The 55,895-nt window shown below is 66.6% G+C and carries 62 protein-coding genes (2 of these 62 cut by a window edge); 27 read left to right on the top strand and 35 right to left on the bottom strand.

Annotated elements, in window-relative coordinates; all coding sequences use genetic code 11:
* Both AC3WTE_RS15475 and AC3WTE_RS15470 read right to left on the bottom strand, forming a co-directional pair.
* Positions 1 to 959: the 5' portion of a heavy metal translocating P-type ATPase gene (locus tag AC3WTE_RS15475; protein WP_492438761.1), read on the bottom strand. It extends 1,633 nt beyond the left edge of the window; the window shows 959 of its 2,592 coding nt (coding positions 1-959); the start codon lies at positions 957 to 959; the stop codon falls past the left edge of the window.
* 55 nt (positions 960 to 1,014) lie between these two features.
* Entirely contained in the window at positions 1,015 to 1,320 is a 306-nt protein-coding gene (locus AC3WTE_RS15470; protein WP_492438759.1) for a hypothetical protein, read from the bottom strand.
* Between the two features lie 201 nt (positions 1,321 to 1,521).
* Between AC3WTE_RS15470 and AC3WTE_RS15465 the strand changes: the two genes are divergently transcribed.
* Complete coding sequence (locus AC3WTE_RS15465) at positions 1,522 to 1,680, top strand: hypothetical protein (protein ID WP_492438758.1); 159 nt, start codon at positions 1,522 to 1,524, stop codon at positions 1,678 to 1,680.
* Positions 1,681 to 1,698: 18 nt separating this feature from the next.
* Positions 1,699 to 2,154, top strand: a complete 456-nt coding sequence (locus tag AC3WTE_RS15460; RefSeq protein WP_492438756.1) for a hypothetical protein — start codon at positions 1,699 to 1,701, stop codon at positions 2,152 to 2,154.
* Between the two features lie 84 nt (positions 2,155 to 2,238).
* Here the strand turns inward: AC3WTE_RS15460 and AC3WTE_RS15455 are convergent, their stop codons facing one another.
* The 3 genes from AC3WTE_RS15455 to AC3WTE_RS15445 are packed head-to-tail and all read right to left on the bottom strand — an operon-like array spanning position 2,239 to position 4,737.
* Positions 2,239 to 3,762, bottom strand: a complete 1,524-nt coding sequence (locus AC3WTE_RS15455) for an ABC transporter permease (protein WP_492438754.1) — start codon at positions 3,760 to 3,762, stop codon at positions 2,239 to 2,241.
* Entirely contained in the window at positions 3,735 to 4,463 is a 729-nt protein-coding gene (locus AC3WTE_RS15450) for an ABC transporter ATP-binding protein (RefSeq protein ID WP_492438815.1), read from the bottom strand. Before AC3WTE_RS15450 ends, AC3WTE_RS15455 begins: the two co-directional genes overlap by 28 nt.
* 55 nt (positions 4,464 to 4,518) lie before the next feature.
* On the bottom strand, positions 4,519 to 4,737 hold the full coding sequence (locus AC3WTE_RS15445; RefSeq protein ID WP_492438752.1) for a DUF2933 domain-containing protein: 219 nt from the start codon (positions 4,735 to 4,737) through the stop codon (positions 4,519 to 4,521).
* Positions 4,738 to 5,152: 415 nt separating this feature from the next.
* On the opposite strand from AC3WTE_RS15445, the gene AC3WTE_RS15440 reads away from it, so the two are divergent.
* The 8 genes from AC3WTE_RS15440 (at position 5,153) to AC3WTE_RS15405 (ending at position 13,385) form a co-directional block, all read left to right on the top strand.
* Positions 5,153 to 5,434: an SHOCT domain-containing protein gene (locus tag AC3WTE_RS15440; protein WP_492438751.1), complete on the top strand. Its 282-nt coding sequence runs from the start codon at positions 5,153 to 5,155 to the stop codon at positions 5,432 to 5,434.
* A gap of 201 nt (positions 5,435 to 5,635) precedes the next feature.
* Positions 5,636 to 7,210 carry a multicopper oxidase family protein gene (locus AC3WTE_RS15435; protein WP_492438749.1) on the top strand — a complete coding sequence of 525 codons (1,575 nt, stop codon included), beginning with the start codon at positions 5,636 to 5,638 and terminating at the stop codon, positions 7,208 to 7,210.
* 172 nt (positions 7,211 to 7,382) lie between these two features.
* Positions 7,383 to 7,778 carry a hypothetical protein gene (locus tag AC3WTE_RS15430; RefSeq protein ID WP_492438747.1) on the top strand — a complete coding sequence of 132 codons (396 nt, stop codon included), beginning with the start codon at positions 7,383 to 7,385 and terminating at the stop codon, positions 7,776 to 7,778.
* A gap of 266 nt (positions 7,779 to 8,044) precedes the next feature.
* The gene (locus AC3WTE_RS15425) at positions 8,045 to 9,145 is read left to right on the top strand and encodes a beta-propeller fold lactonase family protein (protein ID WP_492438745.1); all 1,101 of its coding nucleotides are present in this window, start codon (positions 8,045 to 8,047) and stop codon (positions 9,143 to 9,145) included.
* A complete protein-coding gene (locus AC3WTE_RS15420) occupies positions 9,112 to 9,327 on the top strand; it encodes a multicopper oxidase domain-containing protein (RefSeq protein ID WP_492438813.1) in 216 nt (71 codons plus the stop codon). The genes AC3WTE_RS15425 and AC3WTE_RS15420 overlap by 34 nt, the downstream gene beginning before the upstream one ends.
* Positions 9,328 to 9,496: 169 nt before the next feature.
* Positions 9,497 to 9,883, top strand: a complete 387-nt coding sequence (locus AC3WTE_RS15415; protein ID WP_492438743.1) for a hypothetical protein — start codon at positions 9,497 to 9,499, stop codon at positions 9,881 to 9,883.
* A 248-nt stretch (positions 9,884 to 10,131) separates the two neighbouring features.
* Positions 10,132 to 12,579 carry a heavy metal translocating P-type ATPase gene (locus AC3WTE_RS15410; protein WP_492438741.1) on the top strand — a complete coding sequence of 816 codons (2,448 nt, stop codon included), beginning with the start codon at positions 10,132 to 10,134 and terminating at the stop codon, positions 12,577 to 12,579.
* 284 nt (positions 12,580 to 12,863) lie between these two features.
* Complete coding sequence (locus tag AC3WTE_RS15405; protein ID WP_492438739.1) at positions 12,864 to 13,385, top strand: YflT domain-containing protein; 522 nt, start codon at positions 12,864 to 12,866, stop codon at positions 13,383 to 13,385.
* 400 nt (positions 13,386 to 13,785) lie between these two features.
* Here AC3WTE_RS15405 and AC3WTE_RS15400 read toward each other — a convergent pair whose 3' ends face one another.
* Positions 13,786 to 14,724: a Gfo/Idh/MocA family protein gene (locus tag AC3WTE_RS15400; protein ID WP_492438811.1), complete on the bottom strand. Its 939-nt coding sequence runs from the start codon at positions 14,722 to 14,724 to the stop codon at positions 13,786 to 13,788.
* Between the two features lie 209 nt (positions 14,725 to 14,933).
* Here AC3WTE_RS15400 and AC3WTE_RS15395 point away from each other — a divergent pair, with 209 nt between their 5' ends.
* Entirely contained in the window at positions 14,934 to 15,059 is a 126-nt protein-coding gene (locus AC3WTE_RS15395) for a hypothetical protein (RefSeq protein ID WP_492438737.1), read from the top strand.
* A gap of 71 nt (positions 15,060 to 15,130) precedes the next feature.
* Here AC3WTE_RS15395 and AC3WTE_RS15390 read toward each other — a convergent pair whose 3' ends face one another.
* Both AC3WTE_RS15390 and AC3WTE_RS15385 read right to left on the bottom strand, forming a co-directional pair.
* Positions 15,131 to 15,505, bottom strand: a complete 375-nt coding sequence (locus AC3WTE_RS15390) for a hypothetical protein (RefSeq protein WP_492438735.1) — start codon at positions 15,503 to 15,505, stop codon at positions 15,131 to 15,133.
* A gap of 253 nt (positions 15,506 to 15,758) precedes the next feature.
* Complete coding sequence (locus AC3WTE_RS15385) at positions 15,759 to 15,974, bottom strand: hypothetical protein (RefSeq protein WP_492438734.1); 216 nt, start codon at positions 15,972 to 15,974, stop codon at positions 15,759 to 15,761.
* 327 nt (positions 15,975 to 16,301) lie between these two features.
* Between AC3WTE_RS15385 and AC3WTE_RS15380 the strand changes: the two genes are divergently transcribed.
* The 3 genes from AC3WTE_RS15380 to AC3WTE_RS15370 are packed head-to-tail and all read left to right on the top strand — an operon-like array spanning position 16,302 to position 21,063.
* Positions 16,302 to 17,483: an AAA family ATPase gene (locus AC3WTE_RS15380; RefSeq protein WP_492438732.1), complete on the top strand. Its 1,182-nt coding sequence runs from the start codon at positions 16,302 to 16,304 to the stop codon at positions 17,481 to 17,483.
* Between the two features lie 28 nt (positions 17,484 to 17,511).
* Positions 17,512 to 19,830, top strand: coding sequence for a S8 family serine peptidase (locus AC3WTE_RS15375; RefSeq protein ID WP_492438730.1), 2,319 nt, complete (start codon positions 17,512 to 17,514; stop codon positions 19,828 to 19,830).
* Positions 19,831 to 19,833: 3 nt separating this feature from the next.
* Positions 19,834 to 21,063 (top strand): SIR2 family protein, encoded by a 1,230-nt coding sequence (locus AC3WTE_RS15370; protein WP_492438728.1) that lies wholly within the window; start codon positions 19,834 to 19,836, stop codon positions 21,061 to 21,063.
* 280 nt (positions 21,064 to 21,343) lie between these two features.
* Here AC3WTE_RS15370 and chrA read toward each other — a convergent pair whose 3' ends face one another.
* From chrA to AC3WTE_RS15355, 3 genes are all read right to left on the bottom strand, one after another.
* Positions 21,344 to 22,579 (bottom strand): chromate efflux transporter, encoded by a 1,236-nt coding sequence (chrA, locus tag AC3WTE_RS15365; protein ID WP_492438726.1) that lies wholly within the window; start codon positions 22,577 to 22,579, stop codon positions 21,344 to 21,346.
* 112 nt (positions 22,580 to 22,691) lie between these two features.
* On the bottom strand, positions 22,692 to 23,123 hold the full coding sequence (locus tag AC3WTE_RS15360) for a chromate resistance protein ChrB domain-containing protein (RefSeq protein ID WP_492438724.1): 432 nt from the start codon (positions 23,121 to 23,123) through the stop codon (positions 22,692 to 22,694).
* Entirely contained in the window at positions 23,120 to 23,617 is a 498-nt protein-coding gene (locus AC3WTE_RS15355) for a Chromate resistance protein ChrB (protein ID WP_492438722.1), read from the bottom strand. The genes AC3WTE_RS15360 and AC3WTE_RS15355 overlap by 4 nt, the downstream gene beginning before the upstream one ends.
* A 109-nt stretch (positions 23,618 to 23,726) precedes the next feature.
* Between AC3WTE_RS15355 and AC3WTE_RS15350 the strand changes: the two genes are divergently transcribed.
* From AC3WTE_RS15350 to AC3WTE_RS15335, 4 genes are all read left to right on the top strand, one after another.
* A complete protein-coding gene (locus AC3WTE_RS15350) occupies positions 23,727 to 24,737 on the top strand; it encodes a YncE family protein (RefSeq protein ID WP_492438721.1) in 1,011 nt (336 codons plus the stop codon).
* Positions 24,738 to 24,756: 19 nt separating this feature from the next.
* Positions 24,757 to 25,788 (top strand): DUF1259 domain-containing protein, encoded by a 1,032-nt coding sequence (locus AC3WTE_RS15345; protein ID WP_492438719.1) that lies wholly within the window; start codon positions 24,757 to 24,759, stop codon positions 25,786 to 25,788.
* A gap of 57 nt (positions 25,789 to 25,845) precedes the next feature.
* Positions 25,846 to 26,640, top strand: a complete 795-nt coding sequence (locus AC3WTE_RS15340) for an ABC transporter permease (RefSeq protein WP_492438810.1) — start codon at positions 25,846 to 25,848, stop codon at positions 26,638 to 26,640.
* 161 nt (positions 26,641 to 26,801) lie between these two features.
* Complete coding sequence (locus AC3WTE_RS15335) at positions 26,802 to 28,154, top strand: MFS transporter (protein ID WP_492438717.1); 1,353 nt, start codon at positions 26,802 to 26,804, stop codon at positions 28,152 to 28,154.
* 314 nt (positions 28,155 to 28,468) lie between these two features.
* On the opposite strand, the gene AC3WTE_RS15330 is transcribed toward AC3WTE_RS15335, so the two are convergent.
* The 10 genes from AC3WTE_RS15330 to AC3WTE_RS15285 all read right to left on the bottom strand — a co-directional run bounded on the left by AC3WTE_RS15330 (position 28,469) and on the right by AC3WTE_RS15285 (position 37,143).
* Positions 28,469 to 28,654, bottom strand: a complete 186-nt coding sequence (locus AC3WTE_RS15330; RefSeq protein ID WP_492438715.1) for a DUF4192 family protein — start codon at positions 28,652 to 28,654, stop codon at positions 28,469 to 28,471.
* 223 nt (positions 28,655 to 28,877) lie between these two features.
* Positions 28,878 to 29,903, bottom strand: a complete 1,026-nt coding sequence (locus AC3WTE_RS15325; protein ID WP_492438713.1) for a DUF3560 domain-containing protein — start codon at positions 29,901 to 29,903, stop codon at positions 28,878 to 28,880.
* A 116-nt stretch (positions 29,904 to 30,019) separates the two neighbouring features.
* Positions 30,020 to 30,448 carry a hypothetical protein gene (locus tag AC3WTE_RS15320; RefSeq protein ID WP_492438712.1) on the bottom strand — a complete coding sequence of 143 codons (429 nt, stop codon included), beginning with the start codon at positions 30,446 to 30,448 and terminating at the stop codon, positions 30,020 to 30,022.
* Complete coding sequence (locus AC3WTE_RS15315; protein ID WP_492438710.1) at positions 30,445 to 31,329, bottom strand: hypothetical protein; 885 nt, start codon at positions 31,327 to 31,329, stop codon at positions 30,445 to 30,447. The genes AC3WTE_RS15320 and AC3WTE_RS15315 overlap by 4 nt, the downstream gene beginning before the upstream one ends.
* A 216-nt stretch (positions 31,330 to 31,545) precedes the next feature.
* Positions 31,546 to 31,830 carry a hypothetical protein gene (locus AC3WTE_RS15310; RefSeq protein ID WP_165682204.1) on the bottom strand — a complete coding sequence of 95 codons (285 nt, stop codon included), beginning with the start codon at positions 31,828 to 31,830 and terminating at the stop codon, positions 31,546 to 31,548.
* A 193-nt stretch (positions 31,831 to 32,023) separates the two neighbouring features.
* A complete protein-coding gene (locus tag AC3WTE_RS15305; RefSeq protein WP_492438708.1) occupies positions 32,024 to 33,346 on the bottom strand; it encodes an AAA family ATPase in 1,323 nt (440 codons plus the stop codon).
* Positions 33,346 to 34,560, bottom strand: coding sequence for a hypothetical protein (locus AC3WTE_RS15300; protein WP_492438706.1), 1,215 nt, complete (start codon positions 34,558 to 34,560; stop codon positions 33,346 to 33,348). The genes AC3WTE_RS15305 and AC3WTE_RS15300 overlap by 1 nt, the downstream gene beginning before the upstream one ends.
* Positions 34,557 to 34,760, bottom strand: coding sequence for a chemotaxis protein (locus tag AC3WTE_RS15295; RefSeq protein ID WP_492438704.1), 204 nt, complete (start codon positions 34,758 to 34,760; stop codon positions 34,557 to 34,559). Before AC3WTE_RS15295 ends, AC3WTE_RS15300 begins: the two co-directional genes overlap by 4 nt.
* Positions 34,757 to 36,019: a vWA domain-containing protein gene (locus AC3WTE_RS15290; protein ID WP_492438702.1), complete on the bottom strand. Its 1,263-nt coding sequence runs from the start codon at positions 36,017 to 36,019 to the stop codon at positions 34,757 to 34,759. Before AC3WTE_RS15290 ends, AC3WTE_RS15295 begins: the two co-directional genes overlap by 4 nt.
* Positions 36,016 to 37,143, bottom strand: coding sequence for an AAA family ATPase (locus tag AC3WTE_RS15285; RefSeq protein WP_492438700.1), 1,128 nt, complete (start codon positions 37,141 to 37,143; stop codon positions 36,016 to 36,018). Before AC3WTE_RS15285 ends, AC3WTE_RS15290 begins: the two co-directional genes overlap by 4 nt.
* A gap of 257 nt (positions 37,144 to 37,400) precedes the next feature.
* On the opposite strand from AC3WTE_RS15285, the gene AC3WTE_RS15280 reads away from it, so the two are divergent.
* The gene (locus AC3WTE_RS15280; RefSeq protein ID WP_492438699.1) at positions 37,401 to 37,658 is read left to right on the top strand and encodes a hypothetical protein; all 258 of its coding nucleotides are present in this window, start codon (positions 37,401 to 37,403) and stop codon (positions 37,656 to 37,658) included.
* Positions 37,659 to 37,768: 110 nt separating this feature from the next.
* Entirely contained in the window at positions 37,769 to 38,122 is a 354-nt protein-coding gene (locus AC3WTE_RS15275) for a hypothetical protein (protein WP_492438698.1), read from the top strand.
* 128 nt (positions 38,123 to 38,250) lie between these two features.
* Here AC3WTE_RS15275 and AC3WTE_RS15270 read toward each other — a convergent pair whose 3' ends face one another.
* From AC3WTE_RS15270 to AC3WTE_RS15245, 6 genes are all read right to left on the bottom strand, one after another.
* Positions 38,251 to 38,709, bottom strand: a complete 459-nt coding sequence (locus AC3WTE_RS15270) for a hypothetical protein (RefSeq protein WP_492438697.1) — start codon at positions 38,707 to 38,709, stop codon at positions 38,251 to 38,253.
* 38 nt (positions 38,710 to 38,747) lie between these two features.
* Positions 38,748 to 40,709 (bottom strand): RNB domain-containing ribonuclease, encoded by a 1,962-nt coding sequence (locus AC3WTE_RS15265; protein WP_492438695.1) that lies wholly within the window; start codon positions 40,707 to 40,709, stop codon positions 38,748 to 38,750.
* A gap of 8 nt (positions 40,710 to 40,717) precedes the next feature.
* Positions 40,718 to 41,611: a hypothetical protein gene (locus AC3WTE_RS15260; RefSeq protein WP_492438693.1), complete on the bottom strand. Its 894-nt coding sequence runs from the start codon at positions 41,609 to 41,611 to the stop codon at positions 40,718 to 40,720.
* An 85-nt stretch (positions 41,612 to 41,696) separates the two neighbouring features.
* Positions 41,697 to 42,539 (bottom strand): phosphoadenosine phosphosulfate reductase family protein, encoded by an 843-nt coding sequence (locus tag AC3WTE_RS15255; RefSeq protein ID WP_492438691.1) that lies wholly within the window; start codon positions 42,537 to 42,539, stop codon positions 41,697 to 41,699.
* A complete protein-coding gene (locus AC3WTE_RS15250; RefSeq protein ID WP_492438689.1) occupies positions 42,536 to 42,952 on the bottom strand; it encodes a hypothetical protein in 417 nt (138 codons plus the stop codon). The genes AC3WTE_RS15255 and AC3WTE_RS15250 overlap by 4 nt, the downstream gene beginning before the upstream one ends.
* Positions 42,953 to 43,840: a hypothetical protein gene (locus AC3WTE_RS15245; RefSeq protein ID WP_492438688.1), complete on the bottom strand. Its 888-nt coding sequence runs from the start codon at positions 43,838 to 43,840 to the stop codon at positions 42,953 to 42,955. It lies immediately after the preceding gene.
* A gap of 306 nt (positions 43,841 to 44,146) precedes the next feature.
* Here AC3WTE_RS15245 and AC3WTE_RS15240 point away from each other — a divergent pair, with 306 nt between their 5' ends.
* The 6 genes from AC3WTE_RS15240 to AC3WTE_RS15215 all read left to right on the top strand — a co-directional run bounded on the left by AC3WTE_RS15240 (position 44,147) and on the right by AC3WTE_RS15215 (position 47,880).
* Complete coding sequence (locus AC3WTE_RS15240) at positions 44,147 to 44,797, top strand: hypothetical protein (protein WP_492438687.1); 651 nt, start codon at positions 44,147 to 44,149, stop codon at positions 44,795 to 44,797.
* Positions 44,798 to 44,840: 43 nt separating this feature from the next.
* Positions 44,841 to 45,275, top strand: a complete 435-nt coding sequence (locus tag AC3WTE_RS15235; protein WP_492438685.1) for a hypothetical protein — start codon at positions 44,841 to 44,843, stop codon at positions 45,273 to 45,275.
* Positions 45,272 to 46,141: an RAMP superfamily CRISPR-associated protein gene (locus AC3WTE_RS15230; protein ID WP_492438684.1), complete on the top strand. Its 870-nt coding sequence runs from the start codon at positions 45,272 to 45,274 to the stop codon at positions 46,139 to 46,141. The genes AC3WTE_RS15235 and AC3WTE_RS15230 overlap by 4 nt, the downstream gene beginning before the upstream one ends.
* Positions 46,142 to 46,150: 9 nt before the next feature.
* On the top strand, positions 46,151 to 46,876 hold the full coding sequence (locus AC3WTE_RS15225) for a hypothetical protein (RefSeq protein ID WP_492438682.1): 726 nt from the start codon (positions 46,151 to 46,153) through the stop codon (positions 46,874 to 46,876).
* Positions 46,873 to 47,181 (top strand): hypothetical protein, encoded by a 309-nt coding sequence (locus AC3WTE_RS15220; RefSeq protein ID WP_492438681.1) that lies wholly within the window; start codon positions 46,873 to 46,875, stop codon positions 47,179 to 47,181. The genes AC3WTE_RS15225 and AC3WTE_RS15220 overlap by 4 nt, the downstream gene beginning before the upstream one ends.
* Before the next feature lie 87 nt (positions 47,182 to 47,268).
* Positions 47,269 to 47,880 (top strand): metallophosphoesterase family protein, encoded by a 612-nt coding sequence (locus AC3WTE_RS15215; protein ID WP_492438679.1) that lies wholly within the window; start codon positions 47,269 to 47,271, stop codon positions 47,878 to 47,880.
* A gap of 65 nt (positions 47,881 to 47,945) precedes the next feature.
* Here the strand turns inward: AC3WTE_RS15215 and AC3WTE_RS15210 are convergent, their stop codons facing one another.
* From AC3WTE_RS15210 to AC3WTE_RS15175, 8 genes are all read right to left on the bottom strand, one after another.
* Positions 47,946 to 48,518: a KwaA family protein gene (locus tag AC3WTE_RS15210; protein ID WP_492438677.1), complete on the bottom strand. Its 573-nt coding sequence runs from the start codon at positions 48,516 to 48,518 to the stop codon at positions 47,946 to 47,948.
* Between the two features lie 27 nt (positions 48,519 to 48,545).
* Positions 48,546 to 49,193, bottom strand: a complete 648-nt coding sequence (locus tag AC3WTE_RS15205; RefSeq protein WP_492438675.1) for a hypothetical protein — start codon at positions 49,191 to 49,193, stop codon at positions 48,546 to 48,548.
* Complete coding sequence (locus AC3WTE_RS15200) at positions 49,190 to 49,912, bottom strand: helix-turn-helix domain-containing protein (protein WP_492438673.1); 723 nt, start codon at positions 49,910 to 49,912, stop codon at positions 49,190 to 49,192. The genes AC3WTE_RS15205 and AC3WTE_RS15200 overlap by 4 nt, the downstream gene beginning before the upstream one ends.
* On the bottom strand, positions 49,912 to 53,223 hold the full coding sequence (locus tag AC3WTE_RS15195) for a DUF8841 domain-containing protein (protein WP_492438671.1): 3,312 nt from the start codon (positions 53,221 to 53,223) through the stop codon (positions 49,912 to 49,914). Before AC3WTE_RS15195 ends, AC3WTE_RS15200 begins: the two co-directional genes overlap by 1 nt.
* Positions 53,220 to 53,798 (bottom strand): IS607 family transposase, encoded by a 579-nt coding sequence (locus AC3WTE_RS15190; protein WP_492438808.1) that lies wholly within the window; start codon positions 53,796 to 53,798, stop codon positions 53,220 to 53,222. Before AC3WTE_RS15190 ends, AC3WTE_RS15195 begins: the two co-directional genes overlap by 4 nt.
* Before the next feature lie 65 nt (positions 53,799 to 53,863).
* Positions 53,864 to 54,058: a hypothetical protein gene (locus tag AC3WTE_RS15185; RefSeq protein WP_492438669.1), complete on the bottom strand. Its 195-nt coding sequence runs from the start codon at positions 54,056 to 54,058 to the stop codon at positions 53,864 to 53,866.
* A complete protein-coding gene (locus tag AC3WTE_RS15180) occupies positions 54,055 to 55,050 on the bottom strand; it encodes a hypothetical protein (protein ID WP_492438667.1) in 996 nt (331 codons plus the stop codon). Before AC3WTE_RS15180 ends, AC3WTE_RS15185 begins: the two co-directional genes overlap by 4 nt.
* A gap of 65 nt (positions 55,051 to 55,115) precedes the next feature.
* Positions 55,116 to 55,601, bottom strand: a complete 486-nt coding sequence (locus AC3WTE_RS15175; RefSeq protein ID WP_492438666.1) for a hypothetical protein — start codon at positions 55,599 to 55,601, stop codon at positions 55,116 to 55,118.
* Positions 55,602 to 55,750: 149 nt separating this feature from the next.
* Here AC3WTE_RS15175 and AC3WTE_RS15170 point away from each other — a divergent pair, with 149 nt between their 5' ends.
* On the top strand, positions 55,751 to 55,895 hold the beginning of the coding sequence (locus AC3WTE_RS15170) for an NYN domain-containing protein (protein ID WP_492438665.1). Its footprint extends 527 nt past the window's final position; the window shows 145 of its 672 coding nt (coding positions 1-145); the start codon lies at positions 55,751 to 55,753; its stop codon lies off the right edge, out of view.

The following is a 55,895-nucleotide window of genomic DNA, read 5'->3' as shown; positions in this document are numbered from 1 at the left end:
TCGGTGCCGCCGCGGATCACCCGCGCGGTACGGGCTTGAAGCCCGAGCAGGGCCCGGATGGCTTCACCAGTGCCGGCTTTGGCCCTGGCTTCCAGCAAGCGGCCCAACAGGATCAGGGTGATGATCACCCCGACAGCTTCGAAATACACATCGCGCACGGTGGCCGGCACCACGGTCGGCGCCACGGTGACCAGCAGGCTGTAGCTGTAGGCGGCGACGGTGCCCAGGGTGATCAGGGAGTTCATGTCGGCGCTGCGATGGGCCAGGGCGAGCCAGCCGGTGCGGTGGATGGGCCAGCCGACGTAGAACATCACCGGGGTGATCAGTGCCAGCTGCACCCAGTGGTTGAGCAAGACTGCGGGTACCCATGAGGCGCCGAAGGTTTGGGCCATCGCCGTGAACAGCACCGGGGCGGTGAGTACCGCGCCGATCACGACGCGGCGGGTTAGGTCGGCGATTTCGGTGCGCCGCTCGTGGGCTTGGGCGGCTTCGACGTCGGCTGCGGCTGGCTCGGGCGCCGTCTGGGCCGGGCCAGGTTCGGTCTGCTGGCCGTGGGTGGGTTGCGCACGGGGGGTGCTCGCCGCGTTGGGGGTGACCACGAGGGTGCCGTGGATCATGTTCATCCCGCAGGAAAATGCGAACGATCCCGCCTCGTGGGGGGTGAACCGCACGCTGGTGTGTTGATGTGCCGGCAGCGCCGCGGTGAGCTGCAAGTCGGGGAAGACCACGCGCGAGGTGCAGTCTCCGGTTTCTTGCCGGTCGAATTCGATCTCCACCGGGATGTTCTGGCGGACCTGCAGCACGTTGGGGCTGTACCCGCCGCGCACGGTGACCTGCAGGTGTTGGACCCCGCCGCTGACCGCGGCGGCGCGTGCGGTGCGGGGGCCGAAGAAGAACCATCCCAACCCGGCGATCGCCACCACGGCGACGGCGATCACGGCGACATCAATGGTCGACATCCTCGATGCTCCTTGTCATTTCATGATCCGGGCGGTGGTCCGGCCAGGGGCGTGGCTAATAGCGGCCGCCGCGAACCAGGTCGGCCATACGTGCCTGATAGGTCGTGGCATCGATCTGCCCAGCCAGACGCTGGCGAACGATGGCTTCCTCGCAAGTCCTCACCCGGGGCAGCGGCGCGCGGCGCCTCACCGCGGCCACCGCGGCCACCGCGGGCAGCACGCCGGACCTCGATGCGGTCTCGGGCCACGATCGTTGCGGCCGGGGGCGCCGCCACACCGCGTAGATCACGAACCCCAGCTCCGCGGCACCGATGAGCAGAGCCAGAAACTGTCCGGTGGCGATGTGCCCGTATCCGATCATCGGTTCTCGCTTCGTTGTCCGGGTTGGCCGCCGCGTGGCGTCACCAGCTCACACTCGCGCGCACACCGGCGTCGGGGGTAGAGACATAAGACACTGCGCCTCAGGCAGGAGGTCTCTACACCAAGGCCGGGCGCCGCCCCCATCGTGATGGCCTGGGATGGGCGAAAGGGACAGCGCGGTGGCAGACGAAACCTATGGCCGATGTGCCCCGTCCTGGTGGTTGTCTATGTGCGGCTGGCGCGCAGCGAGGAACGCGCGATGGACGCCCAGTTCGGTGACCAATGCGGCGCCGACGCCGCGGCCACCGCTGCGTTCTGGCCGCGGCTGCGTGGGCACCGGCCGGTTCTTAGTGCGGGTTGATTCACCCGCGCAGCGATCATGACTGCGGCGATGTGGCTTTTCGGCGCCGGCGGCGCCGCCTTGATCGGTGTCGGTGGGTTTTTCCTGTTCGCCCGGCCAGCATTTCTGCCCGAGGACCTGCACTACTTGCAGCGCAGCGCCGCAGAGGTCGATGCGGCGCTGCCGCGGCTGCGGCGTTGGCTGCATCTGGTGTTCACCGTCCTGGGCGGCTATGCGTTGGCCACGGGGACCTTGACGGTGTACCTGGCGGCCACCGAAGTGCGACACGCCCGGGTCCGCTGTGGTGGTGCTGGCGATCGCGGGCGCCGTGTCGATCGGGGTGATGATCGTGGTGAACTTCGTGCTGCGCTCGGCGTTTCGGTGGGTGCTGTTCACGGTTGGGGCCGTGTGGATCGCGGCGACGCTAGCGGCGGTGATTTCTCTAAACCGGTGATCGGCACCGCCGGGCAGCTAAACACCAAGGGGCACAGATGATTCGGTGCAGTCCTCACTCGCATTTACGGCACAGTCTGCGGGGCTCGCTCGCTGATCGCCGGGCACCGATGTGCCGCTGGCCGGTCAGGTCCAGGGGTGTCCGCGCACCAGTGTGATCGCCGCGATCACGCTTAACCCGCCCAGCCAGGCCAGCCCGATCAGCAGCGGAACGTATTGGTCGAAGTCGGCGGTCAGTGCGGTATCGAAAATGACCCGGGTCCATCCGTAGCCGGGCCACAGATGTGCCGAGGGGGCGGGCGTGGGGCGCAGCATCGGGCTTTGCGCGATGCCGCTGTCCAGGAACGGGATCAGGAAGGCGATGAACACCCCGGCGACGCGGCCGAACAGCGGTCCGATGATCACCCCCACGAGCGCATACGTGGCGCCGAGCCCGACATTGGCCGCGATGTATCCCACCCATTGCCGAGCATCGAAGACGGTCGCGGTCACGGTCAGCGTGGCCGTCGAAATCACCACGACCGAGACCGCGACCACACCCAGGCGTGCCGCCACGGCCAGGTACGCGGGGTAGCCGGCCAGACGCAGGCGCCGGTCGCCGCGGGCGCTGTCGACGACCACGAACAGGCCGGCCAGCGCCGACAATGCGGCAATGGCGATGGGGGTCATGATCCCCGCGTGCACCTCCGGGAACCAGAACGATCCGGTGCGTGCGACGCCGTGCTCGCTCACCGACAGAGTCAGGGTGCGGGCGGGGGTGGTGGCCTTGGCCATCACGACAAAGACGGCGGGAACGATCACCAGCAGGACCAGCAGCACCGGGTTGCGGCGCAAATCGACCAGACCACACCGCAGGGCGGTAACAAACCGGTCCGCGGGTCGGCGCCGCGGCGGCCGATACAGGCGGGCGCCCGCGGTCAATACTGCGGCGGCGACCACCAGCGAACCGAGCACCCAGGCCAGCGATATACCGAGGTCACCGAGCCGACCGGCGTGATGCGACGGCAGGTCAACCATCCACAACGTGACGAAATGCGTGGGGAAGAATCGGGAGACGACCGTGGTGCCGCCGCTGCCGCCGGGGCCGAAGAACACATCGAGCATCCAGATGAACAGGATCGCCACCGCACCGTTGACCGGGTTGGGGACCGCAACCGCGATCAGTGCGCCGATCGCCAGGTAGATCAGCGCGAACATCACCGTGCCGGCAATCACCCTGGCGGGGTCACCGATGCCGGTACGCGCCGCCAGCGCGATCAGCGCCACCGCCGAGGCCAGCGCGGCCAGCAGCAGCCCGGTAGCGGCCCTGGCGGCGATCAGCCGTACCGCAGGCAGCCCGGCCTGTAGTAGCCGCCGGTCAGCGGCCCGGGCCGAGCGGATCTGGAAATACATCGCCAGGCCCGACAGGAACGCCGCCGCCCAGCCGGCGGTCACGGTCTGCAGGGCGGGGCCGATGGTGCCGCCCAGCAACGCCATCGCATCAGCGAGCGACCGGGCGGCGACGACGACGAACACCAGCGGCACCAACACCAGCACGATGAGGTTGACCGGGTTGCGCGCATAGTCGGCTATGAAGCGCCCGGTCAGCAGCAGAACCGGACGCCGCGGCCCGGCGGTGACGGTCACGGCGTGGCCGTGGGCGCGCGGCACCCAGACTCGTCGCAGGATGGGTCGTCACAGAGCTGGCCGTTGCACAACTGCACGATGCGGTCGAAACGCTGCCGGTCGGCGATGAAGTGACTGACGATGAGCACCGCGGTGCCTGCGGTGCGGCGATCGGCCATCAGTTCCCAGAACCGCACATAGGTGTCCCAGTCGAAACCCGCGTAGGGCTCGTCGAGCAGCAGCACCTGCGGGTTGGCCAGCATCGCCAGGGTGAGGTTGAGCTTGGCTAGGGTGCCTCCGGAGAGCCGATCGGCCCGCGTGTGGGCGTAGCGTTCGAAACCCAGTGCGTCGTAAAGGGTTTTGCGGGCCTGGCGCTGCGCTGGCCGGCTCATCCGGTAGGCGCACGCGAACAAGTCGATGTGCTCATCGCAGGTCAGTCGCTCATAGACCACCGGCTGCTGCGGGCAATAGCCCAGCACACCCGCGCGGATCACCGTGCCCGAGTCGGCGGCCAGTTCACCGATGAGGATTTTCATCATGGTGGACTTGCCGGAGCCGTTTTCACCGACCAGCCCCACCACTTCGCCCGGCGCCAGGGCCATATCGACGCCCCGCAGAACCGGCCGCCGGCCCGGCAATGGCCACATGCCCCGCCGAAAGGACTTCTCAATGCCTTCGGCGGTCAGCACCGTTGTGCCCGCCGCGCCGCGAGGCGCTGGCGCGATGACGTGCGATGCAGGGGTGATGGGGTGATCCACGACGGACCCTCCTCGCCTCGCTGCCGCGGCCGCGGCAGCGCCTTTAGGTCTTGGTTGAGTCGCTGTGATGACTGCTGTGGTCGGCGTCGTTGCTGCCCCTGTGGCCGCCGTTCATGCCGCGCATCATCCAGAACATCATCAGCGGGCACGCCAACAAGATCAGTGGATACACCAGCGGCGTGACTGATACGCCGCCCCAAGACAGCCCGATCAGCACGATCACTGCAGCCAATATCAGCCACGGCGCGTATTTGTGGTTCATGAGCTGACTCCTATTTACGGGTAAACCCCCGTTTGTCCTCGACGCTGCCCGACCCGGTATCGGGCTGCCCAGAGGCCAAAGTGTGAAGGCCATGGGACTAGAGTCCCCACGCCTGTCGGCCCGACGCCGCCGGGGGTCCGCCGCCTCTACCCGCAGATCCCCGGCGGCGCCGGGCCCCTCAATACCGTTGCCTGGATGTACGAGGCTGCACCTCACCAGATCGGTTCTGGCCGAACATATCTGCGCATGCGGTGACGCTGCATCCGAACAGGCAGTCATCACAACCGGGTGCCCGCCGGGGGATGTGCGGTCGGCGGCACCCGCGCACCGCAGCAAGGAGCAGAAGGCCCCTCGCTGTTGACTATCGGCTCTATCGCGCCGGTACACCGCGCGTGCACCCTCAGGTCAGCACCACATGATCAGTGGTGATGTGGCGGAAAGGACAACGACCATGATGTGGTACGGCGGCGGCTGGGGCGGCTGGATCATGATGACCGTGACGATGGTGCTGTTTTGGGGTGGCCTCATCGTCGCGGGGGTGTGGGGTATCCGCGCGCTCAGCGGCAGCGGCCGCGCCCAGGGCGTTGCACCGGTGCCGCCGCGACCCGATGAGGTACTGGCCCAACGGTTCGCGCGCGGGGAGATCGACGAAGAAGAATTCCAGCGGCGTATGGCCCTGCTACATCAGCCCCACTGACCAGCCCAGCCCGGCTGCGATCAATGGGCCAGTGCAACACGGGGTTTCACTACCTGCAGGATGGCTGCACACAGCTCACGCCGCCGCGCCGCCTATCGCACGGTGCGCGCGGCGGCCCTCGTTGAATGCAGCACACTCAATTACCCCGCCGCGGTACGTTCACCGTGACCACGCGCGTGGTTCGACAGAAGAGGCTCCGCGATGGGACCGTCCCCGTTAGGTATGCAGCTCAACCGCCGCGGTTTCCTGGCCGCCAGTGTTGTCGGCGGGTTTGCCCTCGCGGGCTGCGGCACCCGGACACCAACCCCGCCTGCAGCGACCCCGCCCGCACCGACTCCCACCGGGTTATCCACCGCGATCGTCAATGCTGAGGCGGCGCGCCCGCACACCGGCCGCACCGTCACCGCGTCGCTGACACCCCAGCCGGCCACCGTCGACCTGGGCGGCCCCACGCCGCGTACTCTGGCCTACGGCCCCACGATCCCCGCCCCGGTGATCCGGGCCAACGTGGGTGACGAACTCGCGGTCACCGTCACCAACCGCCTCGATCACCCCACATCGGTGCACTGGCACGGGATCACGCTCCGCAACGACATGGACGGCGCTGCCCCGGCCACCCCTGACATCGATGCCGGGAAAGATTTCACCTACCGGTTCTCGGTACCGCGGCCGGGCACCTACTGGGCCCATCCACACACCGGGCTCGATGCCGACTTTGGCCTGTATATGCCGGTGATCGTCGATGACCCGCATGAACCGGCGGCCTACGACGCCGAATGGATTGTCGTGCTTGATGACTGGACCGACGGCGTCGGCAAAACGCCCCAGCAGATTTTCGACGCTCTGCACGCCGGTATGCCCGGCATGTCCGGTATGCCCGGCATGGGTGGGATGCCCGGCATGGGTGGGATGCCCGGTATGGGTGGCATGGGTGGGATGCCGGGTATGGGTGCCATGGGCTCTAGTTCGTTGTTGGGCGGGGACGCCGGAGACATCAGCTACCCGTATTACCTGATCAACGGGCGCATCCCGGCCGCCCCCACCACCTTCACCGCCAAACCCGGCCAGCGAATCCGTATCCGCATCATCAACGCCGGCTCGGACACTGCGTTTCGGGTCGCGCTGGCCGGGCACGCAATGACGGTCACGCACACCGACGGCTACCCGATCACCCCTACCGAGGTCGACGCCCTGCTGGTGGGGATGGGGGAACGCTACGACGTCCTGGTCACCGCCGCCGATGGCATCTTCCCGTTGGTAGCGCTGGCCGAAGGGAAAAACATGGTGGCGCGGGCCTTGCTGTCCACCGGTGCGGGCACCCCTCCGGATGCGGGTTTTCAGCCGCCCGAGCTAACCAAACGAGTCGGCACCGTCGACATGTTCACCGCTACACCGCAAGTCGATCTCGGCACGAGCTCGACTGATGTGAACCTCGCCGCGGTGCTGGCCGGCGACATGATGCACTACAACTGGACCATCAACGGCGCACCTTTCGGCAAGACCGAGCCGCTCCAGATCAGCCAAGGTCAACGTGCCGTGCTGACCTTCACCAACAACACGATGATGTGGCATCCCATGCACCTGCACGGCCACACCTTCCAGATCGTCAAGCCCGACGGCAGCCTCGGTGCACGTAAAGACACCGCCATCGTGCTGCCCATGCACAATCTCGCCGTCGCGCTGATCGCCGACAACCCCGGTATTTGGATGCTGCACTGCCACAACACTTATCACCAGGCCGCCGGGATGATGACCAGCCTCAACTACCGCCCGTAATCGAACGCCGCGCCCGGTCAACGGCCACCGTCATGGCGAAAGTTCACCCCATGCGGGGCCTAAAGACTCTTAACGCAAGGTCACCGTGGCGCCGAGACTGGCAGACACGGCCGACGCGTCAGACCGTGCTGAGCTAGTGCGTGCACCACGCAGACCAGAAAGGGCACCGATCATGACCGAGGACTCTGAATCACCCACCGGCACAACGGCAACCACTACAGCGTCGGGGCGGCCGAGCCGGCTCAACCAAGTTGCTGCCTGGGTGGGCATCGTCGCCGGCGTCGTCTTCATCGTCGCGGTGATCTTCTTCAGCGGCTTCTGTGCCGGTGCCTACAGCACCGGCGGCTACTGGCACGGCGCTTACCGTCACCAGCAGTGGCAGCAAGGGCCCGGCTGGACAATGAACCCAGGTCCGATGGGATCGGGCGGTATGGGCTCCGGCGGCATGATGGGACCGGGCATGATGGGACCGGGCATGATGGGGCCCGGCCCGATGACAGGTCCCGGTGGCATGGGACCCGGACAGCCGACCTCTGCACCCGCCACGCCGAATCCCATGCACCCCTAGTCCATTCGACACCCCCACCACGTCAAAGGCCAATCCGGTGGCGGGTCAGCACAATCAAGTCCGGGGGGCAGCTCACTGATGTTTGTTCCCCGCGCGGTGGTCACTGGTGGGCGGGCACACCATGAAACCGGCTGGTTAGATCGCCGCGCCGCTGAGCGATCCGCCGCGGCCGATCGCATTCAGGAGAGAACCACCTCGGGCTGCGCTGCCGCCCGGCCTTGGGTGGGATCGGTTGGGGCCCAACCGGTCCCAGGGAGGATACAACCGTGGCCCGGACAGCCAAACTGATCGCCGCCGGCGCCGCTGCCGTGCTCGGCGCCACGCTGGGAGGTTGCTCGACGAGCAGGGATCAGGCGCCATCGTCGCCGCCACCCCGATCGGGCTCGGTATGGGTCGCCGACGAGGGCACCGACAGCCTCTCGGTGATCGACGCCGCCACCAACACTGTCGCCATGACGGTGACCGGAATCCAGGGCCCGCACAATGTGCAAGTCGCCCGCGATGGCGCGGTCGTGTACGCCACCAGCAGCGCGGGCATCGTCATGGCCATCGACCCTGCGACCTACCGCATCACCGCGTCAGCCCCGACCGGACCGCACCCGGCGCACGTCATCGAAGCCCCCAACGGCAAGGTCTACGTCACCAACGCCGGAGATGGCACCGTGTCGGTCTACCGGGCCCCAGGCCTGGTTCCCGCGGGGCGGATCGCTCTCGGCGGCATGCCCCACGGCCAACGCCCGGCCGCCGGCGGATCGGTGATCGTCGTGGCCAACATGATGGACGGGGCACTAGACCTGATCGACCCCGCCACCGACCAGTTCATCGGGGCGGTGCCGGTGGGTAATTCGCCCGTGCAGGTCGCCGTCAGCGCCGACGGCAAATACGCCTACGCCGGTATCAATGATCCGCCGAGTGTGGTGAAAGTCGATCTGGCACAACGCAAAGTCATCGGCAGCGTCCCGGTCCCCGATACCCCGGTGCAGCTCTATCTGTCCCCCGACGAGAAGACAGTGATCTGCGCCGATCAAGGCAGCCGGGACGCTCCCGGCCGCACCCTGTCGGTCATCGAGACCGCAGCCATGACGACCCGCGGCACCGTCGCCACCGGCTCCGGGCCGCATGGTGTAGTCATCGATACCTCGGGCCGGTGGGCCTGGGTGACCAACAGCTTCGACAACACCGTCTCCACGGTGGATCTGGCGGGCCTGTCGGTGGTGGCGACCATTGCGGTGGGCACCGAACCCAACGGCATCAGCTCCTCCCCGCAACCACCGGCCGCGGCACCGACCAACAGCACCGCCCTCACCATCCCGGCCTCACCCAAAGGCGGCCAATCAGGCACCGCCAACGGCGACCACAGGCACTAGCTCATAGCGAGCCGCCGCCAGCGACGGCAGTCTCGTCGACCACCGCGAGGACCGATAACGCCATCGCGCTGGTCGCCGACAACGCCGATATTTGGATGCTGTACTGCCACAACGCATATCATCAGGCCGCGGGGATGCGCAGTCCTCGACTGGCCCCGCCGCCTCTCATGCCGCAGCCGTGATCCGGGCGCACCACACGGACGCCAGGAGCCCGCAGTGACATCGAAAGTTCCCCTCGCGCGGGTCGAAAGGCCCTAACAGAGCGCCACGCTGGCGCCAAGACTGGCAGTCGCGGCCGGCATACCCGCGCCGAGCTAGTGCGCGCATCACACAGACGAGAAGGGCATCGATATGACCGAGGCATCTGAATCACCCACCGACACCACGGCAGCCACCACGGCGGCGTCGGGGCAGCCGAGCCGGCTCACCCAGGTGGCGGCCTGGGTGGGCATCGTCGCTGGCATCGTTTTCGTGGTCGCGGTGATCTTCTTCAGTGGGTTTTACGCCGGGGCGTATAGCACCGGCGGGTATTGGCACGGTGCGTACCGCTACAACCCATCGCAGCCAGGGCCCAGCGGCACCATGGGCCCCGGACCGATGGGGTCGGGCGGCATGATGGGCTCCGGCACCATGGGCTCCGGCGGCATGATGGGACCCGGTCAAATGGGGCCCGGCGGAATGCCGGCGCCCGGGCAGCAAACCTCCGCACCGGCTTCGCCGAGCCTGCACCATACCTAACCGTGTCATGAGCGCGCGTTCTACGGCGAGACACCGGCGTCAGCGCACCACGATTGACGCCGGCATCGATCACAGTGCGGGGCCCTGCGCACCCCTGTGTGCTGAGTCATTCATGCGGGCGCGGTTATTGCCGATGCTGGCGGGGATGTGGTCGGCGGTGTTGGTCCGCACGTAGCGGCGGGGCTCTGATTACCAGTGTTGATCCAGGCGGGGATATCGGTGCGGGGATATCGGTGAAGGAGTGGGGCATGGTTTCCTCGGTTGCAGGTTCTGCGCGCACGGTGGTGTTGGAGCTCGATGGTGTGCAGTGGGCGTCCCAGAAGAATGTGGTGGAGGCGGTTCTTGGTAGACGGCCGGGAGTTGTTGGGGCGGAGGCGAATCCGGTCGCGCAGACCGTGACGGTGCGCTACGACCCGGCCCGTGCCACGGTTGAGGAGCTCGCCGGCTGGGTCAGAGACTGCCGCTATCACTGCCGCGGTGAATCGGTCCCCGATCACCTGTGCCCGCTGCCAGCACCTGCCACTGACGTCGCCGCCCGCGCTCACGGCGAACACGGCGGCTCTGCAGGGCACGGCGGGCATGCCCCAGCGGGTGCAGTCAGCGATCGGACGGGGACGCCGGCCGAGGTGATGGGCCATGGCGGGCACGGTGAGATGTCGATGGCCGCGATGGTGCGCGACATGCGGAACCGGTTCCTGGTCGCCGTGGTGTTCGCGGTGGTGATCACGTTGTGGTCCCGGATCGGGCGTGACGTACTCGGGTTCACCGTGGCGGCGCCGTTCGGGCTACGCGACGACGTGTTCCAGTTGATCCTGAGCGTGCCGGTGATCTTCTACTCGGCACAGGTGTTCTTCGCCGGGGCGTTGCGGGCGCTGCGGGCCCGCACGTTGGACATGATGGTGCTGGTCGCGGTCGCCGTCGGTGCCGGCTGGGTGTACTCGGTCGGGGTCACCCTGACCGGTGGCGGTGACGTCTTCTACGAAGCGGCGACGATCCTGACGGCGTTCGTGCTGCTCGGGCACTACTTCGAGTTGCGGGCGCGGGGCGGGGCCAACGAGGCGGTCCGTGCGCTACTCAAGCTGGCCCCGCCGATGGCGATCGTGCTCCGCGGCGGTGAACCGGTCGAAATCCCCACCGATCAGGTTGCGGTCGGTGATGTGCTGCTGGTTCGTCCCGGCTCCAAAATCGCGGTGGACGGGGTCGTGGAGGACGGCGACAGCGACGTCGATGAGTCCACCGTGACCGGTGAAAGCCTGCCGGTGCACAAGAGCGTCGGCGATGAGGTGGTGGGGGCCACCATCAACACCACCGGCACGATGCGGGTCCGGGCCACCAAGGTCGGTGCCGATACCGCACTGGCCCAGATCGTGAAGCTGGTGCAGGAGGCGCAGAACTCCAAGGCCCCTGGGCAGCGCCTGGCGGACCGGGCCGCGTTCTGGCTGGTTCTGGTGGCGCTGCTGGGCGGGGTCGGCACGTTCGTGGTGTGGCTGCTGGTGGGCCGCCCGGTCAGTGAGGCGCTGTTGTTCGCGATCACGGTGGTGGTGGTGACCTGCCCGGATGCGTTAGGGCTGGCCACTCCGACCGCGATCATGGTCGGGACCGGTCTGGGGGCGGCCCGCGGGGTGTTGTTCAAGAACGCGACCGCGATCGAGACGTCGAAGAAGATCGACGTGGTCGTGATGGACAAGACCGGCACGCTGACCCTGGGCGCACCCGAGGTGACCGACCTGATCGTGGACGGGCTGCCCGAAACTGAGGCGCTGGCGTTGATCGCCGCGGTGGAACGAAACTCCGAACATCCGCTGGCCGCCGCGGTCGTGCGGCGAGCCGACACCGACGGTGCTCGCCGCCTCGACGCGCAGGGCTTCGCCAACGTGGCGGGCCAGGGTGCGATCGCCGTCGTTGATGGTCACCGGGTCGTGGTCGGCAATACCCGCCTCATGACCGCGCAGGGCATCGACCTGGGCGTGCTGGGTGCCCGCCAACAGGAGCTCGCCGCCGGCGGGCGCACGGCGGTGCTCGCCGCCGTCGACGGGCGGGCGGCAGCGGTGATCGGGATCGCCGACGCGGTGCGACCCACCTCCGCGGCCGCCGTCGCGGAGCTCGGGTCGATGGGCGTCGAGGTGGTCATGCTCACCGGCGACAACGCGGCCACCGCGCAGCGGATCGCCGCGCAGATCGGCGTCACCACGGTGATCGCCGACGTGTTACCCGGCGACAAGGCCGCGAAGGTCACCGAGCTCATGAACGCTGGCCATCGGGTGGCGATGGTCGGCGATGGGGTCAACGACGCCCCGGCATTGGCTCAAGCCGACCTCGGGGTCGCGATCGGCGCCGGTACCGACGTCGCGGTGGAAACCGCCGACGTGGTGCTGATGCGCTCGGATCCCCTCGACGTGGCGGTGGCGCTGCGGATCGGGCGGGGCACCGTGCGCAAAATGGAGCAGAACCTCGGCTGGGCGATCGGCTACAACTCCATCGCACTGCCGATCGCGGCTGGTGTCTTTGAACCGGCGTTCGGGCTGGTGCTGCGCCCCGAGCTCGCCGCCATCACGATGGCTGGGTCCAGCTTCCTGGTCGCGGTGAACGCGCTGACCCTCAAACGTCTGCGCCTGCCCACCGCCGCGCCGGCGCCGGGGGCGCCGAGCCAGCCGTCGGTCGCCCCGGCCGCAGTCCCCGCCGCGGGACGGGGCTGACATGCCCCACGCCGGTGACACCGCGCCACCTTCGGGCGCTCACCGGCGCGGCACCGAAAGCCCACCGATGACCAGCGCATCCCTCGGCGTTGCTAGCGCCGCGCACTTCCTGGTCGGGGGTTGGCGCTGGCCGGCATCGCGTTCGCGGTGGAAGGCGTCCCGCATATCACCTGGACCCCGCGGTTCGTGGCCGTCCTAGCCTTCCTCGCCTGATCGCGACCGTCACCGGGTCTGCAGCCCGGATTCCAGAATCCGAATCCAAACCCAACCACACAGGAGGAACCATGGACATCCACCACGATCAGCCTTTCGACGACCCGACCGCCCAGGGCGCGGCCAGCGCCGACTATCGAACCATCGTCAGCTATCGCGACTACACCGACGCTCAACGCGCGGTTGACCGTCTGTCCGATGCGGATTTCCCGGTGGAGAATCTGCGCATCGTGGGCCACGGAGTGAGCACGGTGGAGGCCATCACCGGCCGTATGACCAACGCCCGCGCGGCTCTGACCGGCGCGGCCAGCGGTGCGTGGTTCGGCTTGTTCATCGGGCTGCTGTTGGGGATGTTCGCCGTAGCGCACGCGTGGTTGGCCGTCCTGGCCACCGCCCTGCTTATCGGTGCAGTGTGGGGCGCCATCTTCGGGTTCGTCGGGCATTGGGCCACCCACGGCCGCCGCGACTTCACGTCTGTGTCCACTCTGGCAGCGGAGCGCTACGACGTCGTATGTACACCGGCTCTGACCGCCAAGGCCGCCACCCTGCTCACCACGCTGCGCGATGAGCCGACGCGGGGATTGACGAAATGAACACCCGCCCGTCGCGACCAGCCATGGTGACCGGCCGGGCCGGACCTGCCATGCCGGCGGTCCTATGCCGCGGTCGGGTTCGACATGGACCGCGTGGTGACCGACACCGCCCTGGTACACGCCGCGGACTGAAAGGCACGCTGGGACTAAGCGCTTCCCGAGCAGGCGGCGCCGCCGATGCGATTCAGCTCCCGTATTCGAACAACCTTGTCGCGACGCTGCGTGGCCTCGTCGATGACAGACGCGCCAGCCACATGGGAGCACGAGCCCAACAGGCATACTTCTCACCACGACACCGGTGTTAAGAGTGAAGGAAGCTCCAAAAACCGGTGTAGTTCTTGATCGAATACCACTGCCTTCAGCCGTGATTCACCGTTGGCGGCAACATCGCTTGATCCATTCAGCTGGGCTCACGCAGCGGCAGGCCGGCGGTGCGATAGATCGCGTCGATGACGGTCATGTTCTCGACCGCGTCCTGCGGCGTCGTTTTCACCGGTTGGCCGTGCAGCACTGCCGCGGCGAACGCGTCGAGTTGATAGGCGTAGGAGGCGCGGCGCGAAAAATGCTCCACCCGTCTGCCGCCGGCTGATCGGACCGAGAGCCGGTGGAAGAACTGCGGCATGACCGGATTGAGCACCCTCAGCTCGCCCTGGTCGCCCACCACCCTGGCGCTCATCTGCAGTAGATTCGCCGACCACATCGAGCAGTGGATCCGGCCGGTGTGACCGCCCGGGAACCGCAACTCGGCCGTCATGGCCCGGTCGACCTCTCCGTCACGCAACTTCGCCTGCGCCGAAACAACTTCCGGGGTTGCACGGCCGAACGTGCGAGCCATGTGGACCGCATAGCAGCCAGCATCCATCGTCGCCCCACCGGCGAGCGAGTAGTTGTAGCGGATGTTAGAGAACTCCGGCAGGGGATAACACAGGGTCGCCTCCACCCGCTCGAGTGTGCCCAGTTCGCCCGAGGCGATGATCTGCTCGATTCGCAAAGCCAGCGGGTGGTAGCGGTAATGGAACGCCTCCATCACCACCGGGCCGGACTTGGCGGCGAGTGCGGCGACTTCACGCGCTTCGGCGGCATTGGCGGTGAACGGCTTTTCGCACAACACGTGCTTGCCGGCGGCCAAGGCGGCTCGGGTCCACCGGCCGTGCAAGCTGTTCGGCAGCGGATTGTAGATCGCGTCCAGCTGCGGGTCGGCGATCAACGCCTCGTAGTCCTCGTGCGCCCGCGCGATGGCGTGTTTGGCGGCGAAGGCCCGTGCACGCGCGGCATCGCGCGCCGCCACGGCGGCGACCACCACCTCGACATTGGATTTGGCCGGCCCGATGAGCGCCATCGGTGCGATACGTGCCGCGCCTAGGATGCCGATCCGCAAAGGCGCTGCCTTGTTTGCCGTCACTGACGGACGCTAGCACTTATCGCGACTCGTTCGACGTCCCGACAAGTCGGAGACTGGTTAGTCGATGTTGCCTGGGGGCCGTCCCGTTCGCCAGATTGAGCGAAGATTCCGTTGCAGTGTTCGGTCATCCACTGTCGGGTCATGTCATGGGACTGGCGTCTCACCCGCTGGGTGACGGAGAGTGCACCCCATTTCCGGTCGTCGGTGATGAGGTCGTCGCCCCGTCGACGCAGGCGTGGTTCGTGCGGCGCATGCCACTGGCAGTCCAGTGATGAGGCGCCGTCGTCAGTAAGGCGAAATCTCGCGACCACTGCGGTCAGGCCGGAACCGAGCTGTGTCTGAGTTAATCCGATGCCCGAGAAGTGATTCGGTAAGGGCTCGATGCGCGCCCTCGGGGAACTATTCGATGTGATCCCGAATCCTTGATCTCTGCCAGGCCGAACCAGCTGTGACCGTGCCAGCCCCGAGACTGCGACACCAGGGTGGTCGAATTGCGGTCGTCGAACAGATACGCGCTGGGATCGTACGTTTCGGCGATCAACCTCAAATCCGCTGCTGCAATTGGAGGAAACAATTCGACAGCCCATAGCGTCGGCACTGCGACATGCTCGTCGGCGGGAACGACCAGGCTGTGCTCCTCAAAGCTCCAGACTTGCTCACGGTCGAAGTCGAGGGTGTTCGTCCAGTCACAGATCAGCTGGCGCGCCGGATACGACAAGACCTTGTGTCGTGGCGGTTTTCGTGTCCATTCGAGCAGTCGGTAGGCGATGTCGTGCCAGCGGCGTCCGGCCCCGATGTCGGTACCGCGGCCGGGCGGCGTCGGCGTAGCGTCACCCCCCGCTCCGATGATCTGATCTCTTTGATGGTTTGCACTACAGCCTCGGGCTCTCGTCGCTCGCCGGCATTGGCCTGCGTGATTCCCGGTGGGCCCGTCGTTGCTGTCGTCGGTGTTGGGCCCTCGGAGGTCGTCATCACGCACCGTCTTCACGGGCCCGCCGCTTAGCGACGAGGCGCAACGCGTCCTGAATGTCGTCCTCGTTTTCCCGCCTGGCCACCAGGTCGTCGACCGCCTGACGGACGACTTCGGCTTCGGAGGTGCCGTCAACGAACGCGATGGCGCTCACCACGTCATGAGCACGTTCTTCAAGCCTGGCATTGACCTGACGCCGCCGACCGGTGTCGCTCACCACATCAATTAACTCCCACGACACGGGGCTGAGGCCCCTGGTACCGGTAGTTTATAGATTATATTTCGTAGCATAGATCGGACCCGTAGCTGGGAGCGAGATGACGACATCCGAAAGGCGCGGTATGGCGGTCAGCGGCGCCGGCCAGGTGTTGTTCGCCACTAGGGGTGGTCGCGGCGTAGCGGCCAACACAGTCCATCGGGACTTGTCGGACCCTGGGTTCATGATTTATCCGACGGGAACCCCACTGCGGTGGCAAGATCGGCTGATACGTCACCGAGACTTGCCGGGTTCGCGATCGATATCGACACATGTCAGGATGGGTCTGTGGCAACTGCACAGGTAGGTGGCATCAGGGCTTTCCGTGCGGAACTGGACACGCAGTCTGCGGAGTTCGTCGACGCTGTCAGCGCCGGTTTGCGCGGCCACCCGGCGCGGATGCAGCAGATGCTCGGGCGGGTGCTACGTCGGCCGCCGACAGCGTTGACTACCAACCCTGCCTTGCTGGAAAGTTTGCTGGCCGCGGTATCGACGATCACCGCGCCGGCTGGGCCGACGGCGGTTCACGACGACGGTGGTCTATCGCAGTGGTCAGGTCCGCGACGCGTTCCGGGGCGTCGGTTCACGTTGCCGCACGATCAGTCGGATCTGGAGCTACCGGAGAGCCTGGGTTGGGACAGCGCTGATCCTGTTGACCCCGTGCTGGATTCCTCCGTTCAACGGCTGTTTACCTCGATTGTTGAGGAGTACCGCAGCGAGTCCCTCAAGAATCTCGGTATCCCACCGACCCGTACGCTTCTGCTGACCGGCGACCCGGGAACTGGTAAGACGATGACGGCTCGATGGGTCGCCGCACAGCTGGGCCGGCCGCTGCTACGGCTGGACCTGGCGGCGGTGATGAACAAACAACTCGGCCGAAGCAGCCAAAACCTTGTTGCTGCACTGGAATCGGCTGCCGACACCAACGCGGTGCTGTTCATCGATGAATTCGACGCGATCGGCAGCGCGCGATCGAGCAGCTCCGATATCGGTGAAATCCGGCGCCTGGTCAATGTGCTGCTTCTCGCGTTGGACAGTTGGCCCGAAAACCACCTGTTAATCGGCGCCACCAATCACCCCCAACTGCTGGACGCGGCGGTGCACCGGCGTTTCGAGGTCACGGTGTGCTTGCCCAAACCCACAAAGTTTGCGCGCGAACAAATCTGGCAGACCCACATCCCTGCTCTATCCGATTCGGATGCGGCGCTGGTGGCGGCAATGTCTGACGACTGGTCCGGCTCAGACATCGCAACCTACGCATTGCGAATCCGGCGAGCGGCGGGAATGCAGAACCGGGCACCGAAGTTCGACGATGTCCTGGAGTTGTTCAGCCTCAATGGCTTCGACTGCGCAGATCAACCAGGGGTCATCGAGGCTCTCGCTGATCGCGGCTACTCCCAACGCAAGATTGCGTCGGTGGTCGGCGTCAGCCACACCACCGTGCAAAACAAGATCAGAAATCGGCGGTGAAATCCGCATCGCGCTCTAAGCTGAGCCGATGACCTCCAGCGTGGGCGGCGACTTCGATAATCCACAGTTTTCCCCATCGGACCGCCGTCCACTTCTGGTGCGCGGGGAGACCCTGAAACTCGACGTCACCACCCCCTCATCGGGCGGCGAGAAGACCTGGCCGCTCTCCCTTGAGGAATCAGTCGCCCTCGTGATCTCCCAAGCGGCTTCTGCCGCTGACGTTTTGGCGTCCACCGCTGATCGGTACATTACCGGGCGTCCTATTCTGGAGGTCGTGCTGCGCGAAGAGGCGTTGGCGGCCTCGTGGTACCCCAAACAGCTCTTCAAGCAATGTGGTTTTGTCCACGTCGGTTCGGCTGTCCTCAACAATGAGCGGACCGTATACGTCGCTATCCCCGATGATGGTCTGCAGAGGCTGCAGACCATCGCGCAAGGTGCGGCAACAGCATCGGGAAAAATCCAGGATGGGATACAGGCGCTGAGCGCCATCAGTGTCGCCCATGGGGTGCAACGTGATCAGGTACCCGACGGGGAAAGCGCTCTCGTCGAGATCGTGCTGCATGGACAACCCAATGCCGATGGCGTACCCGCGGTGGCGGGTGAGGCTACTGTTGAGAGCCTCAAAGCATTGATCGCCGAATCTGGTGGAAAAATCGAGGATGAATGGATACGGCACAGTGACACAACAACATTCGTTCCAGCTAGGGTCAGCAGCGCTGGTCTACAAGAAGTACTGAAACACAACTCGGTGCGGATCTGTCAGCCAATGCCACAGCTGCGGCAGTTGCCTATGCCGATTCCGCTCGATCAGCTGCCTCTGGGCTTCCATCAGTCTGCCCCGTCGCCGCGTAGTGATGTGCCGCCCTTGAAGGTCGCCGTCTTCGACGGCGGCGTCGATGCAGACAGCGACGTGTGGCAGGACAGGGTCGTCGGATGTGAAATTGGCACCCCAGCACCGACTGCAGCCAGCCGAGCGCACGGTGCGTTGGTGACCAGTGCGATGCTCTACGGGCATCTGACCGGTCAGGTTTTACCTCCGCCGGCGAATCTAGATATCACGCATTATGCGGCGATCCCGCAGGCGGGCCGTGAGCAAGACCTACAGATGTACTGGCTGCTGGACACCATGGCAGAAGTGGTGCGCCTCAACGATTTCGATGTCGTTCTCGTGTGTATAGGTCCAGACTTGATCGTGACAGACGACCACATCGACCGCTGGACCTCGACCATCGACCAACTGTCATTCGAGCATGACGTGCTGTTCGTTGTGGCTGCCGGCAACAACGGTGAACTTGACGCCGCCACCAGGATGAACCGGGTGCTGGTTCCCGCCGATACGGTCAATGGCCTGACAGTCGGGGCCGCTGATAGCCCCACCGGAACCACGGGCGCCTCCTACAGCGCCAAAGGTCCCGGGCGCACCCCGGCCCAGATATTGCCCACGGGAATCGCTTTCGGCGGATCGGAGTCTGAGCCGTTCGTCGCGGTCGACAACGACGGCACCCGATTGCAGTTCAAGGGGACAAGTTGTGCGGCGCCGCTGGTCGTGCACGGATTGGCAAACGCCGCCGCACGTTTGGGGCTGGAGTATCGGACATCGACGGTACTGCGTTGCTGCGCTGTTCATTTCGCCGAAACCTCCCGTGGCCAGCAGCATGACCATGTGGGATATGGCCTCCTACAATCGGACTATCCGGAGATCGCCTTCAACAATGCACATATCGTGCACGTCCTCTATGAAGGCCAAACCGCCCGCGGCGAAGTAGACGTACTCGCCCTGCCCATGCCCGATGGGATGCCCGCGCCAGTTGATATACGGATCACGCTCGTGTCGACATCGGAAGTCAACCCCAGCGACGCTGGTGACTACGTCGGCGCTGGACTGGAAGTCGCCTTCCGGCCCGACAACACGGTATACCGGTACACCTCGCCGAACGGGCAAAAAACGCGGGACCTGAGCGTGACCCGCGATGCCGACGAGATCGCCCGGATGGAGGCCCAAGGGTGGCAGCCTTCCAGCGCCCCAGTAACCCGAAGCTGGACGGTCCGATCGAAAACCGAGGCCAGCAGACGCGCCAGCGGTAAATGGGAGTCAGTTCGAGTAATCGACCACCAGCTCAAAAAAGCCGCGCCTGTGCAACCCCAGATCGAGTTAGCGCATTTCTCCCGCCAGCGCGCGGTGATGACAAGCGGCACTGCACCCCTCAAGTGGACCATGCTGGTCACACTCGAATGTCCCGCCGGCACCGAGCTTCATCAGGCCGTGCGATCCCAATTCCCAACGCTACGACCACATGTCATCACGATTGAACCCGAAGCCGGAACCGACATTGAAGCCAGCGAGTAGCCGATGAACAATAACCGAGTCACCTCAGCGGTCAACGCAATCCGTACCGCGCTCTCCAACAAGCAACTGGTGCTGATTCTCGGTGCCGGCGTATCCGCCGCCGCCACCAACGGCCATGAGCTCAGCATGTGGCAAGGACTGGTGAAACACGCCATTGGTCGCTGCGTGGAACTCGGCGAGCGCGACCAGGTGTGGGCAGACCGCGCCAACGCTGACGTCATCAGTCCCTACGATGACGATCTGATCGCGGCAGCAGAGAAAGCGACCAGCGGGCTGGGCGGCCGGGCGCACGTGCAGTACCGGCGCTGGCTGCGCGAAACCGTCGGGTCACTGCATGTCGAAGACACGACGCTCACTGATGTCATCAAACTCTACGCCGAACGCGGAGTCCTCATCGCGACAACGAATTACGACGATATACCGTCAGATGTGACTGGATGGCCAGCCGTCACCTGGCGTGACAACACCATGATTCAACGGGTCTTCCGCGGCGATGACCACGCGATCGTTCACGTTCACGGCCATTGGCGCGAGCCTGGTTCTGTGGTGTTCGGTTCGTCGTCGTACGCGGACGTGCTTGGTGACCAACACGCCGGCGAATTTCTCCGAATGATGGTGTGGGGCAAGACCGTCGTCTTCTGCGGATTCGGCGCTGGCATGCGCGACCCCAACTTCACTGCACTGCGCAAATGGATGCAGACATACGCCAAAAGCGAATACTCGCACTACCGGCTCGTCCGCAGCGATGACGTGCAGACCGCTGAGCACGAGCACCATCCCGACGAACACATCGTCGTGGTGCCATTCGGAGCGAACCACCAGGACCTGCCGACGTTCCTCAACTCGATACTGGTGGGTGGACCGTTCCGCGCCACCGACGACTCCGACGCGGCATCGGCGTCTGCGCCATCCACATCGGCCCAGAGCATCCCCATCGTCACACCGCCCGCGAGCCAGGAATCGCGAAACAAACTGTCCGAGATGGCAACCCGTTTCGCCGCAGTGAAAGCCGTCGCCGCCGACGCCTCCAACCCGTTGATTGGTGCTACAGGCGAAATCATCGATCCCTCGGTCCGAGACATATACGTCCGCTTCCAGAACTTGTTCGCCGACGAAGCAGAGTTCGTCATCAGCGCATCGTCCGCGTCGGCGCTGACACAAGTTGAAGCCGACCAAGCCCTCGGCGTGGGCCAGCGACTAGCAGTCCTACTGGATAATCCACCGCCACCCTGATCGCCGTTGGGGCGGATAGTCGGGGCAGCGTGGTCGCGACAGTTCGAAATGGGCTCGACCAGGTAACCCCTAGGTCGCATGGGCCCGTGCGGCTGCTGGCCGCCTCCGGGGATCAGCCCGCCCCTGGTGCTGCGCGGGCTCGGTGAGCGCGCCGCGGGTTGCCGCATCTAACCGCTGGCGTCACCGTAGTAGCGATCCTCGAGTTGACCATCGAACTTGCCCTACGGTCAACTCGAAGACCGCCACTACGGCACCCCCTGAACCCGCCCCAGCGGTGGGTCTAGTGGTGCAGGACCAGGCCGAGGACCGCGGCGGCGACCACGATGTAGGGTTCGTTGATTTTGAAGCGCCACAACACGATCAGGGTGACGGCGGCGATGGCGGCGGTGGCGATGTCGGTGACTGCTTGGCGGGTCAGTACCACCACCGCACCGCATAAGGCCCCGGCCGCGGCGGCGGTCGCGCCGGCGACGAACGCGCGCAGCTGCGCGTTGGTGCGGTGGCGGATGAACCACCGGCCGGGGATGACCACGCCCAGATAGATGGGGGTGAAGATCGCGAGGCTGGACACGACCGCCCCGGGCAGCCCGGCGACCAGGTAGCCGATGAACCCGGCACTGATCACCACCGGGCCAGGGGTGATCAGACCCATGGCGACCGCGTCGAGGAATTGGTCGTTGGTCAGCCAGTGGTGTTGATCCACGACGCCGGCGCGCATGAACGGCACGATCGCCAGCCCGGACCCGAACACGATCGCCCCGGTCTTGAGGAAAAACAGGCCCAGCGAGGTCAGGGTGCCGGCGCCGATCCCGCCCGCGGCGATCATCAGCGGTGCCGCCGAACGCTTCTCACTCGGCGATCCGTCGTGCCCGTCGTGGTTCTCGCCGTGACCGGCGGCGCGGTTACGACGGCGGGGCCAGCGCAGGGCGGGCCGCGCATCCAGGGCGATCATCAGCAGCCCGGCGCCGAGGATGACCAGCACCGGCTCGGACCCGGTGGCCGCGGTCAGCGTGAACACCGCGGCGCTGATCGCCCAGAGCCGCCAGTCTGTGCCGTCGGTGAGGCGGACCAGTTTGATCCCGGCGAGGGTGATGATGGCCATCACCGCTGGGGCGATCCCGTAGAACAGGGCCTGCACGATGCCGGTGGCCGCGTAGTGCTGGTACACCACGCCGGTGGCCACCACGATCGCGAACGCGGGGGCGACGAACGCGACAGCAATGGCCGCGGCCCCGGCGGCGCCGTGGCGCAGATAGCCCACCCACATCGCGACCTGCGCGGCCAGCGGCCCGGGCATGGTCTGTCCGAGGGCCACCCCGTCCAGGAAGTCTTGGCGGTCCATCCAGCGGCGCTGCTCGACCAGGTCGCGCTGCATGTAGCCGACGGTGGCGATCGGCCCGCCGAACCCGATGGCCCCCAGTTTCAGGAAATAGGCCAGCAGCCGCCCGAACCCGGGCGGCTGGACCGGGAGGTCCCTGACCTGGCCGGCGCCGTCGACGTGATCACCCTTACCCACATCATGAATGTAACCATGGTTGCATCAGGCATGCTCGGCTTCGGATCGTGCTGATCGTTTCTCTCCCGGTGCGGGACCCCCGGAGGCCGTCAGCGGGCCGTCAGTGGGGCTGTTAGGCGGGTTCGTGGCCGAGCAGGGTGGCGCGGCGGAAGAATTCGTACAGCCCGTCGAAGACCGGGCCGGTGACCGCCAGGATGGTGGTGTCGTCGGCGATCATCGACAGGCCCCGCAGCACGGTATCGAGGCCCGGGGCTTCGGGGGCGTGGAAGCGTTCGTCGTCGATGTCGGCCTCGTGCACGATTTCGGCGAGTTTCCACAGCACCGGGTCGGTCAGCTCGTAGCGGCGCAGGATGGTTTCGAAGCTGCAGTCCCCGCCGTGGTGGGACAGGTCGACCCCGCGCATATCGAAACCGGTGGCGTCGCTGGGTAATTGGGACGGGTCGGCCAGGAACAGGAAGTCGGCGTCGGGGTCAATGTGGCGGCGGATCAGCCAGGCGCAGGCGGCCCGGTCGATGTGGATGCCGGCGCGGGTGGCCCATTTCACGGCAACACCTCCTTCGGGGCGGCTGTCGGGATGGCGGTGCGCGCGAGGGTCTCGATCGCCGCGACGGCCCGTTCGCGCTGCGGCGGCGGGAAGTAGTCGCGGCGGGTGATGCGGCGCAGTTCGGCGCGCAGCCGCCGCGCCAGCGACTGCGGATCGGCCGTGCGCGCCGGCCCGGGTGCGGCTTCGGCGATGAGGGCTTCGTACTCGGCGGCCCGGGCCGCGGCCATGCTGGTGGCCAGTTCCCGCTCGGCGGCCAGGGTGGCCGGCCGGGCGATCCAGACCGACGCCGACCCGGCGGCCTCGATGATTTCCTCGGCAATCCATTCCAGTTGTTCGCGGGTGCGGGCATCGGCCGGCAACGCGACCACCCCGTCCCCGAGCTGCCCGACCCCGAGGCGTTTGAGTTTGCGCCACACCGCGATCCGGCGCGTGGATGGTTCGCGCGGCATCCGGTACGACAACAGCACCCACTGCCCAGCCTCGCCGGTCGCCATCTGGTTCACCTTCCCGCGGCACATCCCGCCGCCCCTGGTCGGGCCCTGGTGCGCGCCGCACCCTCCAGCGTAGGGTTGCAACCATGGTTACACACCAGGGTTGGCGGTGGTGAGTCGACGCACGATGCGACTGGCCGGCGGTGCCGCCGCGCTGGCCGTGCTGGCGGGGTGCGCCGCGGATCCGCCTGGACCGCACACCCTGCCCTGGCAGCAGGCCGGCACCACCGACCTGACCGGCGGCACCGGGCGTTTCGACTACACCACCCTCGATGCGGGCCGGGGACTGCTGTTCATTGCGCACATGGGCGCCGGGCAACTCATCGAAGTCGACGTGCACCACCACCAGGTGGTGCGCACCATCGAAGACCTGCCCGACGTGCACGGCGTGATCGTGGTCCCCGAGGCGCATCGGGTGTATGCCACCGCCACCGGCCGTAACCAGGTCGTGGCCCTCGACGAGGACACCGGCACAGTCATCTTCACCGCGCCCACTGGCGCCTACCCCGACGGACTGGCCTACGACCCGATCCGGCACACCGTGTGGACGACCAACGAGAACGCCGGCACCGAAACCGTCGTCGACGCCGCCACCGGCGCTCCCGTGGCCACCGTGCCGCTGGGCGGGGATGTCGGCAACGTCGTCTACGCCCCAGCCACCGACAAGATAGTGGTCGCGGTGCAGGGCCGCGGTGATCTGGCGGTCATCGACCCCGCCACGCACACCGTCACCGACCGGATTGCCACCCCGGGATGTCAAGGGCCGCACGGTCAAACACTCGACACCACCACTCAGGTGATGTTCGTGGGCTGCGAAGGCAACGCCACCCTGATCACCGTCGACCTGGCCACCAAGACGGTCATCGATCACCAGCAGATCGGTGATGACCCCGACGTGCTGGCCTACGACCCGGCCCGCCGCCGCGTCTACGTGGCCGCCGAAAGCGGCTGGGTCAGCATCGCCGAGCACGACCACGGCCACCTCACCGGCCGCGGCTCGGCGCACGTGGCCGACGGGGCCCACACCCTGGCCATCGACCCCGGCACCGGCCACACCTTCCTGCCCATCGCCGACCCCGGCCACGGCACCCCGCAGCTCTGGGAATACGCCCCCACCGCCTGACCACACGAAAGGCACCCTCATGCGCCCGACCAGCATGCACCGGATCAGCCCGATCACCACCAGTGCTGCGCTTGCCGCGGCTGCGCTGCTGGCCGCCGCCCTGGCGGGCTGCTCGAGTACACCGAACTTGCCGGCGGCCAGCTCATCGGCCAACCCCTCTGCAACCGCGACTACGAGCGCGGCGGCGCCGACCGCGCAGGCCCCGGTCGCCGTGGCCGGTGAGGGGGAATGGAAACCGGTCACCGACATCCTGGGCCGCACCGGAAAGCTCATGGACCGGGGCACCGTCTACCGAATCCCGCTGGTGCGCTCGGACTTACACGTCCAGACCGAGGGCGTGGACATCGCCCCGGGCTTGTCGTTGGGCGGGTATGCCGCGTTCGTCCGCTACACCGACACGACCATGGTCATGGGTGATCTGGTCGTCACCGAAGACGAACTCCCGCACGTCACCGACGCCCTGCACGCTCACGGCATCACCCAAACCGCGCTGCACAAACACCTACTCGCCCAGACCCCACCGATCTGGTGGACCCATATCAGCGCCATGGGCGACCCCACCACCCTGGCAGCCGGCCTGCGTGACGTTCTGGCCGCGACCACGCTGCCCGCACCCACACCCGCAGCGCCGCCGGCCACCGCACCCAACCTCGACCTGGACACCGCCGCGATCGACGCCGCCATGGGCCGCGCCGGCACCGCCGACGGTGGCCTCTACAAATACAACCTGGCCCGCGCCGACACCATCACCGACAACAACCACCAGCTCCCCCCGGGCACCGGGGTAACCACGGTCATCAACTTCCAGCCCCTCGGCGGCGGAAAAGCCGCCATCAACGGCGATTTCGCGCTCACCCAAGAGGAAACCCAACCAGTCATCGCGGCGCTGCGCGCCGGGCACATCGCGATCGTCGAACTGCACAACCACATGCTCACCGACCAGCCCCGGCTGTTCTTCCTGCACTACTGGGCCGTCGACGACGCCGCCACCCTCGCCAAAGCCCTGCGCCCGGCCCTGGACGCCACCCACCTGGCCCCGCCGACCAAATAGGATGCGCCCGCCGACTCGATAACCGTCGCCGCTTCAATGGATTTCATGAGTGTCGTGATGTCCTGGGCGGCAGCGGAACCGACGTCGGCAGCCGCGTCCTTGACCTCCACCGGGGCGCAGCCCGTCCTGAGCGTCGCGCTGGTCGTGGTCTGTGTGCTCATGGCGCTGGCCGCTGCAGCGGTCTACCGGCTCGCCGACCTCGGCCCACCGCTCACCGTGCCCTGGGCAGCCATTCGAGGCTCCATCCAACTGGCCGCGGTTGCCGGTGTGCTCGCCGCGGCCATCGCCCGGCTATGGTCCTCAGCGCTGATCCTGGCGGTCATGTTCGCCGTTGCCAGCGTGACCGCCGCCCGCCGCAGCGAGGCCACGCGCGGATCGGCATGGCTGACCGCATCATTGGCCGCCGGGGTGCTCGCCGTCATCCCCGTGCTGCTGCTCTCGGGTGTCGTGCCCATCACCGGGGTGGCGATCGTTCCGATCGTGGCCATCGTGCTCGGCAACACCATGACCGCCGTTGCCGTCACCGCGCGACTGGCGTTGCAAGCTCTCCAGCAACGCGTCGGTGAGGTCGAGGCTGCACTGAGTCTGGGCCTGAGCGAACGAGATTCACGCATGGAAATCGTCCGCGGCACCACCACCAACGCCCTGCTGCCCGCCGTCGACTCCACTCGAACCGTTGGACTCGTGACGCTGCCCGGCGCGTTCGTCGGGGTGCTGCTGAGCACCGGATCACCAGGGCAAGCCGCAGCCGTACAGATCCTCGTCCTCGTCGCGCTCCTGCTCGCGCAGACCTGCGGCGCCGCGCTCACCGTCGAGCTGATCGCTCGCGGCCACCTCAACCACCACGGATGACGCCGACAACCACGATGCCCGCGCCCGCCTCCGAGCGACGGACCCGACAGGCCAGCGCTTGCTCTACTATCTACGCAGCCATGCAGATATAGAAGCGGCCGCCCTGACCGCGAGGAAATCCGGGGCGCCGCCAACTGCCCCCATCATATGAGCGCCCGAGGATGACCATGTCACTGTTCAGCTATCGCGACTACCGGCATCTGTTCGCCGCGCAAGTCGTCGCGCTGTTCGGCACCGGGCTGACCACCGTGGCGCTGAGCCTGCTGGCCTACCAACTCGCCGGCGCCGATGCCGCCGCCGTGCTCGGCACCGCGCTGGCCATCAAAATGATCGCCTACGTGACCGTCGCGCCGATTGCCGCCGCCTATGCCGACCGCGTCCCGCGCCGACTCATGCTGGTGGGGCTGGACCTCATCCGCGCCACCGTGGTCATCGCGATGCCGTTCATCGATCAGGTCTGGCAGATCTACCTGCTCATCGCCCTGCTGCAGACCGCCTCGGCAGCGTTCACCCCAACCTTCCAGGCGGTGATCCCCGATGTGGTGACCGACGAGAACGACTACACCCAGGCACTATCGGCCTCCCAGCTGGCATCGACCATGGAGAGCCTGCTCAGCCCCGTACTCGCCGCGCTGGCACTGACAGTGATGAGCTTTCACTGGCTGTTCGCCGGCACCGTCGTCGGATTCCTGCTTTCCGCGGCGCTGGTGGTCAGCTCCCGCATCCCCGACGCCACACCCAGTGGCCGCGGAAACATCTGGGAGCGCACCGCCGCAGGCATCCGCATCTTCGCGGCCACCCCCAGGCTGCACGGAGTGCTGGCCCTGGACCTCGTTGTTGCCGGATGCGGCTCCATCGTGATGGTGACCACCGTCAACTACGTCCGCGACGCGCTCGGCCGGCCACAAGCCGACGTCGCCTGGCTTCTGGCCGCATCGGGCACCGGCACCATGATCGTGGCCCTACTATTGCCGCCGGTCCTGCAACGCATCCCCGAACGGACCGTAATGCTCTGCGGCGCAGTACTGCTACTGATCGGAGCTACCGGCGCCATCAAACTATCGATGGCCTCTGGCCCGCACCGCTGGGAGATGGCCCTGACCATCTGGTGGATCATCGGCTCGGGCATGAGCCTGATCCTGACACCGGTCGGCCGGGTACTACGCCGCTCATCGGCGCCATCGGATCGGCCCGCGATCTTCGCCGCCCAATTCTCGCTCTCACACCTGTGCTGGCTCCTGACCTATCCCATCGCTGGATGGGGCGCAACGCTTCTCGGCTTCACCACCACTTGGTCGATCCTGGCTGCCATCGCCACGGCCGGCGCGATTGCCGCGGTCTTCACCTGGCCACGCCACGACCCTGAAGAACTCGCCCACACCCACGATTCCGCCACCACCAGCGATGACCACCTCGGACACGACGCAACACATCTCGGCGACGGCGTGTTCGAGCACGTCCACACCTTCATGATCGACCAAGAACACCTGCGTTGGCCCGAACCCACCAAGTAAGACATCGCAGAGGCGCACTGGCGTCATAGCGACCCTGCACCGTCAACACCCCTAATTGGAGACTCTTATGAGCCAACTGTTTCCGGTTAAGCCCCAACAACGCCGCACCCCTAACCGGGAACAGTCGTAGACGCCCCGAACCGACCCCAGATAACCAGAGTCCTGAGCCTTCGTCGGCCGCTGTCGGTCGATCTGCAAACCAGCAGGCGAATCGCCAGGCCGCCGCGGCGGCTCGGCCCCGCGTTCCGAAATCGGCCTAGCCGCGTTCCACGGCCTCGAACCCCATCAGGGCTGATCAGCGGTGTCGGGGTTTTCTACAGGTCCCCGCTGGTGTTATTGCGCTGCGCCACTGACGCGATCTGGTCCGCCGCTTCCTCGGCATAAGCCAGATCCACGCGAACGCACATCCCGACAGCCCCATCAGTGACGGTCACCGCGACCAGAGACTTCACCGGAATGAACCCAAGCAGCGCCGGAACCGACAGCAGCAAGTCCCGCATAGACGAAATCGTGAACATGACAACCAACCCCTTCGAGGTTTTGAACGGGCCCACCCGGGTGGCGTGCCCTTACACCGATGAGCATAAAGGACCCCACCGACAAGAACTGCCACCGAAACACGTTCCACCCCAACGGGTTACCGTCTATCCTCCCCGCCTCGGCGTGGGGCGGGGAGGATAGACGGTAGGGGTCACCCCGCGTGTCTATCTTCGTAGCGTTCGGTTACCCGCCAGCCTGATCGGCGGCCTCGACAGTTCGCACGCCGCCCACGATCCGCACCGCCGCCCCGTCTGCGGTGCGCACCCGGGTGATCTTGTCGAACGGCAGCAGACCGCCATAGCCGGCGACCCGCACCGTTTTGGTGTTCACCTTCACCACGGGGGTCCACTCACTCCACAGATGCACCAGATCGCCAGGCACAATCGTGGCGGCGTCCCATACCGCAGCGCCGGCCTGCGCGGCCTGCTCGAGTTGACGCGTCCAGTAGATGATCTGGTCCTGCGTATGCGTGATGTCAGCGAGTACCCGGTCCCGGTACGCCCCGCCGGCCGGGACGATGGTTTCGACGTGTTTGACGCCGCGCCCATCGACGAACACGGTCCGGGTGTGGCCGTCGCGGGTGCGCTCCAGCCGACGCAGGTCCGCATTCAGGCGCTCGATGCGCCGGCGGATGACCGCCGGCGCATACCGAAATCCGGTGGTACTGGCAGCTGCCGCCGCTCGTGAGGCTGCGGTCTCGGCAGCATCGGTGGCGTCGATCGCTTTACGGGTCGCGGTGTCGGCACGCTCAATTGCCTTGCGATGCCGGGCTTCCGAGTGGTGGCCCACGAGGATGGGCTGCCCCATCGGGGGGAGCAGGTTGTGGGCGTGCTGCTCGTTGGCCCAGGCGCTCTGCGCCGCCGCGGCTTTGCGGTCGGCTTTGGCTTCCAGTGCCTCCGCGCGCTGTTCCTGGCGGGCGACCGCTGCGGTCTCGGCATCCTCGGTGGTCCGGTAGGTGTCGTCGATATCGACGGTCACGGTGAAGCCGGCCTTTTCCAGCGCCACCTTCGTCGCGTCGATCAGTGCTGTCTTGGCGCGGGTGTCGCGGGATCGCTGGACGTACCAGCTGCCCAGATTGCGCGACCAGCGCCACGCGCCGCCGCGACCGGACACCGCCTTAAGGACGTCGGCGCTGCCGTCGCCCCTGCTGGTTCCCTCGATCAGGGTTCCCTCGGCGTGGGTGTGGGTGATGGTCAGTGATGTACTCACCGCTGGCTCCTCTGCGGGATTGGTCGAGCCTGCCCGGTTGGCGTGCTCCTACATTTCTCACCGTAGACTCCGGGTCCGACAGATTCGCCAGATATGTTGGGTGCCGGATTCTTTCGTCAGTTCTCGGCGGGCCACACCAGCAGATGCGCTTCGATTTCGTCGAGGTGCGCGCGGACGGCTTCGTCCGCATCGGAAGCCAGATATTCCCGGGTTTCACCGATGATCAGGTTCTGGATCATCCAGCGCCGCGGCGGCGGCACTGACCGGGATTCACCGCCGAGGGCCTGCGTCAGGACGAGGTCGGCCAGATCAGCAGCAGCAGAACTCATCTCATCGAGACTATCGACGTCCTCGTCGTCACCATCAACCGCGGCCTGCCACTGTGCGATCGCGCGCTGCACACGGGCAGCGGCATCCTGGCAGCTGCCCGAGGCGGGGTCGGGGTCGTAAGTATCCACCTCGGCGACGCTGATGCGCAGACGCAACGGCTCTCGTGCGCCGAGGTGCATCACGACCACGCGATCGGAAATCATGTTGTCGCTCATGACAGCACGTCCCGTGCCGCTGCCCAGAATCGGTCCTCGTCAGCGATTTGCGCGGTCAGCAGGACAGCCGCGGTGTCGATGATCTGACCGATCACCGTCGCTGCATCATCGAGAACCTCTGGGAGCAGATCACGCGCCTTATCCAGGTACACCGTCACCGATCGGTAGGCCCGCTGCGTTTCGCCGGCAGTGTGCACACTCAGGACCACGTTCACCCCGTCATGCACTCCGGAGCAGTCATAGGCCGGTTCGATGTCCAAGACTACGGTCTCGGCCCTAACGCCGGGACGCAGGCCCTGCACGGTCAACCACGCCGCCGCGTTGGTGTCGGGCCGCTGGAACACATCGAGCATGAGGCCGTGCAACGTCTCGGCTAAGTCCACCGACTCCGCACTGGGCAGGGCGTCGCCGACGATCTCCTCGAGGCCGGCCCGGTCCGGCAAGCCGGCCCACCACGCCGCGTACGCCGCCCCGTCGCGGGTAACGGTCATCGGGGCCAACACGCCACCCAGGCGGCAGGTCCGATCATGCACGCCGCGCCACAACACCACCGGTTCCTGTTCGGTGATCCGGCCATCGGCGAACACATACCGCCACCGGATACCCTCGTCGTTCTCCCACACCAGAATCCGATCCCCCACATACGGTGCGAGCGCAGCAAGGACCTGGTCCACCGGGTCGTCGAACGCACCCCGATACCCGGTGATGACCACACCGCCGCGTACCTGCTGCTCATCGAGCGCAAACCCCAATTCGGTGAGCAGCTCGCGCCAGCTGCCGACCGGCGCGCCCAGGCCCACCTCGACGGCACCCATCGCCTCGTCGAAATGCTCGCCCGCGATCACCAGCGACCCATCCATCAATTCCACGTCGTAGCTCATGACACCCGCTCCAGAGTTTCCCGGGCCGGCCCCGCTGGCCAGCCCACACAACACCGATCCTAACGCCTGCATCCGACATCCGAAGGTGTCTAAACACCCTGTCCCCCAACATGACTGAGTTCAACTCCCAGGCCCTACGAGGGGCGGGGAGGCGCCCGGGTCGCCCGGGTCGCCCGGGTGCGGGGGCGGCGAGCTTGCTGGCCACCCCCGCGGCGCTCACCGAGGCACTTCGTCCTCGGAATACCAGGACTCGCCAGCAAAATACGGGTCGAAGTCCTCGGGCGGATGCTCCGGATACCGTTCCCGAATCCCCTGCATCACCGGGGCCAGCCGCTCCTCATTCACCTGCTGATGACGCTCACACCGCGGATAGGACAACCCCGATCCCGACATCGCCAGATACTCGTGCACCTCACCCTGACAACCCTGCGGACCATCGAGGCACTCATCAGGATCGAACCGATCCAGGCACTCATCCCCAACCGACACGTCGATATCCACCCCGACCAACTCCTCACATCAACGGGCACACCCTGATGACGTGCCCCTACCAACACCCAGAACACTACCCGCAGCCACCGACACCTACTGCCCACCAACAGGTTCCACACTCCCAACCCTGTGGCACTCTCCCCGCCTCGGCGAGGGGCGGGGAGAGTGCCAGCGTCGCGCCACACCCTCGCGCCCGGTCAGGCTAGGCAGCACCCAGGCTCACCAACACCCCCAACGCCTCCCCGGCCAGCGGGTCATCACTGGCCGCAAGCAGCCCCGCCGTCGCCGGGTCGGTGACCAAGCTCAGGTGCGCCCGGTGGCGGCTCAACGTGACACAGACCCGACCAGGGTCCACCGCGAATTCCTGCACCTGCCGGTACCCCGCCATCGGGTGCAGCGCCACCACGGCGGCACGTTCCATGCCCTGCAATCCATTGGTGGTGCCAATCAGCAGGTCGGGTACGTCAGCCAGCAGGGCACGCACCGCCCCAGCCTGGGCCACGTGCGGCACCACCACCGCAATGTCCTGCCCTCGCAACAACTCACTTCCGCCAGCTCGCCGGTACTGATACCCGAGCAGCTCGCGCACCCGCTCAGCCACCGCCGTCAGCAGCACCGGATCAGTCGGGCCGTGCTGCGCGGGCACTGTCACACAGTCGATTTCGGCAAGTTCCTGCCCGCCGTCGCTGACGATGGCCTCGGCGGGCCGACGTGATGTGAACGGCATGTCTTTGTAGAAGTGCTGCGACAACAAGGAACAGGTATCCGGCCCCAGCCGCCACGAACTCGTCAGCTCGTGCACGGTCATCGCCGGGCCGTGCGCGGCCAGCAGCGCAGCCGGGGCACTTTGATGCGGGCCGGTGGCCTGCCCCTGCCAACGGGCAGTCGAGCCGGTCACCACCGGCGCAATCTGCCCCGAATCCCCGACCAGCACCACCTGGCGGGCCAACGCACCCAACGCCCCCACGTCCGCGTAGGTGGCCTGCCAGGCCTCGTCAATCAGAAGCACGTCCGCCGCCCCCACGGACGGATCAACGTACAACCAGCGGGCAGCGGTGCCGATCAGGATCGCCCCTCCGGTAGGGTGCGTCCACCGCACCTGCCGACCTGTCACCGTCGCGAGGTCTTTGAGGCCTCCGACTTTCGCGGTCGCTGACGACACGATCAGCGCATAGCGGTCACTGACCGCACTCATGCGCCGGGCCAGCTCCAATGCCTGTTCGCGGGTCTGCGCCGCCACCGCCACCCGCAACCCTGCCCGGTGGGCCAGCGCGGCAGCTAAAAGCGTTGTCAGGCGGGTCTTTCCAGCGCCCGGACACGCCGGCGAAATGGTCGCAGGGTCACCCGACCACACCGCCAGCAGGATCCGCGCCAGCATCGGATCGTTGAGCAGTTCACGACCCGGCCAATCCTGCACCGGAGCCTTGGCCGGCGCTTTCGGGGCACCCGTCCCTGCGGACGGGACCAGGGCAGCCGCCGCCGGGGAAGCGGTGCTGGACACCAAATTCTTTGGCAGAGTGCGCATTACGTGTCCTCTCGATTGTCGTTCTCGGCGGCGGCGATGATGACGGCCAGCGGCACATCGCGGCGCACCGGCGCGGGGGTCACGCCTTGGGACAGCCAGCTATAACGCTGCCGGTAAAGCCGTGACACCACAACGCGATTGGAGCGGATCGTGGCTGCACTCGGCGGTGCCGGGATGACCGTCACCGTCTCCCCGGCACCGGGCCGGTAGTCGCTGCGCTTCAATGCGCCGATGGTCACTAGCAGCGCGCCCGTCTCAACTGCCGTGGCGACCACTTCCCCACCGAAGCGGCCTCCGCTGCCGGGGATCGCCGCCAGCGGGTCACCGACCCAGCCGAGCACCGCCGACCCAGCCCGCAGTCGGGTGTCCAACCGGCCTACCTCGACGGTGACGCGGTTGCCTGCGCTGCCCGCCCCGATCACCACCTGCCCGGTACACACATGCCCGGTATGCACGCCCCGCGCCCGCCACAACGGGTCACCAAATAGCGCCGCTGCGAACGTGTCAGCAGCATCGCACCGGCTGCGCAGCCGCATCGCCGCCAGCGCCAGGGTCTCCGGTACCTCCCAGGACCGGCCTGCCGCCAGTGCCTCCTGGTAGCGCGCCAGCAGCCAGTCGTCGTCTTCGCGCAACATGTCCAACCCCGCCAATAGCGGCCCCTTGGTGACCGCGTCATGCCACCGGGGCAGGCCCACCAACCCGACCGGGGCACCGAACACCCGCCGCCACGCGGCCCCATCGTCGGCCCCCGGTACCGTGCCGAGCACATAGCGCGCCCGCGACAGCGCTAGAACATCAGCCACGGCACTCGTGCCGGGATGCGCGGCCCGCTCCACCCACCACCCTGCCAGCGCCGATCCTGCCGCAACGTCCATCCGGCCACTGAGCGCCGGATCGGCCCACCGGGGCGCCAGGCCCGCCAGCGCGGTCAGGGTCGCCCCGCCCTCGATCAGTGCCGTGGCACCGCCGCCAAGGTCACCGGACGTGCAGCCTGCCGCGCGGGCAATCGCCGCCAATCCTTCGGCCCCGCAGCCGGAATGAAGGTTCCCATCCGGTCCGATAGCCTGCACCCGCACTCCAGCGCCGGTGCGCCGCGCTGCCACCGCCACCCGCACATCGCGGGCCGGTGCGGGGTTGTGGCGCAGCCGCGCCACCGCCCCGCCACGGTCGCGGGCCACCTGACGCAGCGCCAGATCGAACAATGCCGCCGTCACTGGTCCGACCCCTCGGCAGCCTCGGATGCGGTCAGCGCGGACGCGGCGGCGGCGAAACCGTCCGCCAGTGCCCTGGTCGCCAGATCGTCTCGGTCACTGCTGGCAGCGGCCCGCACGGTATCGGCCGTCCAGCCTGTACCGGCCAGCACCGAGTCGGCCCACTGGCCGAACCGCGACGGTGCAGGCCGCTGCCTGCTCATGCCGCCACCGATGCCGGGGCGGGTGCCGGGGTGACCCGAACCATCTTGGCCCACCGTGGCGTGGTGTCCACGGCATGCGTGCCGATCAGTGCCACGATCAGCGGGACCGGCAGACGCCGCGCAGGCCACGGTGTACCGCCATCGGTAAAGCACACCTGCACATTGCTTTTCGGCCTCGCCGCCAGCGCCGCGTTGATCCCGATGCACATGTCCGTGCCGCCGCCACCGGTCAGTGTCACATCAGCGATAGAGCGCACCGGGCGCGGAATGGTCGCTGCCGCATCACAGCACGTGACCCGCACGCTCGCACCCGTGCTCCGCAGCACGGCCCGCGTCTCGGACAAGGCGGCGGCAAGATCGTCGCGGCCCATCGATCCTGACGTGTCGATGATGAGATCGACCACGATTTTCGGTGCCCGCAGGGTCGGCAGGATCAGCCCACCGGGAGCGCGGCGGTTGGGCCGACGCCACGAATGGTGCACCTGGCCCGCCTGGTCCTCAACGGCCCTGCGCACCGCAGCGCGCAGAACTTTGGGCCAGGGCACCACAGCAGGAGCCAACTGGCTTTCGGCCCAGCGTTGCACACCCGCTGGCACTGATCCCCGGCCCGCGCCGCCTTCACTGGCTGCCGCCTGCACCGCACGCGCCACCGCCGTGCGCACCAATTCCCCTGCCTCGCGGGATAATCCAGAGCCGCTCCCCAAGTCCACCCCCGGTGCGAGTTCACCGGGAAAAGGTGCATCACCGGCACCGGACCCGCAGCCCACTCCGTCATCCGGCGTCGGCGGTGGCGGGGGTGTACCGGGCGGGATCAGATGCCGGTAGTAGACCTCGGCGGCGCGGCCATCAGCGCAGCCGAGCGCAGCCGGGGTGACCGCGCCGTCTGGCAGTCCCAGGCCTGCGGCAAGCAGGTCGTCGTTAATCTCGGCGTCACCGGCCAGATTCCAGTGCATCCGCGACAGCGGCAGGCCCAGATCATCGGCTCGCGCCGCGTGCATCCGAATCAGGTGTCCGGCCTCGTGTAGAAGTACCCCGCCACTTTCGGCGATGGTCCAACCACCGTCGCCGCCGAGCATGATCGGATCGAGGTAGAGCCGCCAGTCAGGCGACACTCCGAACGTACCCAAACCCGGTGCGGCAACGGGGATCATCGCAAACACGGCTTTGGCGAAGTACGGCATCATTTCCACCGCCGCCATCCGCGCCAGCCGCAGCCGACGCCACTCATCGGCGGTCAGCGCCCGCACCGCCTCGCTCATGCCACGGCCTCCGCACCGGATGCCGCCTTGTCGAATTCCAGACCGGCAGCGACCAGTACGTCATGGAATTTGCGCGCTGCCGCAGGAACTTTCGCCCCTGCCGGTCGGGCCACCGCCAGCGACCGTGCTGCCGCCCCGGCTACATCAGGGGCACCGCTGAGCGCCGCAGACACCAACGGCCCCCACGCCCGCACCCACGCATCATGGGTGCCGCGCCCCGACGCCCACGCCACGACACCGGACAGCACCGCCCACACCTGGTCGGGCCGTGCGGTTTTCCAATCCATGATCGACGGATCGGCAATCACGTCCGACACCGGAGGTAAGTCCATATTGGCCCGCCACTCAACGAATTCGGACCCCACGCCGTCGCCCAGCAGCCCCAGTACCGCCGTGGTGATCGCCGCCGTGTCGTCGGACCGCAGATAGGGCAGCACCCGCGACACCGCGTGCCAGGACCGCCGCGACGGCCACGCCCGGCCCGCCGCCTCATCGGTGTTCGGATACTGGTGCAGGACACCGGGTTGCGTCTCCACGAAGGCGCAGACCTGGCCGACCTCATCAGCGGCCCGCAACTCATCTGCCGCCACCGCCCGCGAGGCAGGCAACGTCCCGAATCCCGAGCGCATGCCGGTCAGCCACTCATCGGCGGTCGGTTCAAAGTCCACGTGCAGGAACCGATTCGCCATCGGGGGTGCCAGATCACTGCCGCCTGCGCTGCGGTCCGGTGGGTTCGCCGCTGCGATCACGCGCACCGCCTCGGGCAGCCTGCGCCGCCCGACCATCCGTTCCAGCGCCACCGTGAGCATCGCCGCCTGCACCGCCGGACTGCACGTAGACAGCTCATCCAAAAACAGGTACCCCGATTGATGCTCGAAAAGCGTTCCCGCCCAATCCGGTAACGCCAGTGATTGCACTGCCCCATCGACCACCACCGGCCACCCGGCAATGTCCACCGGCTCACGCTGGGACCCGATCACCGTCTCCACTGGCACCCCGTCCGCATGGGCAAGTGCCCGCACAACCGCGCTCTTGCCCATGCCGGGATCACCCCACAGCAGGCACGGAACCGCAGCGCGCGAAGCGGCATCGATAACCGTCACACTCGTCGCCAAATCAGCCATCACACAAACCCCAATCGGGAAACAGACCCACCCTGCTGGCGTGCCTTGACACTCCTAAACTAGCAGGCTGCACCGACAAAACCACACACGAAACGGGCTGCACCACAGCAACATTGACCCCACCCTCTCCGCCCCGGCGAGGGGCGGAGAGGGTGGGGTGTGGGGCACAGGATCAATAGGCGATGTCCTATCCCGGTGGTACGTTCCGGCTAAACGAATGGGGCCTACCTGCCCCGCAGGAAGGTGGGATGCCGACGATGCCCAACATCGATGCCGGCGCGGCCCAACCTCGACGAACGAACGCGTGGGTCCTCGAGGTCCTGTCCGCCACTGGGGGCACTGTGCCCGCCGTCAGTATGAAGGCCACCAACGGCGACCACGTCGAGCACTTCGACGTCTCGCTCTGGCCCGCGGGATGGCGGATTCTCCGCCTCGGACTGACCATCCCGACGGTTGTCCGTCAAGCTGCGATCCGCCTGGCCATCCGCGGGACGCGGCTGGGGACGGCCAGGTAAGCACACAACCCCGCTGGAGGCTCCTCGGCTGCCACTGCCGCCGCGTATCAGGTTGGTGCATTGACAAGTAGCCTGTGCCCACACAGGACCACGATGCTGGGGAGGGCGCCATGGCCTACACGAACGCGAACACAGCGGTGCCGGCAAAGATTGGGCGGCTGTTCGATGTGATGCACCGCCGCGGGGAGCCCGAGCTGTCAAATCAGCTTGCCGCCGAAGGCATTACCGCCACAACCGGTGTCGACATCAGTGCGAAGTACTTGCAGCAACTGCGCTGCGGAGAGATACCCGACCCCAGCGCGTCCCATTTGCGGGCGATAGCCGAGTACTTCGGTGTGCCGGCGGATTATCTGATTACCGACCTGCCCGACATGGAGCGTCAGCTGAGCATTCTGAAAATCTTGCGCGACGCAGGCGTCCGGGACCTCAATTCCTGCACAGTGGTCTGCGACGGCCGAACCTAATCGGGTGCCCGCGGTTCATACCGCACCGCTGCCAGCAGACCGCCGGCGGCCACACCGAAGCCCACGCTCCCCCGCCTGCGCTCGACCTGCCCCGTGCCCTATTCCAGCGTGATCTGCACGCTCGGACATCACGAGATTCGCTCACTGCCGCAGTCGATGGCACTGAGGTCGGGGTCGGCGTCAATCACCACCGGTGCGACGTTCCAGCGATCCAGCAGCGCATCGAGATTGGGCACGATCTTGGTGTAGGGGTGCCCACTGGCAACCCAGCGGGCGATGGGCACGGCGGTGTAGTCGCCGCTGGTTGTTTCTTGCGGCCACCACCCGTACGCGGCGGCCCGCGCGATGATCCGAGCTGTGCACTCCCAGTCGGTCACCTTCTCGCTGGCACGCAAACGGGCCGCGGTGTCGCCACTGACAGCGTGCTCCCAGGCACGTTCCGGGGTGCCGCGTCCGCACCAGTGCGGCCAATCCCAAAAAGCCTGCCGCACAGCGGCGATGTTAGGTGTAACAACGTAGGTTTCCGTGGCGGTGTCGTTCTGGACCTCGATACCACCGGAAGTGCCGATCGCCACTTCGCGTGTCATCTCATCTCCGGTTTCACCGTGGAGGCTTTCTTCGGCAGTCAACTCGACGCATCTCCTTCGTCTTCCTGGTTCGGGCCGGGGGCCGTTAGCAGGCTCGACAGCAAGCCGGTGGCCGCGGCGACCTTTGTTGCCTTTTTCGATGCCCCTGCCTCGGTGTGGCTCAGGCCGGCGAAGCCCACGGTGCAGGTGAACACCGGAGCGTGCGGGGGGCCGTCGGTGGTGAACGTGTAGTCGACGACGCCGAGGTGATGTGTGGCCGCGAAATCCGCCAGCCACCCCACGGGGTTTCCCAATGCGGCGTTGCGCCGGGCCGGATTCAAGGCATCGAGCTGCTGGCGCACATCGTCCGGCAGGGTGCTGGCCTCGGTGACCGCCAGCGGTGCGGCAGCGGGCGCGGGCCAGTGCGGCTGGTCGTCAGGCCCGGCGAGGGCGGCCAGGCCATTGATCCCCAGTAGTAGTTCCCACATCGCTTGTGTCTGAGCGGTTTTCTTGGCTTGCGCGGTTTGCCACTGCCCGATCTGGTCCCCCATCCGGGCCCGGACCGCGAACACCGGCCGGTGGTCCTCGCTGTGTGGGTCTCGGCTCTCTTCGACCTCGACGGGCACCGCTCCCTCGACGATGGTGGCGAATATGCTCAAGGCAGATGGCGCGAATTCGGGATGCTGAGCACGCACCGCTGGGTAGAACCGGCGGCGGATGTTGTCCCAGGCTGGACCGGCAGCGATCATCCGGCCCAAATCGGCCGGGGCCAGGACGCCGGCGTTGAGCCGGCGCACGAGTTCGGTTTCGATTCCCGGGCTGGGTGCGACTGCCGTCATGAGATCGAACATCTTGCGCCACTGTTTCGGTTCGAGGGCTGAGTAGTTGCCGTCGAGGATCCGCTGCACGCGTTCGCGGCGGCTGCGCTCCTTCATGTGCACTGCGGTAGCTTGCCGCCGTTTTTCGACGGCAGTATTGATTTCCCCGGCAAGGGTGTGCAGAGCTGTCGATGGGTAGGGGTGCTCGCGGCCGGCGATGTGGTCGCAGATGATGCGTTGGGTGACCAGGTCGGCGTAGCGACGCAACGGGGAGGTCGCGTGGCAGTAGGCCTCCAGTCGCAGCCCGTGATGCCCACGCGGCGCGGCGTCATAGGTTGCTTTGCCCAGGGTGCGATTGACTCGACTTTGCAGCTGCTCAAACAGTTCCGGGTCGTCGAGTGCCGCCGCGATGTCGGCGGCCAGGTCCGTTCCGCTTTCCCCGATCAGGCTGGTGCGGTGATTGCGGAACAGGATCGGCACATCGCGGTCGATGCACCATTCGGCGATCGCGGCGTTGGCGGCGATCATCATCTCGGCCACCATCACGTACCCGCAGGTGCGCTGTTGCGCCGGGATGGCCACGATGGCCCCTTCTTCGCCGATCGCATACCCGCGCAGCAGGTCGTAGATGGCCAGCGCGCCGCTGTTGCGCCGCCGAGCCAGGAGCAGCTGGGCCAGCTCGTCGATGTCGGTCAGGAGTTGATGATGGCCATGGCTGGCATCGACCAATGCTGTCGGCACCTGCTGGTAGGAGACGCGCTGGCAGCTGCCGGCCTGCAGCCAGACACGGTCAACCTCGGTGCCGATGCGCTCGCCGGAGGTATCGAAGGTCATGGTCACCGACAGTGCCTGCCGGCCTTCAGAGGCCGACAAGGTTGCGGCCCGCTCGGCTGCACCGCCGAGCATAGGAATCACCTTGTGCGACAAATATTTTGACTCTCCAGCCGCGCGCGCCTGCTCATCGGTCGCGCTGCCTTCTGCAATGATCGCGGCGACGGCGGCGACGTGAACGGTGGCCACCCATCCGTCACCGATCCGATCGACCCTGATCGCGTCATCGAGATCGCGAGACTCCTGGTCATCGATCATCACCGAAGTCCGGGCGTAGGACTGCAACCCTGCCCGTTCGTGGGTCGCAGCCTCGCTCACAGCCGCGGTGACCATCCCGGTTCGATACGGCGAGGCGTTGTCTGAGTCGATCATGTCGGTTTCTAGTCGTCGGCGACTGCGATGCGAACCTGCCGGCCGGTGCGGGCCAGTTCACTGGCACGGCGAGCCGCAGCCAGGAACAGCACGCGTCGGGGGTAGGGCGTACCGTCGCGGTGCGTTCGCGCTTGCGGGTAGACCCGCTCGAATTCTTCTTGATCGTCGATCACGTACACCACGCTGGTGTCCCCGATGTTCCCGACCGGCAGCGCAGCGGCCGTGGTCGCGATGAAGTCGTCCATCGCCTGTAGCTCGGCGATCAGCCCCCGGGGAACGCGGTTCGACGCGCCCCCGCCGGCGCCGGAGGGAGCCAGGCGGGCATCGTTTTCCCACCGGTCGTACTTCTTGTCGCGAACCCCGAGCAGCTTGGCCGCCATAGCCTTGCCCAGGCCGACCGCCTGTCTCCGGCAGGCCAACTCGGCGTGGCAGTCGCCGCGGTAGGCATCAACCTGCGCGCCCCGGCGCGTGAGCTCGGCTGCCGCCCGCCCGAGTGCCACATGTTGCAGCGTAAATGGCAGTGGTGCACCGCTTTTGGTACGCGCATCGGGGTACGCTGCGTTGAACTGGTCCTGGTCGCCGATAGCTTGGAGCTCGACGGTCTCACCCTCGGCGAAGCTGCCTGCGTCGGCGATCAGTCGGGCCGTCTCATCGGCGACGAACTGTTCCATCGCGATCGCCGCATTTACCAGCCGGCCGCGCACGGCGATGTCGCCGGCTTCGGCGTCGTAGATCTCTTCGTATACAGCCCTGGTGGCCCGCGCGAATTCTTCGGCCATCAGCCCAATCCCGATACGCCGGGCCATCAAGTCGGACCACAGATAATCCTGGAAATCATCCAGTTGCGGGTCGGGGTCATCGTCACCAATATCGGGCGCAGAACGAATCTGCGAGGTGTTCATGTTCTTCTCCTGCATCGTTGCGAGCCGGCCCGGATGGCCTTGCTCCTACCCTTCTGATCGTACCGCCCGAGGACGACATCGTGGCCTATGTCCATTCCGGGAGTCTCGGAAGGACCTCAGTGGCGATCCGATCGAACAGCAGGGGCCAGCCCTTCATTAGCCAGGCGCAGTGCCCGTTGGACAGCAGGGCCGCATCGATCATCGAATCGACCCGGATCTGGTCCTCGGGCACACCCAGCCGGGCCAACTTCTCGTAGAGCGGGTTGAGCGGGACGCACCGGCCAGCCAGGTACTCGAATACGCGCGGCGGCCGCCAATCCCAGATCGGCCCGTAGGTCACCGTGCCGTCGTTGCGATACACCACACCGCCGTGCGCCGACCGCACCGATTCGCGCGAAAGATCGTCGTGCACACGGGTTTCGACGGCCAACCGGCTCCGATACAGGCGCCGCCGGCCCGCGGATTCTTCGCCGCGCACACCCCACATCGATCCTCGCCCGAATCGGGCGTGCGCGGCCGCGGCGGGCCGGGTGATCATGATGTCGGCCAGGCGGCCGCGCAGTGGGCGGTCCACCGCCTTGTGGTCAAAGCCTCCGCCGGCCGCCAGCATGGTGAGTAGATCGGGCTCGGTGGCGATCGGGTGGAAGTTCAGCCGCCACTGCTGCGCCAAATCCTGCATGTAGTGCACTGTCTCGGGAAACAGCAGCCCTGTGTCGAACAGGACGACGGGAACATGCGGGTCGACCTGGCGGACCATGTCAACGACCGTGGTGCTGTCTTTGCCTCCCGACCACGAAACGAACCCACCGTGCTCGTCGAGGTGTGCGCCGATCCGGTCCAGCAGATGCCGGTAGCGGCCGGGTCCTCGCTGCTCGGCGGCGATCCGCCGCAGCGCCGTCATGTCCAGCCCAGGTGCGTCGGCGTTCATCGCCGGTCGGCGAGTTCGATATCGCTGGCCCCGGGGAACAGTTCGTGCAGGTACCGGCGGACATGACTAACCGCATCCGGGCCGTCGAGGATCGAGGTGGCGGTGGTGGTGCCGTCCCACCACATCCATCGGCCTTTCATCTGAAATCCGAACGGCGGCAGCACATCACCACCATTGCTGTGCTTGGCGGCGAAGGTACGCGCCCCGCAGACCACCAGGCGCCATCGGGAGTCTTCGAAGGTCACTGACCCTGCGGCGTCGCCGAACGCAGCCAGGGCAGGCGGCAAGGCCACACGGGCCCGGCACAGCGCCGGCGGCCGCTCACCAGCGCTCACGCTGCGGTATCGGCCGTTGTCGCCGGTGCCCGGTTCGGTGGCGTAGCGGTTCGGGTGCACGACCCATTGCTCAGCCATTTACGGCTCCTCCTGTAGTTGCACCACCAGCCGGTCCCCATGGCTGCCGCCGGCGGCGTACGTCGCGGCATCGGCCCCCACGGCCCGGGCGCGTATGCCGCGCGGCAACAGGTGGCTGGTGTCCTCGACACTGTCCGAGCGGCCCATGTACATCCCGCGGCTGGTCACCAGCTCCAGGACCACATAGCGGGGATCGTTGTGACCGGGCACCTCATGCAAGTTGTGGTGGCCCACAGTGAATTGATCGAACGACACCACCGCTCCGGGTTGCAGGGTGCTGGGCAGCTCACTGGAGGTGGTGACATCCGGGTGCCGATCGGGCATCCGGATCGACACATAGACCTTGTGTGTCCGGTCGGAGCCGCGTTCGTAGGACTGCACGAGCCGGTCGAGACGCTGCACTGTCTGGCGATCGGCGTCCTCCAGCGCCTGGACGTCGCCGGCATTCTTGTGCAGATGCCAGTTGATCCGCCGCCACTGGCCGGCATCGTCGTCGGTGACCATGGCGCGCAGGGCCTTGCGCTGCGATTCGGGCGCGGAGTTGATTACTTGATTCTTCAGCGCCGAGCGCTGTTTTCGCTGCCGCGACGACATCGTCGGTCGGAATTCGCCCTCCGCTGGCAGCGCTCCGCGCAGGCGCGAGGACTCCACATGACTCACATCGCGCGGCGTCGCCCGGTCCCGGTCGCGGCTCGCGCGGGTCATCGAGGTGTCGGTGTCACGCATCTGATCAGCGATACGATTACTGAGCCGCTGAAATTCCTTGTCGCTCATGGCGTCCGGTGGCACTTCCCTGGCCACCTTGGATCCTCGGGTACCGATCAGCCCGCCTTCGGGGTCGACCACCACCGGTGGCTCATAGTTAGGCCGGTTAGTCTTCGCGCCCACCGCAGCCCACCTCAGTTAGCCACCGGCTCGTTCCCGAGCCATGCTCATCCCCGGAATGGGGGCGCTGACCAGCGCGAACACCATTTGCGGCCGACATAGCGCAAGGGTATCGGCTAGATCTGCCATCCCGAGCTCTCGACGAACTCCGCCGCATATGGCGACGCTCGGAGAGCAGAAAGTGGTCCCCAGAGGATTCCTCCGGGGACCACTTATGTACTACTCCCTGCCCCAGCGGGCGTTTCGTGGCGTCACGATAACCCGAGTGGGGCGCATTGGTCCATCGTTGGCCGTATCGTCACGCTCACCATGCTTTCCGATCCGGCCGCCGCAGCGTGGATCGTCGCTGGACGGCCCTCGATCGCCCAGGCGCCACCGCCGATCGAGGGCCTGTGCGGCCGCTGTGGTGACCGCGGGCCTACTGTCACCACCACCAGAATCTTCAGCGAGAAATTCACCGGGTACGACGCCTGGCCCTACGGCAAGCGCCGGTTATGTGTGCCGTGCGCGTGGGCCTACACCTGCCGCCGACCCACCGCCTCACTGCCGATGCTGATCACCGCCACCACGGTCACCGAGTACCCCGATGGCCGCGGCCTGGCGCCCATCTTGAGTACCGCCGCACTGCCCAGCACCGCCGCGGCCATCCTGCCTGTGCGCAGCCTGCGCAAACACCGCTATCTGCTGCCGACCGCCCAGTGGGGGCACCTGGCGACCGACCGGATCGTGGTGCGCTGGGATAGCACCGCTGCCGAGCGCCTGACCGGCATGGCCTGGTTACGCGACGACGTCGGTGCCACCATGGGCCAGCTGGACCAACCCGCTCCCCCTGCCCAGCTCTTGACGGCCCAGCCCGCCGATACGTGGCCGCACATCCTGTCGGCCTGGACCCAATTGCAGCCGTGGCGGGAAAACCCGACACTGTGGCTGGCCGCGAGGGAGATCACCGACCCCACCTAAGAGGCCCTTCGGGATGTCCGAATGCCGCATTACTGTGCGCGCTATGTCCGAGATCATCCCCGAGTCCCCCTCACGTCAGTGGCAGGAGACTGTCCGGGCGCTGGGGCACCTCGATGGGGCCGAGGACACTGCCGATCGGTTGCTACTGCATTTGCATTACGCCATCGACTGGAAGAAATCTTGGGTCCGGAACTACTTGAAAACCTACTGGGACAGCATCCTTCCCACGCGCGTGCGACTGGCCGCCTATCAGGCCGACAGTCTTCCCGGCTGGTGGTCCTACGCCGCCAACGATCTTGTCGCCACGCCTCAAAGCGAAGCCCGCCGCCTCGAGGTCGCCACACTGCTCAATGTCACCAACGGTCCGGCAGTACTGACCGTGTTCCATGACAATCTCCCCGCGTTGGTCATGCGAACACAAATTTTCGCCGAAGCCGTTCGCAAGCAGCGGAACACACATCGGGAGCAGTCGGCATGAAGCAGCTCTCGCGGATCCGCTGGGACCTGGATATCCGGGCCTTGTCCTCGATCGTGCATTGCGAGGACCGCGGCCACGGCAAGACCGGCATCGCCGCCCTGTTCCGCCGAGAAACCATCGTCAGCCCAGACGGGGAACCCATCAAAGTACCTGTCATTTCCGGGAATTCGTTTCGCGGCATCTTGCGGCGCATCGGCGAGGAACTGACCGCCAACGCCCTGGGATATGAGCAATCGCTGCCGCTGCCGGCGGCGCATCTGCTGGCCAATGGCGGCCGCTTGGCCAAAGCCGCCAGCCAACTCACTGACGAGCGCGAACGCGAACTCAAAGAACTCATACCGCATGTGGCGATCTTCGGCGGCGCGGCCTCAGCCCGGATCATGTCCGGACTCTTGCACGTCGACAAGGTCCTGCCCGTCAGCGCCGAGCTGCTGCATATCCTTCGCCGCCCACCCCAGCACGCACCCAAACTGGCCCGCACCGTCGAGTTCTACTCGCATATGGCCGACCACCGCGTCGATCTTGCGCACCCGCGCCAAAGCGATACCGGCACTGACAACACCGACGGCACAAGCCCGTTGGCTAAATACGGCATCGAGACACTTCCGGCCGGCACCCGCTTACAGGGCACGGTGGAGATCACCTACGCCACGGACCTGCAGGCCGCCTTCATGACCGACGTCATGAAGCACTGGGCCGCCTACGGTCATCTGGGTGGGCGTACCGCAGCGGGGCATGGACGCATCGCCGCCGACATCACCGTCACCGCCGTCAGTGGACAGCTCCCCGGCTCCGATGTCGACTGGGTCCGGCATCTGAGCCGCAAGCGCCGGCCCATCATCAAAGCCCTGCAAGACCTCGCCTGAACCGCCGCTGTGATCCCGCTCATCGTCACCGCGACCACACCCCACGGCATCGCACTAGCGCGTCCCTGGGGGCCACCGCTGGACGCACTGCTGGCCTCGGTCCTGTGGGATCGAACCAAGTGGGCTGCCCGCGCCGCCGGCACCCACATGACCTACCAGCCCGACGCCGAGCCCGAAACACTCGACTTGCCACTAGCCCGCTGCGGCCGCGGCGACACCTGGCACTGGATGGCTACCTGCGCAGCTCTGCACGGCCCCACCGACGATCCCGATATCCGTTGGCGCACAGCAACAACAGACCGCGACCGCATGCACCAACTGACCTGCCCAACAGGCAACGTCATCCAGGAACGCTCCGGCCGCTACCAGCGCCGGCGCATTCCCGTGATGGTGCACTGCGCAACCACCGTCACCTGGCGTGCCGTCGGCGACCCCGACCGGATCTATGCCCTGCTCACTGAACTTTCCGCGATCGGCAAGCACTGCGGCGTCGGTGAGGGCCGCGTCTCGAACTGGTCCGTCGCTGCAGCACCAGAGCTGCCCCGTTGGGATGCCGGCCATCTTCACGAACCCGGCGTCCTGGGCCGGGCAGCACCGCTGCGCTGCCTCAAACATTCCCCAGGGATCGCCACCGGCCCGATCGGCACCACATCCATCAGACCGCCATACCAGAACCGAAGTTCACGGGTCACCGCCGGCACCCCTGCCCCGCTAACCATGAAAACTGAGCCATGAACGCGCGCGATGATCTCCTGCGCCGGGTACGCCGCGGCCAGATGAAGTCCTGGGCCTGGACGGTGACCTTCGACGCAGCACTGATCTGGTGCGCCCTGAGCGCTGCGCAGAACAGCCGTTGGCTGGAGTTCGCGATGATCACCGTCGGCGCCGTCTGCTTCACCGGATTCTGCCTGTGGCTGGATAGGGCAGCCATCCATGTTGATCACTTCGGCCAGCCTCTTACCGGCCGTGACGCTGACCGGCTCGCCCGGTGGCGACTGCGCGTCTATCAGAAACACTGCAGGCCCAAGCGCCCCCGATAAGTACAGCTCGTGAACGATGCGGCGAACCACGGTCAGCGCAGCATGGTGAAACACCCCAACTAACCTTCCAAGCCAGGAGGACTGTCAATGAAGTGGTGGAGCAAGCACGAGCCGACGGCGCCCGCGGCACGCCGCGGTGTTCGCGCACTGGTTATCGCCGATACCCCATTCCATTTCCGTGGCCGCTCCATCGGCGACGTCGTCGCCGACAATGCCCTGGACCTGGTCATTACCGCCGGTGACCTGCACCCCGCGGACATACCTGGCATCGACGAGCTCACCGTGCCCGTCCTCGGGGTGTACGGCAATCACTGCAACGGCCGCTACCTCGACGACCTGGGTATGACCAACCTGCACCTGATGCAGGTCTGCATCGCCGGCATCACCTTCACCGGGTTGCAGGGCTGCGTACGCTACAAGCCCGGCACCCGCGACCTGCTCTACACCCAAGCCGAGTACTCCGACCTCATCGGCCACCTGCCGCCGGCTGATGTCATCGTGACCCACTGCCCGCCGGCAGGAATCAACGATCACCCCGCCGATCCCGCACACCTCGGCATCGAGGCCCTGCGCTACTGGCTGGACGCACATACTCCGCGCGTGCTGATCCACGGACATACCTACCCGAAGTCGCCGGTGTCCGCGTACGGCCCGACCCGGATCGAATACGTGCGCGGCACACGCATCGTCGAGCTGTAAAACCGGCACCACAGCGCGAAACCAACTACAGGAGCATAGTTTTCGCGCTCTCCCACGGCCTTGGTCTATACCGCGGCCTGCTCTTTGCCCGGCTCGACATACACACCCTGGCCGATGTTGATCAGCCTGACCAGGTCCCCCGGCGCCGGGGTACTGCCGCGACGCAGCAGCCCGGTCACCGTCTGCGCGTGCTCTGCCGCGGCGTCAGGGCGGTGCAGCTGCACTTCGTGCGTGTGCAGCCCCAACAGCACCATCAGTGGATTGTTGGTCAAGACCGACCCACTGCGCGCGGCGACCACGCCGATGACCACCAGCGCGGCGATCGCGGCCCAGCGGTCCGGCGGTCGACAGGCCATAGTGATTGTGCAGGGCACGACGTACAGGCCGACGAAGCTGCCCACGGGGCTACGCAGCCGCACCTGGTCTATCTCCCACAGGTTGGAGCTGCGCTCAGCCACCGCGCGGCGAAAGAACCACACGGACACCGCGGCCCCGGCCGCGGCAAGCATCACGATCGACACGTTGACCCACAGCTGTGGCCATACCTGCCGGATCGCCAGGATCAGCAGCGCCGGCCAGAGCGTACCGACCGTCAGCGCCGTCATGATCAGCGGCGACGGACCGAATTCACCTCTCACGACCCCCTCCTCATCGTTTGCCTGTTGTCAGTTCAGTTTTCGCGCCAGGGCGGCCAGGTCAACCTCCGGGGCGTCCTGCATCCACACCTGGGTGCGTCCGATCGCCAGCTGCTCAGCGAGCGGATGTACCCGCCAATTCCATTGCCGCGCCATGATCAGGTGCGCCAGGAGCTGGCCGTCGAACCGTGTCGGCACGACAATGGAGTCGACAATGGTTGCCCTGCGCCGTAATTCGGCCAGAGACCGCGGTGTTGCTTTGGTGACGACGACCTGGTGCCAGGGCTTGCCGTTGATCGCGACGATCAGCACGGTGTGTTCGTTGAGCCATCCTTGTTTGTGCCAGGCCGGCAGGATGCCCCGGTCCTCGCGCACAGAGGCGCGGGCGGTCACTGCGTAGTCGTATTGCTGACGGTTGGCCTGCTCGACGAGGTCGGGTCCGCGTTGCAGCTGGGCGATCCGCTCCGCGGGCGCGGGGCTCAGGCGCCGCGCTTCACGCTGGCCGCCGCTGATCCAGCGCCGCACGGTGGATTCGGTGACGCCGGCGTAGTCGGCTACCGAGGCCACGTCGACGCCGCCGCGCTCTGCGGGCCCGTAGCAGTCCAGCAGCATGTCGGTCAGGCGTTTGCGGCTCCAGCGCGGGCCCGGGGCCGGTTCGATCGGGTCAGGTGCGGTCATTGCGGATCTCCGAATCCGAAGTCGTCGATCGAGATGAATCCCCAGTCGGGCACGTAACGGTCCATGATGTCGCACATCCATTCGTGCAGGGCGTCTGCGCCACCTTCCTCGTAGGCAGCCAGCATCGCTTCGACGTCTTCGGGGTCGACGGGCTGGGCGGCGTCACGCGTGCGGGTGTATTTGTCGCTGTCGCGGCCCCCGACGCCCTGGTTGCCTTTGACCCAAATTCTGCTGGCACCCGCTAATGCCTTCTGGCCCTGGGCACTTGCCCGAAAATCGGCGGTGGCGGCCCGGCGACCGGCTTTAGTGCTGGCCGCCTGGCGAGAAGCGGTCTGCAGGGCTTTGAGGTGCTCCGGTGAGGGCGATCGGCTGCCGGATATCCACCGCCGGATCGTGCTTGCCGAGACACCGAGAGACTTAGCCGCTGCTTTCGTGTTCACTGCACCGCCGCGGGGACCGCGCCCGTAGGCCGCTTGCAGCATCGCCTCGGGGTCGGTCCCCTTGCCCGAGATGTCGCTGTCTTTGCGGCCGGAGATCGCCCGGTAGAGGTTCTGGCGGTGTTGGGCTTCGGCGGTGCGGACCTGTTCGGCGACATGGGATTTCGACACGTCCTGCCCGCGCAGCGCGAGCGCGTGCACGACGCGGTCTTCCCTCACCGAGTGGGAGGGCACCGATCCCCATTTACCCAGGGCATCGGCGGTGAGTACGGGTTTAGCCATCACTGCTCCCCTTCGGATTCGGCGCCGGCGCTCAGCGTGGGCAGGAGCATCGCCCACTCGTCGGGTTCGATGAGGTCCGCGACGCCCTTGTAGGCCCCACCGTTGAGGTACTGCAGGTGATCAGCCAGCAGCGCTGACCCCTCGTGCTTGTATTGGCCGAATCCGCGGCCCCACTTGGTGGGCTCACCAGGCCAGGCCGCCACCGGGTCGGGATTGTTGGAGACGTACAGGACCATGTCCGTTTTGGCGGCAACAGGCCACCGTCCGGTGGTCGTACCGATCTTGACGAACAACCGCATGATGTTGGCGCTGGCTTTGCCGACGATCATCAACCGCTTCATCGGGTCATAGCCCGCCCGGCCCTTGATTTTCGGCGACCCCATCATTCCGATTCCCAGATTGCGGATCATTTTCACCTGGCCGCGCGCGGCCTTGCAGTCGGGATCGTCGGTGTCCAGCACCAGGGTGGCGTGGCGGATGCGCTGGTACCACTGTTCGAGTACACGCCCATGTTGTGGCCAAATCTTGGCCTGCACCACGGTGGGCTCATAGCCCAGCTCCAGGGCTACCTCCAGCCGTGCCGAGCTCACCCACTTCGCCGAGGTGAATTTCAGGCCCCGGGGGTTGAGCACATGCGGCAGCAGCCACTCCTGCTGATCCGGGACCTCAACTTCGAACACGCCGGGCTTTTTCGCCCAGAGCTTGAGCGATTCGGCATCACCGAGCACCGAGCCGTCCGGGTAGTCCTCGGGCTCGCCGATCGGCAACTCCGTACCAGGGATCGCCGCGGGATAGGAACCGCCCCGGTCGTAGGCGTGCACATACAAGCATTCGGCCTCGTCGGCGGTGGGTGTGCGCGTCCAGTCGTAGTCCGATTCGGCGTCATTGATGGTGTACGGCGCCTCGTAGTTCGATGGCGCCAGCGGGCCCTCAATCCAGTCGTCCTTCCCGGTGCCCTTGGGGCGGGCCTCGACCATCAGGTCGAGCGCGGTGACCCCCGGGGTCATCTTGAGCGGGTATTGCAGTGCATCGGCGAGCAGTTGGAGTCGCCTGGCGAGCTGCGCGGGGTCGGGATTGCCGACCAGGATCGGAAATGGTTTCAGGGCGCTTTCGGGATCGTCGGCAACGCCCATGCCGGGGGTCAGGACTACCCAGACGCCTTTGCGTTCCCCTTTGGCATTGGGCTTGTACACGCGCGTCCAGATGCCCAGCCGAGGCGCCTGCTGCTCGGCGCCGCGGCCCCCGCCGCCCAGGCGCCATCCCTGGGCTACGGCATCGGTGACGAAGTCCAGTTCGGCGGTGCTCTCGCGCAGCAGCGTGTCGCGGTCGCTGGGGTTGACCGCTATCAACGCATCGATGTTGAAACCGGCGGCGCGGCAGAATGATTCGGTGAGCCAAATCTGGCCCGGCTCGCCATAGTTTTCGGTGAACTTGTAGCCCAGGCTGTGAGCATAAGCCAGCTCAGCGACGTCTCCGACGTGGTTGATCGGATCGTCCAATGTGATGCGGGTGCCGTCGGGCAGCCACAGTCCGTCGGTGTCCAGGATCGCCGCGGCAATCCCGCCCACGACGGCTTTCTTCCCGCCGCCTTTGCCCTTGTTCGCGCGCGGGCCGCTGGCGGTCTTGCCCGGTACCGGGGCCGAGGCTTCGCCCCGTGTGTCATTCGCCTGTTCGGGGTTCTGGCCTACTGCTGGTGCGGTGGGGGCGGCGTCCTGCGGTGATGTGGACGTGCTCGGGTCCGCGGCCGGCGGCGGTTCGGGGTCGGCTTCACGTTCCAGACTCAGCGGCGACAGCAGTGCGTCGAGCAGCTCGTCGGTGGTCTCGGCGAGCAGGACCGGCAGGATCATCTTCTCGGTCACCGCCACCTGGGCCGTGGTGACCGTGCGGCCCAGGTTGGTGGTGTGCGTTTCGGTCAAATCGATTGCGAAAACAGCTGTTTCATTGTCGCTTGCGGATGGATCGGCGGGAAGCACGTACAGCATGGCGGGGCCGTGGACGTGCGCCGGCCACACCCGGTATTCGCGGGAAATTCGCGTGGCGAACCGGCGCCCCCGCAGCCGGATGTGCGCGGCGATCGCCACCAGCCAGGCTGGTTGGTAGTGGTGGCGCAGGTGCTCTGGCTCCCACACCTGCGGGTCAGCCAGTGCGGTGATGTAGTCGGCCGCGACCGCTTCCACTAGCGCCAGCATCGCCTCATCGCCGGCGAACGCGTCGCGCGCTTTGCGTAACCGTTTGGCCCACGCATCCAGGAACCGGTTTTGCTTCGGCCACACGACCGCGGCCGCCACATCGAGCTTCTCGATATCCAGGCCGGCACCGCCGTCGCGTACCGGTTTGGCCAGGCCACTGAGATCCTCGGTACTCAGCCACACCTGTTCCGGGTCGCTCGCCCCGGTTATCGAGGGGTGCGGCGGCGGCAGCATCGCGGGCAAGCCGAGCGCAGCCGGGTCGCCGATGGTGACCAGCCACAGCCCAAATGGCCGCTTATCCGCGCGAACTTGCGCGGCCGCGGCGGCGCCTTCCAGCACGGCCGGGGTGCCGAGTCCGAGGGAGACCATGCCCGCCGATGCCAGGTGCGGGCATTCCTGCTGGACCCAGGCCAGGTGCTCGACGTGATCGAACTGCGCCTCCACGAGCTCCCGCGGCGCGGTCCAGGCGGGCTGTATCCGCGTGTCGGGCTGCACATTTCGAGGAAGGAGGCCCGGTTCGCTGACCACCGCGGCGCCCGTGGCGCGCTGGGTGCGCGCTCCTATGATGTCGTCGAGGACTGCCGCACCGGTGGTGGCGGTACTCGATTCGGGAAGCATGCCGAACACCTCGACCCAGCGACCGAGTCGGCGGCCGAGTTCGCCGGCATCGTCGCGCACGGTCGACGAACCGGCGGCCAGCCAGGGGTGCGGGTCTAGCACGATCTCGATCTCGACACGGCTGCGGTTCTCGCTGCGGGCGAGGATGAATCTTCCCGTGCTGCCTCCGCGCAACTCCCATCCTGCGGCGACCAGCTCGGCCAGCCCCTTGCCGACGATCGCGGGCAGATCCTCGGCGGCCACACCGTCGTTGTCGCCCGGACCCGCGAGCAGCCAGCACGCGTCCCCGACCACCCAGAGGCGGGCGGGGGCCGCAGGCCCGTCCCCGACAGGCGGGAACGCCTCCAGCAGATGCCGGCCGGGTTTGGCCGCCCACTCGATGAACGCGCCAATTTTCTCGGTGGACGGGATTGCGCCCGCGGTGACACGGCTCCCGGACGGCGTGAATGTCCCTGAGGCCGCAGCGATCACGACATGGCGGTCAAGCCCGTCTGCTGCGGTCATGACGGTCCTCCCATACCGGCCGCGGCCTGAATCATGCGGCGGGCCCGGGCCGCGGCCGAACGTTTCCCGTATCGCTGGGCGCACAACACCGTCAGCACTTCGGCCAGGTCCTGCTCGGGATCGGCGTTCGGCTGGTCATCGACGGCGATCAGCCGCCGCCCTTGAGCGGTCAGCGCGGCTTCGATATAGCCGGCGCCGAACCGCGCGAAGCGATCCCGGTGTTCAACGACAATCGTGGACACGTCCGAGTCGCCAAGCAGCGCTTGGAATTTGCGACGTCCCTCGCTAGCAGCCGGGCCGACCTCGGTGACGACGCGATCGACATGCATGCCGTTGCCGGTGGCCCATTGCGTCACCCTGGCCACTTGTTCGTCGAGACCGGATTTCTCTGCTGCCGTAGCGACCTGCGCGTACACCACCGTCAGCCCGGGGTCGCGTTCACCCTGGGAATCTTCGACGAAGATCAGGCCACCAATTTTGCGTGCGGGTACCGGCATCGCTCCGGCGCGATACCAGCGGTAGGCGGTCACCAGAGCGATCCCTTGCGATTCAGCCCACTCCGAGAGCCTGACCATCTTCATGGTGATCACAATAGATCACAAACGATCAGGATTGATCGGAATAGTCGCCTGAAATATCTTCACACCTTGGACGGTATCCCCACCAGCTGACATCCGGTCGTGATGGTCACTCCGCGATTCACAAGGGCCTTGGCCAGAGCTGCGGCTCCGAGCTCGTGGCTGCCGTCAACCTCGCGGATCACCGCCGCCACTGTCCCGACAACCTCGGCATCGTGGTCGTGGCGAACCGCGTAGCACGGTTCCGGTCGGTTCACGACGGCGTGGCCGGCGGCGGCAAGGCCCGGATCCGCTGTTCCAGCGCGGGCACCCGCGCCAGATGGTCCCAGGAGACCGATACCGTCGAGGTGGCCAGCAAGCCTATTTGATAATTGATTTTGACAATCAGGTTCTGCCACATGGATTCTGGGGTGGCAGGGTCTGCGAGTTGGCCGGTCAATGCGTGCAGGCGTTTGAGCGCTGCCCGCTCTGCCGGGCTACGGTCGCATAGCCCGACAGCTTCAGCGTGATCGTTGGCCTCACCCCATGCCAGCAGCGCTGCTTCCGCGGCGTGCTCGGCAGCATCGATATCCACCGCGCTGGCGCCGACACCGAGTGCATCAGAGTGGTTGCGCAGCTCGAATAACGCTTCCTGGTACGCCGCGGTCGGTGCTGCCGTCGCGTCCCGAAGCACCGGCTTGGTGAGGTAATACGCCTCCAAATCAGTGGTGTAGGAAAGCCATTCGGCATCCAGTTGAGCGACCACGGCCCGCACCGCGGTGATGCGTTCGGTGCGGCGTTGTCGAGCGGCGGCCAGGCTGTCGTCTGCGTGGGCTTCTTCCGGGTCAGCGGTCGTGCGGGGGATGACACCCGGCAACGTCGTGCCGGCCACCGCGGTGGAGCGACGGTTCGACGCCGGATACTGGCGCCGGCGGATCGCCGATGAGGCGCTCCGTACACCGGTGCGCAGCGTTAGGACAGTCACCTCGAGCATGAAAAGGTCCGCCGGGCTGGGCGGTGCTCCACCGGCGACGGTTAGGGCCTCACCGAGTGCATCGCGGGGCGCGGTCATAACCACCCGAAAGAATTGCCCCGTCGTGAGGTTCATCGGGATGGCGGGATCGCCAGGCGGGATCAGACCAACCAGGGCCGCTATTCCAGCACAGAGTATGTACAACAGGCAGACATAGTGCGCGAGGGTGAGCACGGCCCATGCCGCGGTCAGCGGGAGCTGGGCCAGGATGTAGGAGTCTAACGGCGCCCCAGGCACAGGGCGCCTAATGACCGGATGTGCGGCACCCCGCTGACCCCGGCGCGGCAGGGGCCGTTCGATCCTCATGCGCCCGGGCCGCCCATGGGTGGAATCCGGTCCAGCGGGCCCAACACAGACAATGCCCTCAAGTCACCGCGACCGAATTTGACGATTCCGCCCCGCAGCTCAGGGAGCGTTAATCCGTTGTAGTCCAGCATCTCCTGCACGAGTCCGCCGGTGTACGTGCCGTTGGCCAGCTCGGTGAAAACCCGTTGCAGACGCTCATTGTCGCGACGCCGCGAATCCTGTTCGAACCGGTACGCCTGCCGAACCATCCAGGCGACAATGAGCGCCGCCACGACCGCGGAGACATAGCGCCAGCATCCCGTGTTCAGCAGCACCCCACCGCAGGCGACAATGACCGCGCCGATCACGCCCAGCACCATCTGAATCCGCTCACGCCGCCGCGCTGCGGGCATGTTCCGGTAATCCTCTACCGACAGCCGCCCGATCCACATCCCCAGCGCGAAAACCGCCGCTCCGACGCCGATCAGGATGTATCCGGTCATCCGCCCCAAGCCCTCCCTGTGCTGATTGTGCCTCTGCCCCGACGCTAACCGCCCGGGCTGACATCCCGGCTTTCCTCGCTCCACAGGACACGTAGCGCCCCGGGATGTCACACCTGTGGCCGATACTCCGGACAAGGGAGGTATCCGCCGTGAGCGCAGCGCGAACAGCAGTGATCATCGACTACCAGAACATGCATTTGACCGGCCATGATTCGTTCTGCCGGCCAGATCGGCCCTTGCACCTGTGCCGGATCGACCCGGGACTGTTCGCACGCCGCGTGCTTGCCACCCGCG

Source organism: Mycobacterium sp. FW102-FHT13B02 (assembly GCF_058790275.1).
This window is presented reverse-complemented; position numbering and strand designations above follow the sequence as displayed.

Coding starts and splice junctions, on each gene's coding strand:
- AC3WTE_RS15290 (WP_492438702.1), bottom strand. CDS start 36,019: ATGAGCGAGGCGGTGCGGGCGCTGACCGCCGATGAGTGGCGTCGGCTG.
- AC3WTE_RS15400 (WP_492438811.1), bottom strand. CDS start 14,724: ATGGCGCTCATCGGGCCGGCCAAATCCAATGTCGAGGTGGTGGTCGCC.
- AC3WTE_RS15175 (WP_492438666.1), bottom strand. CDS start 55,601: ATGACCGGATACATCCTGATCGGCGTCGGAGCGGCGGTTTTCGCGCTG.
- AC3WTE_RS15345 (WP_492438719.1), top strand. CDS start 24,757: ATGCGCCCGACCAGCATGCACCGGATCAGCCCGATCACCACCAGTGCT.
- AC3WTE_RS15215 (WP_492438679.1), top strand. CDS start 47,269: ATGAAGTGGTGGAGCAAGCACGAGCCGACGGCGCCCGCGGCACGCCGC.
- AC3WTE_RS15470 (WP_492438759.1), bottom strand. CDS start 1,320: ATGATCGGATACGGGCACATCGCCACCGGACAGTTTCTGGCTCTGCTC.
- AC3WTE_RS15375 (WP_492438730.1), top strand. CDS start 17,512: ATGACCTCCAGCGTGGGCGGCGACTTCGATAATCCACAGTTTTCCCCA.
- AC3WTE_RS15240 (WP_492438687.1), top strand. CDS start 44,147: ATGCTTTCCGATCCGGCCGCCGCAGCGTGGATCGTCGCTGGACGGCCC.
- AC3WTE_RS15205 (WP_492438675.1), bottom strand. CDS start 49,193: ATGACCGCACCTGACCCGATCGAACCGGCCCCGGGCCCGCGCTGGAGC.
- AC3WTE_RS15255 (WP_492438691.1), bottom strand. CDS start 42,539: ATGAACGCCGACGCACCTGGGCTGGACATGACGGCGCTGCGGCGGATC.
- AC3WTE_RS15315 (WP_492438710.1), bottom strand. CDS start 31,329: ATGAGCTACGACGTGGAATTGATGGATGGGTCGCTGGTGATCGCGGGC.
- AC3WTE_RS15230 (WP_492438684.1), top strand. CDS start 45,272: ATGAAGCAGCTCTCGCGGATCCGCTGGGACCTGGATATCCGGGCCTTG.
- AC3WTE_RS15465 (WP_492438758.1), top strand. CDS start 1,522: ATGTGCCCCGTCCTGGTGGTTGTCTATGTGCGGCTGGCGCGCAGCGAG.
- AC3WTE_RS15235 (WP_492438685.1), top strand. CDS start 44,841: ATGTCCGAGATCATCCCCGAGTCCCCCTCACGTCAGTGGCAGGAGACT.
- AC3WTE_RS15200 (WP_492438673.1), bottom strand. CDS start 49,912: ATGGCTAAACCCGTACTCACCGCCGATGCCCTGGGTAAATGGGGATCG.
- AC3WTE_RS15220 (WP_492438681.1), top strand. CDS start 46,873: ATGAACGCGCGCGATGATCTCCTGCGCCGGGTACGCCGCGGCCAGATG.
- AC3WTE_RS15395 (WP_492438737.1), top strand. CDS start 14,934: ATGGGACTGGCGTCTCACCCGCTGGGTGACGGAGAGTGCACCCCATTT.
- AC3WTE_RS15195 (WP_492438671.1), bottom strand. CDS start 53,223: ATGACCGCAGCAGACGGGCTTGACCGCCATGTCGTGATCGCTGCGGCC.
- AC3WTE_RS15410 (WP_492438741.1), top strand. CDS start 10,132: ATGGTTTCCTCGGTTGCAGGTTCTGCGCGCACGGTGGTGTTGGAGCTC.
- AC3WTE_RS15250 (WP_492438689.1), bottom strand. CDS start 42,952: ATGGCTGAGCAATGGGTCGTGCACCCGAACCGCTACGCCACCGAACCG.
- AC3WTE_RS15260 (WP_492438693.1), bottom strand. CDS start 41,611: ATGAACACCTCGCAGATTCGTTCTGCGCCCGATATTGGTGACGATGAC.
- AC3WTE_RS15280 (WP_492438699.1), top strand. CDS start 37,401: ATGCCCAACATCGATGCCGGCGCGGCCCAACCTCGACGAACGAACGCG.
- AC3WTE_RS15275 (WP_492438698.1), top strand. CDS start 37,769: ATGGCCTACACGAACGCGAACACAGCGGTGCCGGCAAAGATTGGGCGG.
- AC3WTE_RS15270 (WP_492438697.1), bottom strand. CDS start 38,709: ATGACACGCGAAGTGGCGATCGGCACTTCCGGTGGTATCGAGGTCCAG.
- AC3WTE_RS15460 (WP_492438756.1), top strand. CDS start 1,699: ATGACTGCGGCGATGTGGCTTTTCGGCGCCGGCGGCGCCGCCTTGATC.
- AC3WTE_RS15415 (WP_492438743.1), top strand. CDS start 9,497: ATGACCGAGGCATCTGAATCACCCACCGACACCACGGCAGCCACCACG.
- AC3WTE_RS15440 (WP_492438751.1), top strand. CDS start 5,153: ATGATCAGTGGTGATGTGGCGGAAAGGACAACGACCATGATGTGGTAC.
- AC3WTE_RS15435 (WP_492438749.1), top strand. CDS start 5,636: ATGGGACCGTCCCCGTTAGGTATGCAGCTCAACCGCCGCGGTTTCCTG.
- AC3WTE_RS15370 (WP_492438728.1), top strand. CDS start 19,834: ATGAACAATAACCGAGTCACCTCAGCGGTCAACGCAATCCGTACCGCG.
- AC3WTE_RS15265 (WP_492438695.1), bottom strand. CDS start 40,709: ATGATCGACTCAGACAACGCCTCGCCGTATCGAACCGGGATGGTCACC.
- AC3WTE_RS15430 (WP_492438747.1), top strand. CDS start 7,383: ATGACCGAGGACTCTGAATCACCCACCGGCACAACGGCAACCACTACA.
- AC3WTE_RS15405 (WP_492438739.1), top strand. CDS start 12,864: ATGGACATCCACCACGATCAGCCTTTCGACGACCCGACCGCCCAGGGC.
- AC3WTE_RS15285 (WP_492438700.1), bottom strand. CDS start 37,143: ATGGCTGATTTGGCGACGAGTGTGACGGTTATCGATGCCGCTTCGCGC.
- AC3WTE_RS15340 (WP_492438810.1), top strand. CDS start 25,846: ATGTCCTGGGCGGCAGCGGAACCGACGTCGGCAGCCGCGTCCTTGACC.
- AC3WTE_RS15330 (WP_492438715.1), bottom strand. CDS start 28,654: ATGCGGGACTTGCTGCTGTCGGTTCCGGCGCTGCTTGGGTTCATTCCG.
- AC3WTE_RS15355 (WP_492438722.1), bottom strand. CDS start 23,617: ATGGCGACCGGCGAGGCTGGGCAGTGGGTGCTGTTGTCGTACCGGATG.
- AC3WTE_RS15335 (WP_492438717.1), top strand. CDS start 26,802: ATGACCATGTCACTGTTCAGCTATCGCGACTACCGGCATCTGTTCGCC.
- AC3WTE_RS15320 (WP_492438712.1), bottom strand. CDS start 30,448: ATGAGCGACAACATGATTTCCGATCGCGTGGTCGTGATGCACCTCGGC.
- AC3WTE_RS15295 (WP_492438704.1), bottom strand. CDS start 34,760: ATGAGCAGGCAGCGGCCTGCACCGTCGCGGTTCGGCCAGTGGGCCGAC.
- AC3WTE_RS15445 (WP_492438752.1), bottom strand. CDS start 4,737: ATGAACCACAAATACGCGCCGTGGCTGATATTGGCTGCAGTGATCGTG.
- AC3WTE_RS15305 (WP_492438708.1), bottom strand. CDS start 33,346: ATGCGCACTCTGCCAAAGAATTTGGTGTCCAGCACCGCTTCCCCGGCG.
- AC3WTE_RS15190 (WP_492438808.1), bottom strand. CDS start 53,798: ATGGTCAGGCTCTCGGAGTGGGCTGAATCGCAAGGGATCGCTCTGGTG.